This window comes from Parabacteroides sp. PH5-46, from assembly GCF_029892785.1.
Taxonomy (GTDB): Bacteria; Bacteroidota; Bacteroidia; order Bacteroidales; family Tannerellaceae; genus DFXE01.
Genome location: NZ_JARXXA010000020.1, coordinates 1 through 57,671, shown reverse-complemented (window position 1 = coordinate 57,671; position 57,671 = coordinate 1). Strand labels below are relative to the sequence as shown.

Below are 57,671 nucleotides of genomic sequence, written 5' to 3'. Positions count from 1 at the left end.
TGTTCATAGGGTGCCAGCAGTTTATTTAACTCCAATCGGTTTTGCTCCATTACGGCTGGCAGGTCTTCATGCGACAAACCTGTTCCGTCTACCGAATCATAGTCCGGATAAACCAAACCGACTAATTTGCCGTTTTTCTCAATCACGATACTTTCCATCACAAAAGGAAGGTTATTGAGTTTTGATTCTATTTCTTCCGGGTAGATGTTCTGGCCGCCAGAGTCCAGGATCATGGTTTTGCTTCTGCCTCTGATGAAGATACGCTTTGTTTCGTTAATCGTTCCCAGGTCGCCGGTACGTAGCCAGCCGTCTTCGGTGAATGTGTTCTCGGTTGCTTCCTGGTTTTTGTAGTAACCTTTCATTACATTTTCACCCTTTACCTGTATTTCTCCAACGGTGTTGTATGGGTCATCCGAGTCTATGCGTACTTCCATGATACCTTTTAGTACCTGTCCGCAAGAGCCGGGGATAAATTCTTTGTTGCTGTCGTAGCTGATCAGCGGGCCGCATTCGGTCATGCCGTATCCGATGGTAAACGGAAACTTGATCTTATACAGGAAGTCTGTTACCTCCTGGTTCATGGCTGCACCCCCTACAATTACTTCACGGAAACGTCCACCCATAGCATCCATCAGGTGCTTACGTATTTGTGCATAAATACGTGTATCCAATAATGGAATATTTAATGCCAGTTTCAACGAACGTTTGTTCAGCTGGGGAAGGATCATTTTTTTGTATATCTTTTCCAGGATAAGTGGAACTGTAATGATCAGGTTGGGTTTGATTTCCTCAAATGCCTTGAGCAGAATCTTCGGAGCCGGGGTTTTACCCAGGAAGTATACATGTGCCCCAAAGGCCATCGGCACCAGAAAGTTAAAGGCACAACTATACGCATGTGCCAAAGGAAGGAAGCATAGCATCTTTTCTCCCCGGAAGATCACATCCAGCGTTTTAGCATAAGTAACATTCCCCGCCAGGTTGTTACCCGTAAGCATCACCCCTTTACTGAAACCGGTAGTGCCAGAGGTATAATTAATCAATACCACTTTGTCGTTTTCCAGCTCTGCGTATTTAATGTCTTCTTTTGCAAAACTGTTGGGATATTTTTTAGCCATTTTTTCATCCAGCTGCTTCATCAGTTTCTGGATGTTCTCTCCGTCACGCTGATGCAGACAACGATAATCGCTGAGAGAGAATACGCCACGGATATTTTCTATTTTTTCTTCTTCTAGCGAATCCCATATCTTGTCGCCGACAAAAAGGAATGTCGAATCGGAATGATTGATGATATGATGAACATCGTTGGGATTAAAATCCTGTAAAATAGGAACAATGATGGCTCCGTACGTTACAACAGCCATATATACGATACACCAGTTAGAGCAATCTTTGCCGATTAAAGCGATCTTGTCTCCCCGGCGCACCTGGCACTCGTCAAAAACAATATGTATTCTGGCTATCTGAGTTGCTACATCCTTAAATGTATAAGTTGTTCCTTTGCTGTAGTCTGTTAAGGCAGGTAAATCCCAATTGTCATGGAAACTCTCCTCGTAAAGCTTAATAAAGTTCTCTTTGATCATAGCACAAATATGTGAATTCTGTGCAAAAGTAAGCACAATATAGCAGATATCCAACAGTACAAATAAGAAATTACTCCTCTACTTTTGCTCATTTTCAGCATATAAAATTGTTGACCGATAGCTATCGGCCAGTTGACTGATAGCTGTCTGCCAACTGGCCGACAATTATCAACCAATTGGCCGACGGCCGTCAGCCAACAAAAATATCGGCAGAAGTCTGTCTGTTCCAAGGAAGTTTATCCGCAATTGATACGCTTTTTCTTTTTGCAATGGAAATCACTACCTTTGCATCTTTAAACAGCGCAGTATAATGATAGATAATTCCGTTTTTGAGAATAAGACAGCCGCCTATTATACCTTAGGCTGTAAGCTGAATTTTGCCGAAACCTCTACGATTGGAAAGGTCCTTGCCGAGCAGGGTGTTCGTAAAGCAAGAGCTGGAGAAAAAGCTGATATTTGTGTAGTTAATACCTGTTCGGTGACTGAATTGGCAGACAAAAAATGTCGTCAGGCCATTCGCCGGATCAGCAAACAACATCCGGGAGCATTCGTAGTAGTTACCGGCTGCTATGCCCAACTGAAGCCCGAAGAGGTTGCCCACATCGAGGGAGTAGATCTGGTATTGGGTGCCGAACAAAAACTGGATATTCTTTCCTATCTGGAAAATCTGAATAAAAAACAGGAAGCGGGAGCCATTGTTGCTTCGGCTACGAAAGATATTCGCACCTTTGCTCCGTCTTGCTCGTCTGACGACCGGACGCGACATTTCCTGAAAGTACAGGACGGATGTGATTATTTCTGTACCTATTGCACCATACCTTTTGCCCGGGGGCGGAGTCGTAATGGTACTATTGCCAGCTTGGTAGAGCAGGCAAAAGAAGTAGCCGCCCAGGGTGGCAAAGAGATTGTACTGACGGGAGTAAATATCGGCGACTTTGGCAAGAGCACAGGAGAAACCTTCGTCGATCTGGTTCGTGCGTTGGATGAAGTAGAAGGTATTGTCCGATACCGCATTTCCTCTATCGAACCGAATCTGATTACGGATGAGGTTATTGATTTTGTGGCGAACAGTAAGCGCTTTGCTCCGCATTTTCATATACCTTTACAGAGTGGGAGCGATGAGGTGCTAAAGTTGATGAAACGAAAATATGACACAGCCTTATTCCGTTATAAGGTAGATAAAATAAAAAGCGTTATGCCGCATGCCTTCATTGGAGTAGACGTAATAGTAGGTACTCGCGGAGAAACGGATGAGTTGTTTGAAGAAGCGCAGACTTTTATCGAAGGGCTCGATATTTCGCAGTTGCATGTATTCAGCTATTCGGAACGTCCGGGTACGCAGGCGCTGAAGATCGCTCATTCGGTAGATCCTAAGGTGAAACATACACGTAGCAAACAACTGCTGGATATTTCCGATCGAAAGTTGCATGCATTTTATGAGTCGTTTATCGGTCAGTCGGCAGATGTACTTTTTGAACATACCAGGCACGGAGGTATGATGCATGGCTTTACTGCTAATTATGTAAAGGTTGAGACTGCGTATAACGCATCTCTGATAAACAAACCTCAAAAAGTATTGCTTGCCGGGTGGAATGATGAGCAAACAGCTCTGACCTGTAAAATAATAGACTATGTGGAATAAAATTGCTTATGCTTTATTGTACGGATGGGTAAAGTTGCACGCTATACTTCCCATGCGTTTGCTGTATGTGTTGTCCGATGTATTATACATATTGGTATATAAGGTGGTAGGCTATCGTTTACGGGTAGTAAGGCGAAGCATGAAAGCCTCTTTTCCCGAGAAAACGGATAGTGAATTACGCCGGATGGAGCGGGAATTTTACCACCATTTCTGCGATTACATAGTAGAGACAATCAAGCTGGCGCATATTTCAGAAGAAGAAGTATTAAAGCGAGCCCATTTGAAGAATCCGGAAGTGATAGATCGTCTGTCGGAAGGAGAGCATTCATGCGTTATCCTGTATATGGGGCATTATGGTAACTGGGAATGGTTCACTTCAGTAAATGTATTGTTCAAACATACCCAGCAATATCAAATATATCGCCCGTTAAAGAGTGAAGCCTTTGATCGTTTGTTTATCTATCTGCGAACACGTTTTGGCGCCAGAGGGATTAAAAAGAATAATACGGGAAGAGAGATTGTGCGTTTGGAAAAAAATAAAGAAAAATCAGCTGTCCTATTTATGTCTGACCAGACGCCCAGTAAAGTGAATATTCATTATTGGACTTCATTCCTTAATCAGGATACCCCTTTCTTTACCGGAGCCGAACGCATTGCCCGGAAATTGGATTTGCCGGTTGTTTTTGTTGATATCCGGAAGCTAAAACGAGGATACTATGAGGTGGAAATGATACCAATGGTAGAATCTGCCAAAGATACACCCGAGTTTTGGCTTACAGAGCAATATGCCCGAATGATGGAAGAGTGTATTATGCGGAATCCCGCTTACTGGTTATGGACGCATAAACGCTGGAAGTATAAACGTGAATCGGTATGAAAAAAGTCGCTGTTGTTATATTAAATTGGAACGGACGGGAGTTAATGGAGCGTTTTCTACCTTCTGTAGTGGCGAATTCTCCTGCGGAATATGCGGAGGTTATAGTGGCCGACAATGGTTCTACGGACGATTCTATCCAAATGCTTCAAGATAAATTTCCAAGCGTACGCGTTTTGCGTTTAGCTGAAAACTATGGCTTTGCTGAAGGCTATAACCGTGCTATAGAGCAGATAGATGCCGAATACACCGTGTTGCTGAATAGCGATGTGGAAGTAACTCCCGGCTGGCTTGAGGCTCCGCTGAAAGCCCTGGATGCCGATCCTGCAATAGCTTGTGTACAGCCTAAGATCTTAGCCTATCATAATAAGGGTTATTTTGAATATGCCGGAGCAGCAGGAGGGTATATCGATAGATATGGCTATCCCTTTTGTCGGGGACGAGTCTTGCACCATGTAGAAGAAGATAAAGGACAGTATGATACGCCGACAGACGTGCTTTGGGCAACCGGAGCCTGCTTGTTCATCCGTACCGCCGTATTCAAGGCGGAGGGAGGCCTTGATGGCCGCTTTTTTGCGCATCAGGAAGAGGTGGAGATGTGCTGGCGCCTGCGTTGCCGGGGATATCGTTTGATGTGTATCCCTCAATCGGTAGTCTATCATGTGGGCGGAGCTACCTTGACAACAGAAAATCCGCGAAAAACATTTCTGAATTTCCGAAATAGCCTGTTGATGGTTTACAAGAATCTGCCGGAGAAAGACTTGAAACATGTTATGCGCGCCCGCTTCTGGCTTGATTACATTGCAGCATTAAAATTCTTACTAACAGGCCATCCAAGAAATGCCCGAGCCGTATATAGAGCACGGAAAGAGTTTTATCGTCTTTTACCTGTTTACAAACCCGTCCGGCAGGAAAATCTTCGACGCACAATCATTAATCCGGTTCCGGAGCTTATGCAGCAAAGCTTGATCCTTTCTTTTTATCTGAAAGGCCTGAAACGCTTCTCACAATTGAGAGGTAAGTAGCTTCCTCTCCCTTCCTTACTGGGCGAGGGAGAAGCGAAGGCTTACGCCATAACTGGAGTTGGATGTGGGGTAAGACGTGCTGGACACCAGGGGTTCGTTGATTTGCAAATCGTAGAATGCTTTTACGGAGAGGGCGCGGCTCAGGCCGTAGTCTGCCGAGAACTGAATTGTCTTCGCTATGTTTCCACTGGTGGCTTGCGCACTGGCATCTTCTATTTTGCGGATCAAAGATTGCATCTTCCGAAATGAGAAATCCATATTGACAGTCAGATCATTGCTGAATCCTTGCGAGGCTTTCCGTTTTAATACCTTATTAAACTCCGTCAGCTTATATCCTAAGCCGATAATGAATTCGTTGTTGTGTGTTTCTACCAGCTGATAGGACGAAATATTCAGGTTAAGATTCCTTGTCTTACGATACTCCATGCGGGATGTAACATTGTTCAGTAATGTTCCGTCTATTCCAATCAGAGGATTAAACGCATCTGATATACTGACAGCAGATATATCGTACGGAGAAGAAGGGGTCGGGTTGTTCAAGGCATCCCGAATGTAACCAAGTCCGTCTTTACCGCTGTCTACCCAACTCAGGAAGGAGCTGAATGAGCCTACACTGTATGAAGCCCGGTATTGGTGGCTTAATACCAGTGATTTGAAGTAACGTCGTACCAAAGGTATCTGTATCAGCCCTTCGTAGGTGATCCGCCAGTTGGGAAGCATTCTCCATATAGAAGGGAAGGCTGTGATGGCGATACTGCTAGGATTCTTTCCTGTATAAGCCGACAGGAAAGCAGAGATCAGTACATCCGTAGAGTTGAGGCCTACCGCTCCGTTTTCCGGATCATATGGCTGTCCGCCCAAAGAGGTATTCTCTAGGAATCCTGCGTTGGGGTAGGACGTTTGCGCATATTGGCTCTCCAGGCGGCTGGCTATAACCGAGCGGTTGTTCAGGAACTTATCAAATGTCTTCGAGGCATAACCGTTCTCCAGGCTTCCCATTCCTTCAAACATAGAGCCAATGGCTACTGTTGTCATGGTGAAGCTACCGCCAAACAGTTCAGGTACGCCGTTGTACATATACTGTATTTCCGTATTTCGGGTATCAGTGCGAAGCGCGTTCAGGTCTATTTTCAAACCGGGCAAAGGCTCCAGGTTCATGTTTACAGTCAGGTTTTTAGAACTGTTTACGATTGCGGGATTCACATTGGTTTGCGACATGACCAGCCAGTCTCTATCTGCCAATTCGTCAATGTAGCTTCTTCTTACGCTTCCGAAAGCAAAGCCCAAACCGGGAGCGAAGGCACTGTTCATCCTTCCCTGTCCGAATATATCGCCTATTTCCGGACGGAAACCGGGAACCATCATACCGTCCGTCAGCCCATACTGTATATTCATACGCCTTACCATCATAAGAAAACGCGTAGAATATTCAAGAGCTTTATAGGCTACCCCTTCTGTTTTTGGGGGTTCGGGCACTAATGTAAGCTTTAGTTTAACCGTATCTTTGTTTTCTATTATGATATTGCTGAAGTCACGGGCTTTGAACTTGATCCGATATAACTTGCCGTCTTCACCACGAGCTGTTATGCGCATCCTTTTTGTGAGCATACCGTGATTCACCAGTATGGCAGAGTCGGGACTCAACTGCACTTCCATTTCCCTCTTTTTCGGTTCTTTCTTCTGCTGCTGAGCCTGATCCCGGTTATTCCGTGTATTGGTAGGTGCGCTTTTGATCGAACCGTATTTCTGATTTACCCCTCGAAGGAATTTATTCTTATTATAAAGGTTCAGGAAGTTAAAGCTACCCTGTGTGTTGATTTGCCGCTGGTTACGGATAGTATTTCCTATTTCTGTCGTTTCGTCAACCTCAGCTCCCCGCTCCCAGTTGTAAGTAGCATTGTAAGTAACCGTACTGCTTATCCAGTCGAGAACCGGAATAAACTGGAACGGAAGCGAATACGAAACATTGAAGGACTGGTCATATTTCATGGGGCGCCCCAGATCAGTAATGCTTTGTTTTACCGAATCTTTCCAGAGCTGGTACGAATCGTAATTAAGCTTTTTGTTTACCTGCACATGCGGTTCCTCTATACGGGCATTCGTTCCCGAAGAGAAGGTAGCCCGCAGGCTGTTTGTGAAATTCCAGGAAAGGCTGAATGCCCGGTCCCAGTAGAATTCAGAGCTGAACGAAACCGGGATATTGTTCTCGCCGGGATTATCTACGTTGCGTAGCTGGGTTTCGTAATAGTTACGCATCATAACTGTCTGGAAGTTGATACTGGCCGGTACATAATTAAGCGATAATTGCTTTATGTAACGGGTATAGCCATTGTTGGTCTTTAGCTTATCAAACGGGCGGTAGGGCTTTACGTAAGGAGAATAGCTATAACCAAAATTGGCTCTGTAGTCTTTGGTTGTTTCATACTCCGTATCCGGTGTATTCCGTTGCGTTTCGCTGAAAGAATATCCGATAGTGAAGTTGGCTGGGTCGTAAGGCATCGGGTTTTTACTTTTGATATCTACCCGTACGTTATTTACAGCTACACTTTTCACGATCGAGCGTTCGCGGGCAAAGCTGGTAATCGAGTCTTTCTCGGCCTTTGTTTCAACGGCATCTACTGCTTCTTTTAGCTTAATGTCTTGATCCAACGGATTATACTTTGGATCGATAATCTCTTTTGAATACGCATAATACAAGGGGATACTAACTTTTGCCTTTTCAGGGAAGAATTTACCCAGCTCCAGATCGGTCGCTACGCTGTACTGTTTATAATCGTCCATGCGGCGTTCGTTGACAGACTGATCCAAGCCTCCGAAACCGGCTGTTTCGATTCGTCCCGCCAGGTTAACGGTTCCCAGATCGGAGAGCGCTACGTTTAAGTTGGCATTGGCTGCCCAACCACCTTCTTCGTTGAAATCGGTTAGTCGTAACTCGTTAACCCAAACTTCCACACTTTTGGTCACTCCGGTTTTGTTTCGTACCCCAATCATAATCACTTTTACTTCCGACAGGCTGGGGTTACCTATTACACTGATGGTGTTTTTTGTGTTGTCGGGATCATATTCCGAATAAACCGTCTGGTAGGTCACGCCGTTTATCCCACCTCGTTTGTGTTTGTTTCTATTGAGCTTCAGATTGGTCAATACTTCAAAACGAAAGTTTAGCAAATTGCTTGTCGGCCAAACCGCTTCCCGGTGGGCTGGGTTATTGTTGAGATAATTATCCGGAGGTGTTAGCTTCAGCGGTACCTCGTATTCGTAGTAATTATTCTTATAGTCGGATCCTAAGCGGATGAATACTGAAAAATCATTGTCGGATACCGACGTTGCTCCCGGAGCAGACGTAGCAAAAGCCTCGGCATGTGTAAAGAGCTGTAGGCGTTTGTACTGGCGTAAGTCGAAGCTGGTATTTTTATATACCGCCCGGGCATCCTGCGAGGCCAGACCGGTAATCTTCATAGACAATGCCTGTTCATTAAGCTGCACCAGCTGAGGCTGTCCCGGATCTGTCATACGTGTTACGCCCGGAGGCAGAACATAATTCACCGGTACCTTCTTACCGTTTTCTTCTATGTTGACGGCTGCAACGTCCAAGCTACCTATTTCGGCAGGCGGAGTAGAGGGATTGTATAAGTCTTGTTGGTAGCTTCTCCATTCGCCACGCACCATCTCAAACTTGCCAAAGCGAAGGATGGTTGTGTCCTGGAATCCGGTCATATACATACGCATGAAACGGATGGTCTTGAAGTCGCGGATAGAACCTACCACATCGCTATATTCCTTTACCGGAATTTTAAACTGATACCAGGCTACGTCTTCGCTCGTTCCATTTTCCAGATCTACATTTGCTACCCTTTTATCTACAATGTAGTTGCTTCCAACTACCATGTGTTCCGGACGCAAAGAGATTTTATACTGGAAATATTTCTCGTTTTTGTTCATTGTATTGTCCTGATTGAGATCTTCTACATCAGGAATCGTTTTGGCCGAGGTGTCATAGCGTTCGCCCGAATCTTCCGAAGAACGCGAGTTGCCTTCCGTTCCGTTGTAATACTTGTAACGGTCTAAGATACCGGTCTCCGCTTCGTCAAAGTCCGAGCCTCTGTAGTGATGGAAGTTATCTCCGGCAGGGTCGTTGTAAATCTTCGTCATAGCCTCGTTAGACAGCTTTCCTTCCAGTTTTTGTCTGAATTCATTGTAAGCGGGGAAGTCCCTTTCCTCGTCGGATGAAAGACCGTTTAGTCCGACATCCTGCAGCTTACGGGCTCCGGCTGTATTATCAAAGGCGTAAACGGTACTCTGCTGCTTTGGCACTTTTCCCCAGACGGTTGTTTCTACTTTGGATGTATCTCCGTCTATAGGTAATCCGTTTTCGAAGAATTTCTTTCCGTCTTTTAATATGTCTTCTGATATTTCGCCCAGATTGAAATACAAATCGCCTCCCGATGAATTGGGTTTGTAAATATACGGATCCATCATCCAGAACTCGATATATTCTATGTTGGCTGTTTCAAAATCGCTCTGGTCTATTCGCCGCATCATACCTCCCCAGCGTTTTTCGGGATTCATCAACGTTCCGTCCGGGTTCATGCCGTCTGCATCCAAGTTATATGGTCCGCGCTCGTTGGGATAATATGCCACGTTTAGTGCCGGTATCATGGTAGCTTCGTTGTAAGACAACTGTTTGTCGGGGAACAGTTCTTTTACGTAAATAGCTCTTACGTAATGGTTGGATAACAGATCGCGATAGTTTCTTTTGATGTGTCCCGGCATCAGCGACGAAGTGGGTCGGGTAAACATCCCGTCTATGTAGTACCACGAGAAAAGTGCCCTATTCATACCGTAGCGAACATCGTTGCTGTAGTCAGCTTCCGGAAACTTAGCGTTCCCTCCTTCTTCGTAGGGCGTACTGGCCAGGTTCCAGGGGTAGGGGTTCAGCAAATCGAAACCGCTTTGCGTAGATTCAAAGTCGTCGAGGTAGGAGTAACCGCCTGTGTGTTCATTTTCATAATGCCCGGCTATCAAATGAGCAAACTCGGCATTGAAAGTAATCTGACTCGGCTTGGTAAGTGTCAGTAACGGAAGTTTGTCCAGCATATTGGTCAGCCATTGGCTTTCTCCCCTGTAAGACGTGTTCAATCCCCACAGGGTATTTTTTACCGACTCTTCACCAAAAGATGTCTTGGTAGTCATTGGCATTTCAGACAAATGCATGATGGTTCCCCCCAGAGAGAAATTCTTGCTGAAGTCGTAGTTCAGATCAAGTCCCATCATCGTTTTGCGCTGCATGCTGTATGTGGACTGGTTTTCCAGGCTCACACTTACATCCGTACCACTGGAAATAATATTATCATTCAATATAGTAACCGTACCGGAGGTGTAATCTACCACATAGTCTACATTCTCAGTCAATACCGCACCGGCAGCCGTAACGCGGACAGATCCCCGTGCCACATTGGTGGCTCCTAGCTGAATTTCGGAACCGGAAGACGCTTTGTATTCTCCTCGCAGGATGAATTTATTCTTTTCTGCAATCTGCCGGGCTACGGTAAGTGTAGAGTCGTACAGTTCCTGGTAAACATACTTTTCGGCAATTGCCGGATTACCTATCTTCGCTTTCAAATGCGAGCCGAAAGGTTCTACCACCGGGAATATCACGCGCCCATTGTCCGGTAACACCGTAATACCTTCTACGAAGTCGAAGATTCCGTCGGGGTAAGGCTCATTCTTTGAGTCCAGACGGTCGAGATTCATCACCCGTAGAAGCAAGGTATCCTTAATGTTCCCTTCCTGAATGTAGTTGAGATATGTACCGGTGGTGTCGCTCTGGTACATAACATTCAGGCGGAATTTTTCTTTCTCTACCGAATAAGCATCCAGTGAATAGACGTTCTTCATCATCAGGTCCCAAAACATCATGTCGGGAGACATAGACGTACTTTTCAGCAATTTGACGAATAAACAGTTGCTTGTGTTTGTAGAGTTATCGGTTGAGAATTCACCTACCTGGTAGGCTGTTCCGTTATATTGGTAATCGTAAGCAACAGCCAATACCTCGTCCGGTTGCAACTGTACCTTTAGCGAAATATATCCCAACTGCTTATTAACGGTATATTCGGATTCGGACAAACGGCGGGCGCTTTCTATTTCTTCAAATTCCCGTCCGCTCTCCATGAAGGTCTTTAGTGTTTGCGTCACTTTTCCGATGTCTCTTACATCTTCCATCCCCTGAAGTGTAGAGTATAGGGTGTTTGCCCCGTTATACGGAATAGCTCTTGAACCTGAAGGGGAAACGCTTGGATTCCCAATCCGGTTGTATTCTCCCAAATCGGTAAAGGCTACGATATTACGTGCCTGGTCGTACGTGCTTTGTTTATTAGTGATCCATACTTCCACACGATTAATGGTAATAGACGAGCGGATATATGGCAGTTTTTCCAGGGCATAATCATAATTATCCCTGAAGTAATGCCCCAGGAAGAAGTGTCTGTTCTCATCATATTTGTCAATTGCTACTTCATACGAGCGCGTCTGCACGCCGCCTTTGGAATTGACTGTTTTTGATTCGGAGTTCTGTTGAGCAAAGATTGTATTTACTCTCAGCTTCCCGAATTGCAGGTCTGCTTTAATCCCGAACAGGGCCGCTCCTCCGTTAATTAGGGAGTTGTTGGTCGTCATAGATACGTTACCTGCTTCCAGTGTCTTGATAATCTCATCTTCGTCACCAGCATAAGCCAGTTTTAACTTCTGCGAATCGAAGTCGAAGGTGGTCTCGGTATTGTAGTTCATGCCGAAATTCACTTTCGTACCTACGGTAGCCTGCACGTTTAGCTGTACATTTTCATCAAAGTTGAAATAGGTACTTTTTCTTGAACGTTCCGGTAGAGAAGGGTTGTCTGTTTTGTTTTGTTTCAAACCCAGTGTAACTTCTGCCGAACCTTGCGTACGTACGCGTACACCACCGGGGCCGAATATCCTGTCTGCCGGGCCGATGTCGAATTGCATATCCGTGATATTAAACTGATTGTCGGCAGCTTTCAGGTACTCTTCTTCATTTTTTTTACGGAAATAAGAACGGATAGACTCCTGTAAACTATAGTTTTGGTATTCTTCGGGAGTCAATGAAAGCGGAGTTCCTATCTCCATGTCGCCTATTTTGGTCCGGACGATATAGATCCCTGTTTTAATATCGTATTCTATATCGGTTTTTACGTTGTCGGGATCTCGTAAATCGGCAGGAGAGTTTTTTAGTAAGTCTTCATACTCTTCCGGCATGGTTTTGGCAACCGGAAAGCGAGCAGGAATGGTATCTTCCTCCTGGATAAGTTCTATTTCCGGCAAGGCGGTGGAATAAATCAGGTAATCGGCATTAAGGGAGAATAAACCGGCACCGGATAACACAAGGGCTAAGATGGCTATATATGTGAATCTTCTCTTCATTAAAGCATTCTGAGCGCACTTTTAATAACTTGCTCTACAGGTAAAGCAGGAGAATTTTTTAAAATAGCCGTTACTGCTTTCTGCGAAGCAGCCTTTTGGAAACCCAGCATCACTAAAGCGGCTATTGCTTCGTCTGCTACCCGTATATTTTCAGCAGATGTTCCGGCAGCCGGAATGGCTTCCAGCGGTTTTACTTTATTTTTCAAATCAACCAGGATACGTTGGGCTGTTTTTAGGCCTATACCTTTTACACCGGTCAATACTGTTTCATTACCCGAAGCTACTACCTGTACTAATTCGGCAGGGGGGAGAGACGAAAGGATCATACGCGCCGTGTTTGGACCTACTCCGGAAACAGAGGTAAGCATCAGGAACATTTCCCGTTCGGCCTTTTCTGCAAAACCATAGAGTAAGTGAGCATCTTCACGAATGACTTCATACACAAAAACCTTCCCTGTCGGTTTACCATTAAAAGCGCTATAAGTGTTAAGCGAAATGTTCAACTCGTAACCAATCCCACCACACTCTAAAATCATCCTTGCAGGCGCAAGCTCGATAATCTCGCCTTTTATATATTCAATCATTTTATCTTTTCTTTGTAACTCGTAACCATTATAACGTAGAAAGCAGATGAAATATTATTTCTTTCCCTGAAAAATAGCTCGTTTCCTATGTTTTTTTGCACACGAACGAAAAATAATAGCTCATGGGACATTTTATTTTGCACACGAGCCGTTTTCTACCCTCTGCTACCGCTTCCAGAAGCCCGGTAGAAGTATTGTTAATACCGTGAATATTTCCAGACGGCCAACCATCATCAAAAAGGCAAGAAACCACTTGGAAACCACAGGAACTTCTGCGTAATTATTAATAGGCCCCAACTTGCCCAAACCAGGCCCCACATTACTGATAGCCGATACCGTGGCACCAATAGACTCTTCAAAGCCTACACCATCCAGCATTAGTATCAGGCAACTTGCCAGTATAAGGGCAATGTACACGAAGGCAAAGGCCAGGATACGGTGTACGATATCTGCCGACACGACATGTCCGTTCATCCGTACCGGAAGAATGGCATTGGGATGGGTTTGCTTTAAAAATGCGTTGGAGAGGTTTTTGTTCAGGATAACAAAACGTCCCATTTTCAATCCGCCACTGGTAGATCCGGCACAACCGCCCACAAACATGATGGTAATAGCAATCAGCCAGAAGAACGGTCCCCAGGGAATATAATCGGCTGTAGCGAAACCGGTAGATGAGATAATACTAACTACCTGAAAGGCTGCTTTCCGGAAAGAATTTTCCATGTCGCCCGCCATATTATTATACAACAGCCAGGCCGTTGTGATGCCAACAACAATCAGTACAAAGAAGAAGAACCAGCGGAACTCTTCGTCCCGGAATAATTTTACAGGCTTGCCGTTGAAAACAAAATACAATAAGGTCATATTTACTGAGCCTATGAACATAAATATAATCACGATGTATTCTATGTAGGATGAGTCCCAGAAGGCAACGCTGGCATTCTTGGTGGAATATCCTCCTGTAGAAACGGTGGTCAGGGCGTGATTCACGGCATCGTATATGTTCATTGGTCCCAGCCAGAGGAGTCCGATCAATACAATAGTCAGCAGTATGTAAACGCCAGAAAGCCGCTTGGCTACTTGTGTTACACGCGGACGGAAACGCTCATGCGTGATACCTGTCGTTTCGGCGTCAAACATTTGCGAAGCGCCCCCGCCGAAAATAGGAAGTAAGGCTACCGTGAAGACCACCACACCTATGCCACCTTGCCATTGGGTGAGACTTCGCCAAAACAGGATACCATGAGGCAACGCTTCGATGTTTGTCAGCACACTGGCGCCTGTTGTGGTAAAACCCGACATGGTTTCAAAATAAGCATCGGTAATATTGTTGATATATCCGCCCAGGTAAAACGGTAGCATGCCAAAAAGCGACAGTAGCGTCCAGGTGAGGGTGACGACAAGCATCCCTTCCCGCCGTCCGGCTGCAAACTCATTGGCGCGCCTTCCGATCAGGTAAAATGAAATGCCTGCCGCAAACAAAATAGCACAGGAAATAAGCAAGGGGTAAAAGTCTCCTTCCTTATAAATAAAAGATACTGCCAATGCCATCAGCATAAAGAATGTTTCCAGGATAAACATGGAACCCAGCATCTTTATAACAAAACGAAAATTCAACATGATTAATTAAAATAATCTTCCAGTTTGCGTATAGCCGTATCCATACAGAAGACAACTACATTGTCGTATGCCTGTATCTGCGTATTCCCGTTTATCATCATCGGTTCGCCGTCTCTGATCAATCCTCCCAAGGTAAGGTCTTTAGGCAGCGACAAGTCTTTTACCGGTTTGCGGGTGATCTTGGAGTTGGGACGTGCAACCAGTTCGGCTACGTCGGCACTCGCAAACGCCAGACTCTTTACATTGGAAACGTCGGCATCCAGCAAAAATTGGTAAATATGGCTGGCGGCTATCAGTTTCTTGTTTATTACAGCTCCTATGTCCATACTCTCGGCCAGGGGAATATAGTCCAGGTTCTCTATCTTGGCAATTGTTTTTACTACGCCGTAGCGTTTGGCAGCCAGACAAGCCAATATATTTGTACTTTCGTTCTCGGTAAGAGCTACGAAAGCCTGCGCGTCTTTGATTCCTTCCTGAATAAGTAAATCCAGGTTGCGTCCGTCTCCATTTATGATCAATACATTGCTGGGTACCACCTCTGCAATGCGATGGCTCTTCTCCTTGTTTAGCTCGATAACCTTTATACGGATATTCCCCGGTAGGTACTGGCATGCCCGGAGAGCAATACGGCTACCGCCCATGATGAATATTTTCTTTACTTCCGGGTTTGCTTTTCCGGCCTGTATCTGAATGTCTTTTATATGCTCTTTTGTGGTGGTGAAGAATACAAGGTCGCCGGGTAATACTTGGTCTGAGCCTCGCGGTATGATTGTTTCATTCTTCCTTTTAATAGCTACAATATGAAATGACTTGTTTTCGCCCGGCAGTTCGGCAAGTTTCATATTTACCAGCTGGGAATTCTCTCGGATCTTTACGCCTATCAGGATAATAGCACCACCGGATAATTCAAAATATTGCCGTGTCCACGGGCGTTTAATAGCTGTGACAATTTCCCTGGCCGCCAGCATTTCCGGGTAGATCATGAAGCTGATACCCAGGCTTTCGAGCAGTTCTTTGTTCTTTGGTAACAGATATTCGAAATTATTGATGCGGGCAAATGTTTTATGGGCTCCTAGATTTGTAGCCAGTATGCAGGCTGCAATGTTAGTAGACTCTTCAGGCGTTACGCTTACAAATAAATCAGCATTCTTTATACCCGCTTCGTTGAGGTCGCGAGGGGAAGTAGGATTACCTACCATCGGTAAGATTTCGGCTCCCGAGGTAGGAAATTGCAAACGCTCTTCATCCGGATCCATCAGGATGATGTCGAGGTTTTCCTGTGCCAACATTTTTGCCAGATACGTACCAACTTCTCCAGCCCCGGCAATTACAATTTTCATATCATTACCTCTTTTATCGTTTCGGCTATGCTTTCCGCATCCATTCGGCAGAGCTTAAATAGTTCCGGTATCGAACCATGTTCTATAAACGTATCGGGCACTCCGATACGCTTCACGCGAGGCGTATATTCGTTGTCGGCCATAAATTCGAGGACAGCGCTGCCCAGGCCGCCTTTTATCACGCCGTTTTCAATCGTGATGATCCGTGAAAAGTTCTTTCCTACTTCGTGAAGCAAAGCTTCGTCGATTGGTTTCAGATAAATCATATCATAGTGAGCAACGGAATAACTATCACCCAGGCTGTCGATGGCTCTGATTGCTTCATTGCCGATTGAGCCGATCGAAAGTACGGCTATGTCGTTTCCGTCTCTCAATTTTCGTCCTTTGCCTACGGGGAGTATTTCCATCTCATTCCTCCAGTCTTTCTTCTCACCCTGTCCTCTTGGATACCGGATTACCAATGGGCAGCCAACGCCCTTGTATCCCGTAAACATGAGGTTGCGCAAATCCCACTCGTTCAAAGGAGAAGCTATTGCAATATCAGGGATCGGACGTAGGTAGGCCATGTCGAATACACCGTGATGGGTTGCTCCGTCTTCGCCAACCAGGCCGCCTCTGTCAAGACAAACCACCATGTGTAACTTTTGCAAAGCTACATCATGAATCATGTTGTCGTAAGCCCTTTGCATAAAGGATGAATATATGTTGCAGAAGGGAATCGCTCCCTCTTTTGCCAGCCCGGCGGAGTAAGTTACGGCATGCCCTTCGGCGATACCTACGTCAAATGTCCGCTTGGGGAATTCCTTCATCATATATGTCATGGAACAGCCGCTCGGCATGGCGGGGGTAACGCCCATTACACGTTCATCTTTTTTAGCCAGCTCCACTAATGTATGTCCGAAGACATCCTGATACAGTTGTGGCTGATCCAGATTTTTGGCTATCAGGCGCTCACCTGTGTTCTTATTGAATCTTCCTGGTGCATGCCATTCGGTAGCCGAGTCTTCGGCCGGCTTAAAACCTTTCCCTTTCTGTGTTTTGATATGTAGCAACTTGGGCCCCTGCAGATGTTTGATGTCATTCATTACCTTGATCAGGTAAGGAAGATCGTGCCCGTCTATCGGACCGAAGTAACGAATGCTGAATCCCTCGAACAGGTTGTGTTGTTGCGTCAGTAGGGCCTTCAGGCTATTGTTGAAGCGTAAGATATTGCCTCTGTTGCCTTCCGTAATCAGTTTCATCTTTTTCAATCCGCGATAGACATCGTAGCGCATTTTGTTGTACGTCTGGCTGGTGGTGATGTCTACGAGGTACTGGCTCATGGCGCCCACATTATCGTCGATAGCCATGTTGTTGTCATTCAGGATAATCAACAGATTGTTCGGATTAATGGCTGCGTTGTTCAGCCCCTCGAAGGCTAAACCGCCTGTCATGGCTCCGTCGCCTATCACGGCTACTACCTGGCGATCTTCTTTTCTGAGCGCCGAAACAACCGACATGCCTAAGGCTGCCGAGATAGAGTTTGACGCATGTCCTGCAACAAAGGAATCGTATTCGCTTTCTTCCGGTTTGGGGAAACCACTGATCCCTCCGAACTTACGTAAGGTATGGAAGGTGTCACGTCTGCCGGTTAATATCTTATGTCCGTATGCCTGGTGTCCTACGTCCCAAACAATCCGGTCGAAAGGCGTATTGAAAACCCAGTGTAAAGCCACTGTTAGCTCGACCGTACCTAAGCTTGCTCCCAAATGTCCGGGGTTTTCAGACAATACATCAATGATATATTGGCGTAATTCAGAACATATCTGAGGTAGCTGGTCAATCGGCAACAGACGTAAATCGTGCGGGGAATTGATTGATTGTAGAATCTTTATATTTTGCTCTTCAGCCATGAAATATTCAAAATTTCCACAAATGTAAGGAATAAACGGGAGATGTGCTTACTTATTCGATAGGTTTTCCAGGAATAAGTCCATCATCTGTTTGGCGGCAACAAACGAACTTATCTCATTATTTAAGACTTGTTGCTCCGTTTCTGTTATTTTGCTTCTAACAGCAGGATTGTGATAGAAGGTATCCCGCAGGGTTTCGTTGATGCTCTCGTACATCCAGTATTTAGATTGGTCGTTTCGCTTCAGGTCGAAATATCCGTTATCCTTGGTGAATTTGATATACTCATCCACCATATTCCAAATCTCCTTGATGCCCAATTTGTAATAACCCGAGTAGGTTAAAACCTGTGGTATCCATCCCGAATCCGATGGTGGAAAAAGGTGAAGGGCATTGCGGAATTGGTTGGCGGCAAGTTTGGCTTTATCTATGTTATCCCCGTCGGCTTTGTTTATAATAATCCCGTCGGCCATTTCCATAATGCCTCGCTTGATGCCTTGCAACTCATCTCCGGTTCCGGCCAGTTGGATTAATAAAAAGAAATCTACCATGGAGTGAACGGCTGTTTCACTTTGCCCCACGCCAACGGTCTCAACAAAAATAGAATTGAAGCCGGCTGCCTCGCAAAGCACTATGGTTTCCCTTGTCTTGCGTGCTACCCCTCCCAGCGAACCGGCAGATGGAGACGGACGAATGAATGCATTCTTTGCACGAGAGAGCTCTTCCATACGGGTTTTGTCTCCCAATATACTCCCTTTGGAACGTTCACTGCTTGGATCTATAGCCAAGACAGCCAGTTTACGTCCCTTCTCGATCAAATGCATGCCGAATGCATCTATAGATGTGCTTTTTCCAGCTCCGGGTACGCCGGTGATACCTATACGTACCGAATTACCTGCATACGGCAGGCACTTTTCTATAACTTCCTGAGCTATTTGCTGATGTTCGTATTTGGAACTTTCAACCAAGGTGACTGCCTGGCTGAGAATCGTGATGTTACCGGCCAGGATACCTTCCACAAATTCGGAAGGTGTGTATTCTTTCCTTTGTAATCTGCTTTTAAGATAAGGATTGATCGTGGGCACGTCTGCAACCCCCTTGTTTATTTTCAGACCTTTATACAAGTCGTCATTTTCAGGATGTTCCATCATACGTTCTTGCTCTACTTTTCTGCTGTAACTTTAATGAGCCGGACAGGACCGTTCGGGTCGTTACATACAACATTCACAAACGCTTCAAGTTTGGCTTTAATTTCTTTTGGGCGGACGCTTACTTTATAACTTGCCGATGCTCCGGGTTTTAATTCTTTCTTACCGCCGGATACATCTATAAACTCATTGTCGCAGGTTGCACTGTATATCAGAAGTGTAGACTTACCTGTGTTTGTAATGGTGAAGCCTTCGGATTCTTTTCCTCCGATGAACGGAAGTATTCCTCCGCTTTTCTCGGGTAATTTACCAAAGTCCAGCATGGTGGATGAAAACTCGGCAATTGGTGCTTTAGCTTTCTCAGCTGCCGATAGACTGCTGAAATTATCTATTATATTAGCTGCGATATCTATTTTTCCTTCGTCAGCTTTTTTCTTGTTTTCGCTTTCGATAGATAAAGGTAAGGCGGCGGATAGATGTCCCATTCTTTTGGCTTCATCCGTCTTGAATGCAAGTGTTATTTCGCTCGTTTCTCCCGGTTTTAAAACAGTCGTGCCGGCTTCGGCTATGATGTAAGCCGGAGTTTTTCCGAAGTGAATCGTCAACGGGCTCTCGCCTTCGTTCTTAATGGCTACTTTATCTTTCAATGTTTCTCCGGGACGAATACTGCTAAACAAAACGGTTTTTGTCTGCAAATACAAATCTCCGATATTATAAGGATAAACAATTGCCGGATGGATAGCGTTTCTCTTCGGATGAGGAGTTACTGTTCCTTGTAAATAAAGCGACATACGTCCACCCGAGGCATTGCTATAAACGGATGCACTTTTGAGGAATGGACCGGGACGTCCTCTGGGATTATATTCGATAGTTATTTCGCCTGTTTTGCCAGGTTCAATTGGCTCCTTGGTCCAGGTTGGTTGCATGCAGCCGCAGGAGGCCGTTACGCGGGTAATAACCAGAGGGGCATACCCTGTATTCTTAACTGTAAAAGTATGGCTCGCCAACCCATCTTCTTCTGCTATTGTGCCAAAGTCGTGGGTAGGCGAGTCTGTATCAATATCTGCTGATCCTTGGGCAAACGCTTGTCCGCAGAAAAGCAAAAGAGTGGTAAAAAATACTATAATCGTTATCCTGTTTAACATCTCGGTTGGCAGTACATGTAATATTTAGATGACTTCTCCCCGGATTGTTACAGCATAACTTCCAGTCTTTCCATTACTATAAATGGATACGGATTTAGAGAACGGGCCCGGACGTCCTTTTGGGTTGAATGTGACCTCTACTTCTCCGGTTTGTCCCGGGGCAATAGGTTCTTTTGTCCATTGTGGAGATGTACATCCGCAAGATGCAATTACACGGGTAATCACTAAGGGCGCGTCACCGTCGTTTTTTACGGTAAAGGTATGGGTTACTAAACCGTCAGCCTCTTTAATAGAACCGAAATCATATGAATTTTCAGTCAATGAGATAGAAGCTCCTCCGTCTTGTGCCAAAATTGTTCCTGTTCCTAACAGAATGGCCATAAAAATAAAAATAACCTGTTTCATCTTTCACTCTTTTTGTTAAGCATTCACATTGCAAAGTTAATAATAAAATACAAATGAAGAATGATGAATGAATAATAAAGAATATTCCACTCGCCATTCTTCATTCATCACTATTCATTTACTTGTATAACTGTTCCCTCCGTATGTGATACGAATTCAGGAGCATATAAGCATTGTATGGTAGCTAAGCCACCGCTGTATTGACCGCTGCGGGAAACGTAGGCTGGATATTCCAGCACGTAAGTACCGGCACGCAGATGGTCGAAGTAGAAGTTTTCCGACACATCTTTTGGTGCGTGATAATACAACAATCCGTCGCGGAACATGATTCCAGAAAGCTGGTCGGCGGGTTCAAAGCAGCCGGCCCGGAGGTCTTTCAGGTAGACATAGTCCAAGTCGCGGTCCGTCCGTATTGTCAGTCGTACGATTACCTTGTCTCCTTTGCGAAGTGGTTGAGCATCTGTAACGGGAGTAATCTGCCTTTGTGTTCCGCTGTTACTTTCAATAAACAGTTTCTTCTCAACATTAAGCACTCCCTTTTGTTTGTTTACCTTGTCGATTGCTTCAAAATATTGGTGATAAAGCGCTCCCCAAGCTGGTGCCTTCCCTTTTTTCTTTACAGTTACCGTACGCATGGAAGGCGTGATTTCTTTGCCATTTACTGTTTCTTTTACGTATCCTGTAGCCAGCTCACCGTCTGATGGGTTGAGTGTTTTGTCTCCCCAGCGGATTACGGAGGTGTTGCTGTCGGTAAGCCAATCGCTTCCGGTAGCCAGAATACTATAAATGGCATCCAGCGTTACGGGGGCAGAACCCCAGTTCTGTGTCCTTTTCTGGTTAAGCAGCCATTGTTTCATCTTGTCTGTTTCCTTTGTGTTGGAATTAATCTCGTGGAAGACAGACATCAACAGGCAATGCACATTTACCGGAGATACAAAGTAGTTATTTTCCCTCTTGTTGTTTGCCCAGTACATACCTTTGTCTTCTGTGGTAGTTGCTGTTTTGCGCAGCCAGGTAAGTATTTTGTTGGCTACCTCTTTCTTTCCGTTCCGGTGCATTAATAGAGCGGTCTTGCCTTTTCCTAACAGCGAGGCTTTCTCCCAATGTTTCTCTGCCTGGTTGGTGAAGTAGCGGATGGCTTCGCGTGCGCTTCCCAGTTCAGGAATATCCCGGTATTGGCTTCTCACATACAGGAAGTCCAGTTGCGTGGGTGAAGGCTGATGGTCTTTAGAGCTCATCTTTGCTTTCATCAGCATTTCATAATCCTTTTGTATACTGCTATCCAGATAGCGCAGGGCTTTCATTTGCATTTCTTTCTCTTCTTGTCCGTATTGTACAGCGCTTAAACGCACTAGTTGTGTCATACCATCCAGGATAAAGAGGGTAATTGTCCGGTCGGGATAGAAGCCTTTATACCAGCCCCAGCCTCCATCTTCCTGTTGCTGTTCCAGTAATACCCGGAGGGCAGCTTCGCGTATCTGAGTGGTACGGTTTGTGTCGAACAGTAACGACAGGCGTTGTTTTTGCTCGGTTTCGTTCTTCGCTTCCATTACCCAAGGAGTTTCTTCCAGTAATACGTTCTTTAACTCTTCGTTCTTTTCCAGATTAGACAAGAGTGTAGAAGCCGTGTTTCCTTGTGCTGCCCACTGCTCGATGATCTGCTTGATGCGCGGGTTAGACTGAGCAATAGACAAGGCCAACGTGCTGCTGTAATAGGAGGCAAACCACGATACCACATTATCATGCGTGGGTTGAGTAACTGTAGGCAGTGCCTGAACGGCATACCATACCGGATTGCTGCTGTATTCCAATGTCATGGCATAAGGCTTACCACTGTTTGTGTTACCTGATAGGCGTATTTGTTTTTCACCTTCTTCCAATAGGTAGAAAGGCGTACTTTCCGTTACTAATACTTCATTCGGTAACACAGGTAGCAGGTGCTGCTCGCCATCGCTGCCGGCTTCGGATTCAGCAATGATACGAACACCCAGTAAATCGATGCCTTCGGGGATGTTTACGATCCAGGATACAGCTGTTGTACCGTCTGTTTTTAAAGCGAAGGGCTGTTGAGCATTTGCCGAAAACGCCATCGCTTGCTCGTTGACCGGATTAAATAGTTCCAGGCGAGCTACTCCGGAGGTTTCTTTGTCCGACAGGTTCATTACCTGGGTAGAGATCGTAAGCTCGTCACCGCTTCGCACAAAGCGCGGGAGGTTCGGAAGCACCATCAATGGCTTTTGCGTAATTACTTCGTTGGTCAGTAGTCCATACTGCAAGTCTGCCGTATGAGCCAAAGTTTGCAGTTTCCAGGTGGTATTGCTCTCCGGAATATTGAAATTTACGGTTACATTGCCATCCTTGTCCGTCCGCAAGGTAGGGAAGAAGAAGGCTGTTTCGTTGAAGTTTGTCCGTATCTGCAAATCTGAAGAAGGGCTGTTTACTCCTTTTCCTTGTCCTTGTCCCGGAACTGGCATGCCTCCACTCTCTGCATCTTGTTCAACAACTGCTTCATTCAATACCATATCATCTGCCATATCTGCAGATTTAGCATATTGATTCATGGAGCGCATACTGGGTGCAGCACCGGAGAGTGTTTCAAGTCGCGCAAAGTCCAGAAGCCCTTGCCAGTCCAGATAGTCGTAAGCGAACTCTGGTACTGTAGCATATTTTACTTGTTGAGAACTATAGCCGGAACGATACCGGAAGCGATCACTTTCTGTAAAGCGACTGTAGTTCAATACCGGATAGTAAGACGGTGCGAATGTCCAGGCAAAAGGCATAATCTTATCTAAGGATGCATCATACATCTCTGCCAAAATTTCCGCAGGTACAGCCAGAGAATCTGCTCCCAGAATACGGAACTTCCAGCTTTCCGAACTTCCCGGTAACAGGCGGTCGCGGAATGTCTCCGGTTTAATTGTCAGTTGCTTGTTCGGGAGTTTTTTACGAATAAAAGATAGTTGATTATATAGCTTACCTTCTTTTATAAACGTAAAGGAAACAGTCACGGCATCTCCATAACTTTCTTTGAACGGGATGTTGAACGTTTTAACCTCATTGCTAAGTTCCAGGCGCTCCCGTGAGATTACCTGCTTATTCGTAATCAACTCGTATAATACATATACATTCTTATCCGAAGTTCCGAATATGATCTTAGCATCTTCACCCGGTAAGCAAGTTGTGTTTTCTTCCAGCATCCATATGTGCGAGAATACCGGAGGGCGTTTATCTTGTTTGCTGTATAAGATGAAGTCTTGTTGCTCGGTAATGGTGCGTCCTTTACTGTCTTTGGCTGTCAGGCATATCCTGTAGCGTCCGGAGGGTACGCGAGCAAATATGTTTTTGTCAAAGGCTTTTCTCGTAGAGAAAGTGCCGTGTGCTACTTCCTTTCCTTCTTTATATACGTTTTCTTTTTTCGTATCGTCCAGTGTACAAATCGTATATGTTCCTTCTGTTTGTACCTCTTCGCCGTTTAGTGTTATAGCTTTCACTTTTATTCCGGGAGATTCTTTCTCTAGCTGGCTTTTCATTTCGGCTTGAAGAATGATACTTCTGTCACCTACTGAAACCGTTGATCTAGCTTCTTGTGTTTCACCTTTACTGTCAGTCAGCGTTACAGTTATATTGTAGCTATTGAAGGTCAGTGGGAAGGATTGTTCGCTCTTTTCCGGCCGGAAGGAAAAAGAGAAGGTACCGTCACTGTTTAGCAAAGCTTTTCCTTCAGCTACCTGCTCCTCGTTGTAGTTGTCGTAGAATACCCGGAACCAGAAGGGGGCTCTTACGATCCGGTATGTTATTTCTCCACTTTGTAACATAACACCGGAGAAGGTTTGCGCTTTCCCCTGTATCGTAACCTCGTCGCCGAAAGCAATCTCTTCTTTTACTGGAAGCAGGTCTATCTTAAAGGTAGGGCGTTTGTACTCTTCTACCTGTACCGATACCGAGCCATTATCTGTCTGAAGGGTAAATGTTCCCGTTAGTGTTTGTTGCGGCAAGGTAAATTCTCCTGTAAAAGAGCCAAAGGTGTTTGAAGTAAATGTCTTGTTGCTTATTTCCTTATAGTTGGCATCCCTCAGGCTTACACTAAACGACTTATTAGGCACAACCTGTGGGTTATCTCTGTCATTCTTGTAGGCGATACCTTTAAAATAAAGGGTTTGACCGGGGCGGTAGAGGCCTCTGTCTGTTAGTAATACTACTTCGGTTCTGGTAGCATCTTCATCTCCTATTCTCCTTCCGGTGTAAACAGAGGTAATAAAAGAAGATTCATCACCGGAGGTGTTGACCTGATAAGCCGCAATATCTTTGCTGTTGGGTAAAACGCCTAAACCGTCTTTATCTGTTTTGATACTGCCTTTTTTAACGTATTTCCCGGAGGTACGTGTATAATAATTAACGGTTGATTGATGAATAGGTTTACCTGTTTGATAGTCTGTTACCAGTATCTCTGTTTTCCCGGGAACAGTTGTGCGGGATGCAGAAGCCAGACGGGTAACACTAAACGGATTACTGATTTTTAGTTCTTTTCCGGGAACAGTGATTACATACTCGTACAGTCCGGGTGCATCCATCCGGATCTGCAGGCTTGTATCATTGCTTGCGTATGAGTTTTTGGGTTGTAGCGGAAAGCTAACTTCCTTTACGAATTCTCCCAATGTGTTTTCTTTGTTTTCACTGTATGAGAGATTCTTATCTATAATAGGTTTCAGGCTTTTGTACACTTTTATTGTTATCTTGGGTATATTGGTGTAAGTCAGCTTTAGTTCCAGGTTTTGTCCGGGATAAACCGTACTGTTGCCTTGGCTCTGAATCCGGGCTTCTTCCATTTCTGCAAGCCTGTTCGTAATAATGCCTATCCGTTCATACTTCGGGTAGCGGGCGATTGTTTCTTTGCACAAGCGATAGGCCGCATCCTGGATAGAATCGGGCGATGCAGAACGATAGGTTTTATTTTGTAGCAAGTTTAATTTGGCAGCTACGATCTCTACCGAATAGTCTTCGTCAGCATGGATAGCCAGCAAACTGTCTATCGAAGCCTCGTATTTGTCTTGTTCCGCTTGTTGGTACGTCCGGGTGTATTGGCTTTGCAGGTAATTTAACTCGGCCAATACCGTTGATTTCTGGTAATGCTTCTTTGCCAGATAAGTCAATAACTCTTTATATATGGACTCGACAGGCTGAATATCAATTGCCCGATAGGCGAGAAGCTCGTATAGGGTAGGGCGCAAGGCAGGGGAATCTTTCCCGGTTTTCAGTATTTCTTTAAATGCTGTAGCCGGAATTCTCTGTAGCTCACTAACCGGTTGCAAAGAGGCTTCCAGTTCTTCTTTTATCTTTTGGGTAAACAGATTGGATGTCCATTCCCGTATATCTTCGGGGATATATCCCTGTATAGGTGTTCTTCTGTCTATCCGCCAGCGGTTTTGCTGGTAATATGTGTTATACATTTCGGCAGACATGGAATGTAATATGGCAACGGATATCGGGTCGTTGCTCATCTGCTTTATATGTGAATTAATTTCATCGATCAGGGAAGGGAAGATGTCTTCATCTACTTCCTTTCGTTCTTTCATCTGGCTGATCAGATTTTTAATGAACAGGGGAGGGGTACTGTTGTCGGTAATCTGTTCCATTGTTGTACTGTTGTTTGAGATTCGTGCCGCAGATGTGGCTGAAGATAAAATGCTACTGCATAGCATAACGGTTACTGCTATAATAATCCGGACATTCATATTTTCGTTCAATTTCGTTTAAAACAAAACAATTTGTATGTTATTATAGATACAAATAAAAGGTAAAAAAACGTAAACAGGCAGTTAATTAACAATAAAAGAACTCCACTTGATGCGGAGTTCTTTCTTCTTACTCTCTCGTATTGTTACTTTTTATTTCTTGCGAAGGTATGTATGGAAGGTATAAGCATGTGCATGTCTGTCGTCGGCAGGGTGATATTCACGCTCTTCTTCTATTTCTATCCATTCGTCAAAATTAATTTCGGGGAAGAATATGTCGGCATCTTCAAATACATGATGCACACGGGTAAGGTATAGCTTGTCGGCCAAAGGGAGCGATTCCTTGTAGATCATAGCTCCACCGATCATGAATATCTCATCTTCCTTTTCACATAACTCAATAGCGTCTTGCATAGAGTTACACACAAATACATCAATAAAGCTTTCCGGGGGTAAAGTGGTTAGTACAATGTTTTTACGATTGGGCAGTGCCCCTTTTGGTAAGGATTCGAATGTGCGACGTCCCATCACAACGGCGTGTCCCGTAGTTGCTCCTTTAAAACGTTGCATATCATAAGGCAAGCTCCATAATAGCTTGTTTTTTCCTCCGATCCCGTTCTTTTCGTCTACTGCTGTAATAATTGAAATTATACTCATATTCTTACAATTTAGAGATAGTTTGTATTCGCTTGAATTATACCGCTACCACGCCTTTAATGTGTGGATGCGGATCGTAGCCAACCAGATTGAAATCTTCGTAAACAAAATCGAAAATACTGGTTCTTTCCGGGTTAATTTCCATTGAGGGAAGTGCTTTCGGTTCGCGGGTTAGCTGTAGTTGTACCTGTTCCAGGTGATTACTGTATATGTGGGCATCACCCAGGGTGTGAACAAAGTCTCCGGCACGTAATCCGGTTACCTGGGCCATCATTTGCAACAACAAAGCATACGAGGCTATATTAAAGGGTACTCCCAGAAATATATCGGCGCTACGTTGGTACATTTGCAGGCTCAGACGCCCGTTGGCTACATAAAACTGAAAGAATGCATGGCAAGGGGGCAGATTCATATTCTCCAGATCCCCTACATTCCATGAGCTGACGATCATTCGCCGGGAATCGGGAGTATGTTTAATCATCTCTACCACCTGGCTTATCTGGTCGATAGAACCGCCTTTATAGTCCGGCCACGAACGCCATTGGTATCCGTAAATATGTCCGAGCTCTCCGTTTTCGTCGGCCCATTCATTCCATATCCTTACGCCATGCTCCTGCAGGTATTTTGCATTGGTGTTTCCTTGCAGGAACCAGATAAGCTCATATATAATTGATTTCAAATGTAGTTTTTTGGTAGTCAGCAAAGGGAAACCATCCTCCAGGTTAAAGCGCATCTGATGTCCGAAAATACTTAATGTGCCTGTACCTGTCCGATCTTCCTTTTTTACACCTTCCTTCAATACCTTATCGAGCAATTCCAAATATTGTTTCATCCTTGCTATTTTGGTGGATTGCAAATGTACGAAAGCAATTTTAATAAAGCAACTCCCCCGCCAGAAAGAATTTTGCACTATGGGTAACCGAAAAAAATTGCATGCATGTGTTTGTGAAAACGCATGCATGCAATTCCGAAAACGCATGCATGCGATTTTTCAAAAGGATGGCTGCAATTTTCGTCCTGTTGTAATCCTTTAATATACAGTGGTGTATGGATTGTTGAAATTTCCCCCCTTTTTCAGCCCGTCAGCTAGTCATAATACGCCATACAGTTTTGAAAGAATTCTTCATTCTTCATTCTTTATTCTTCATTTTAATTATTACCTTTGCAACTTGATTTTATTAATGACAAAACAAAGAAGTTCCTTCAAACGATGATTAACAGAATATTAATCCGTATTAAAGTTCTACAGATATTATACGCCTACTATCAAAACGGAACAAACGATCTAAAAGTTGCGGAAAATGAGCTACTGTTTAGCTTGCAAAAATCCTATGATTTATATCACTATTTTCTTCTATTGATTATTGAAGTTACTCGGCTTCAGGATCGCCTTTTGGACAATAAAAAGCATAAATATCGTCCGACTGAAGAGGATTTGAATCCGAACATGAAGTTTGTTAATAACCGCTTCATCCTTCAACTGGCAGATAATGAGGCATTGAAAAAGTATGTTTCGGAAAATAAGATATCATGGGCCAATGATCAGGACTTTATAAAGAGCCTGCTGGATATGATTCTTACTTCGGATGTATATGCCGAATATATGAAGAGTACGGAGGATTCGTATGAAGAGGATAAGGAATTCTGGCGTGCAGCTTTTAAGCGGGTTATTTGCGGAAGTGATGAGGTTGTTGATTATCTGGAGGATAAAAGTATTTACTGGAATGATGATATTGAAATAGTGGAAACATTTGCGCTGAAGACGATCAAGCGCTTTGAAGAAGCAGAAGGTATCCATCAACCATTATTGCCGATGTTTAAAGATCAGGAGGATCGGTCTTTTGCTGTGAAACTGTTTAGGGATGCCGTATTGCACGGAGAGGAATACCGTAGCCGTATCGACAAGCATACGAAAAACTGGGAAACAGAACGGGTAGCCAATATGGATTTGTTTATTATGCAATTGGCTATAGCGGAAATCATTACTTTTCCTTCAATTCCCATTAGTGTTAGTTTGAATGAATATATTGACACCGCAAAATACTACAGTACACCCAAAAGTGGTACATTTATTAATGGAGTGCTGGATTCTATCGTGGCGGAGTTAAAAAAAGAGAAGGTATTGTTTAAAGATTGATTATTATATTTATTTTTGCAGATATCTCGATCTCAGAATTATAAAAATGTATAAGATATGAACGTATTAAGTATTTTGTTACAAACTCCGGCTGCAGGTGGAGGATCTCCTTATTCCAGTATCCTGATGATGGTAGTTATTGTTGCCATTTTTTATTTTTTCATGATCCGTCCCCAGCAGAAAAAGCAAAAAGATATTCAAAAGGCCCGTGAAGCCATGAAACCCGGAGACAAGGTAGTTACTGCCGGTGGTATTTACGGGAGAATAAAGGAAATATCCGACACCTATATGGTGGTTGAAATAACAGACGGTGTACGTATCCGTATTGATAAGTCTTCTGTTTACGCATCGCCGGAAGACATGCAACAAAAATAATTTAAAACCAGATGGAACGACTTGAAAACATACAACAATCCTTCAAGTCTGTATACAGGAAGATTAAAATCTTTTTGCGCCGTTATCAGTGGAAAGAAATTTTAATCTTTTTGTTATTTGTGATTCTTTCATTTTGTTTCTGGGTGCTGCAAAGCATGCAGGAAGATTATGAAGTACATGTGTCTATTCCCGTACATTATAATAATGTACCCCAGGATGTCGCTTTTGTACAAACACCTCCTTCGGAAATCGTTATCCGGATAAGAGACAAAGGTAGTGTCTTGCTGAATTATAAATTAACCAAGAAGATATCTTCGATAGAAATAGATGCAAAAGAGTTGTCGGCCAAGAGCGGGATACTTCTATATCCTGCAAAGGATATTGAGGCTGCCATAACCAAACACTTAATAGCTACAACGAGCTTGCTGAGCTTCAACCCCCAGCAAATCCAAGCTCCTTACAGTAAATTGCAAAACAAAGAACTACCGGTTGTGTTTAATGGTTCGGTGCGTACCGAGCCCGGTTTCCAGGTATCGGATGATGTGATGCTGGAACCGGCACGAGTGAAGGTGTATGCCACAGAAGCGGTGTTAGATACTTTGACATCCATAAAGACCGTATATACGGAAATAAAGAAAGGACTTAAAACTATCAACAAAAAGGTGCAACTGGAAAAACCGAATGGTGTAGCCCTGAATCTGGAAAGTGTATCTGTAACCATATCCATTGAGGAATTTACGGAAAAAACACTTTCTATACCTGTAAATAGTGTTCATGTACCTTCTTTATATACAATCCGGATGTTCCCCGCTGTTGTGAAAGTGACCTGTAGTGTGCCGCTTTCGCGTTTTAAGGAGTTAACGGAAGAAGAATTTTCCGTAGAAATATCTTTGGCAGACCTGGAACAGAATATATCCGGTATGCTACCGGTTATACTGACTAGAAAGCCGGACTGGGTAGACCGGGTGTCTCTTGCCCCCGACTCAATAGAATTTATACTGGAACAAAATTCATCGAATGATTAAGATAGGTTTGACAGGCGGAATCGGGAGCGGAAAGTCTATCATAGCCGACCTGTTTCAGGTGCTGGGCGTTCCTGTTTATATCGCAGATACGGAAAGCAAGCAGCTGACGAATACCTCTCCTCAGATACGAAATGAACTAACAGTTCTGTATGGGGAAGACCTTTATCTGGACAGCGGAATAGATAAAAAACGCCTGGCTTCTATCATATTTAATGATCCGGAACAACTGAAACTGGTTAACCGCATTATCCATCCGGTAGTAAATCGGCATTTCCTGGAGTGGGCAGCCAGTCGCAAAACGTCTCTTTGTGTAATAGAAACAGCGATTCTTTTTGAATCAGGTTTTGATCGTTCCGTCGATTTCTCCCTGATGGTATATGCACCTTTGGAATTAAGAATTGAACGGACTTTGAAACGTGATAAAGCCTCACGCGAAGATATAATACGCCGAATAAATAATCAATTGCCGGATGAAGAGAAAAAGGAACGTGCCGATTATGTGATTTATAATGACGGAAAATCAGCCTTGATCCCACAACTGGCACATCTTATCCGTCTATTCTTTCCTGAATGAGTCGATGGCGTTCTGTACAGAATGATGCAGTAACAATAAGCGTTTAGCTTGATCATAGCCGATATGTAGCTCTTCCATGAGCATTTTAGTACCTCTTTCTATCAGTTTTTGATTGGTTAATTGCATATTAACCATTTTATTTCCCTTAACGCGCTCCAGTCTGATCATACTTGCAGTAGTGATCATATTTAAGACCATCTTTTGAGCAGTCCCGCTTTTCATGCGTGTACTTCCTGTTACAAACTCAGGTCCAACAAGTGGCTCTATGGCTATATCTGCTTCGGCAGCCATAGGAGAATCCGGATTGCACGATATGGAAGCTGTCAATATGTTATGCTCTTTGGCTTTTCGAAGAGCGCCAATAACATAAGGGGTAGTGCCTGATGCAGCTATGCCTATTACTGTATCTTTGGTGTTGATATGTAGATTTACCAACTCCTGCCATCCTTTATCCGTATCATCTTCTGCTGATTCAACAGGACTCCGGAGGGCTGTATCACCTCCAGCAATCAGTCCGATAACCCAGTTATCAGGTATCCCATATGTGGGTGGGATTTCGGAAGCATCCAATACCCCCAATCGTCCACTGGTTCCGGCACCCAGATAGAAAATGCGTCCTCCACATTTCATGCGTTTGACAATCTCGTTTACCAGTTGTTCTATTTTAGGTATTTCTTTTCTGACAGCCAGGGCTACCTTCTGGTCTTCGTCGTTCATGCATTCCAATAGTTCATGTACAGACTTTTGATCCAGGTTGTTGTATAAAGATTCTGATTCTGTTATTTTTTGGAATGTCATGTTTTTTTGTTTATGCGTGATAACGTAGTAGTCCCGGCATGGGAGTCCGTTCGATCCGACTGATTTGTATTGATAGAGATTCTGCTGCGTCTATCAATACCTGCCGGTAATGAAACGCGATCGATCCGGTAAACGCAACAGGATATTCGGCGTAGCCTTCATAAAGCATGACGTTTCGGATAAAAAAGCTCCTGAAGCTGTTGTAGACAAGCTTGTAGATATCTGGCTCGGATATGTTTTCCAGCAAAAAACGAGAAAGGGAAGCCAGATAACGGTTGGGGAACGGTTGCCTGTAAACATGCTCTAATATAGTTGCCGGAGAGAGTTGAAATTGTTGCAAAAACTTATCAATCAAATGAGTCGGTAATTGCTTTTTCAAGCAATCTCCCACCAGTAATTTACCCAAAACCGCACCACTTCCTTCATCTCCCAGGATAAAACCAAGAGGGGATACGTTCTTTACGATCTCTGTCCCGTTATACAAGCAAGAATTGGAGCCCGTACCCAGTATACAGGTAATGCCACTTTCTTTTCCGAATAAGGCGCGGGCAGCACCGAAGAGGTCACTTTCTGCCTCTGCCGGAACCTTTAGTAAAGAGGAAAGAGTATCAGTAATGATTTGTTTCTTTTCCGGCAATACGCCGGCTCCGTAAAAGAAAACAGCCTCGATAGGGATCCCTTTTATAAAAGGTAGAAGGTTTTGCCTGATTTCCCTGTCTATATCGTCTCTGTTTTGGAAATAGGGATTGATTCCCGCAGTGAATACCTGCCTGATAAGTACTCCCTTGTGGGCAATACACCATTCGGCTTTTGTGGAGCCACTGTCTGCAATTAGTATCATATAGGTTTATAAAGCCTACAAATGTATAAATAATTGTGATTAAGGAATAATATTTAGCTCGAGAAACATCTTTTTGTAATCTTCGGCTTTTTCGGATAATGGTTTTGGATAGGCGCGTGATGAGGAGGGCATTCGGTACACTTTCAGGTCTCTCTCATGATAATAACAAGATGAGTGGAATCCTACTTTCGGTTCTTTCAACGGGAGGATAGATACGAGCGTGTCCATTGCCTTTTGCCCGGTTACAACAATAGCTTCACATTCGGGAACTTTATCCAAGACTTCTTTCAGGTTGATAGGAGTAACAACTTCCAGGAATTTGTCAGAGGCATTATCCTTTAAGCGGATAACTTCCAGAGCTGTATCTCCAAGCCCGATGCCTTTCTCATGGCAAAAAGCTCTTGCCTTTGCTTCGTTATATGCTTTTCCGGAAACGTCGACAAAATGATTCTTGTCGGAATAAAATATAAGCCCCATGATACGCCACATATCATTCTGGAAGTTCGGATAGTAAAAGTTCATTGACCAACGTATCTTCTGAGGCGGAAAACTCCCCAGCATCAATAGCTTTGTGTTCTCGGGTAAGAAAAAGCCTAAAGGGTGTTGCTCTGTTTTTCTTATTTCCATAATTGTATCCATTTTCTGAGAGGAAGCCGCATGTGCAGGATGGGATAGGGCTTTCCTGCACTATCAAACTCATCCCGGCTGACTACTTTAAACCCAAGTTTTTTGTAGAATCCTACAGCCTGTTCGTTTTGCTCATTAACGTCAACTGTTTCTATATGATACTTATGTACAGCAAAAGATACCAACGATTTACCATATCCTTTTCCTCTTTCAGACGGATGGATGAATAACATATCGATGTTTTTATCTTCAATTCCCAGAAATGCGATAATGCAGTCCGCTTCATTTTTGATATAAAACAACTGTTTGGCAGTAGGTAGATAAACCCTCAATACAGCATCCTTGAAAAATAAGATATCTTCTTCAGACAGAAAGTGATGTGTGGCCCGGACAGATGCTTCCCATAACTCAGCGATCTGATTATAGTCAAAGACAGTAGCTCTATATAATTCAATGTCATTCATTCTGCAGACAAAACAGTTTTATACCAAGCTAGCTTTTTATATTCTGTATTCAGGTACGGAAAGCGTTCTTGTTCGATATAAGTAGTTAAACCGGAGTGTAGGTTAATATTGAATCCCGAATAATTAACCAGAAAAGAAGGTGTAGCTGCCTTGTAGGGGATACAATCTGCTATTAACGATTTTAGCGTTAATGGCGATGCGTCATCTTTCAGAATACGGGAAAAATAATCTTCAAAATCGAAGAACAGACGATACGAATACCTGTCGAAATGCTGAATGTCAGATATATTTACAGAGTTTATTTTCTCTCTATCTATGCTTTCACGCAGAAAAGTTCCCAACTCATACAGACCGGATGTTTTAATCAGACTAAAGGTTCCGGATTCATAATGGGCATTGCCTGTGCTAACCAAGTTATAGATGTCTTTAGTGAAAGCTTCCAGCTTGGCTTCTTTTTCAAAAAGATAGTTCAGAGACGTAGTATATATCTTTTGATATCCGGGAGAGAGTATCTCTGCAGATGAGGCGATTAGATAGTCTGTTTTGTTTCTCAGTTCATATGCGACTTCTATTCCGGCGGTGAAACAAGCCTCGAAAACGATAAAGTCAAAGAGTCCGTCAGGGATAGCAGCCGCAAAATCGATCAACTCCATTTCATCTTTACCGGACGTATTATCTATCACAAGCGATCGCGGGGAGCTAAGGGTGGACTGAGGTAGCCAGCCTGACGCATGAGAGAAAAATATAAGCCCGTAGGAGTCTGCCGGATATCTTGATATGGCTTCGTTGATTACCCGGTTGAGTACATCCGGGTCGGCAGAGTTCTCATTCTCATACTCTTTAACAACTTTGCTCTGATTGATACCGTTTTCACGATATACTTCCAGCAGACTGGAGTTTTCGCCTATTATATCTTGGAAGACGATAAGGTTTCCGTTTTTGCCGTTCCAGCCCTCCAGCATATATTTGAGCTTATCTTCGGATTCTCCGTTCAGATTATTGTCACGTCCGAGATAAACGATAACTGTTCGTTTATGCGTTTCCTGGGGAGGATATTCATCATTGCTACATGATGTAAAAACTATCCAGAATATGATTGGTAAAAGAAGATATTTATACATTGTATTGTTTAAAACATTGGATCAAAGTACAAATTTACATATAAAGTGCGGATTTTATTCCTTTTCACCCAATCTTTTCATTAATTCGGAAGGGGTACAGCCGAATTGCTGTTTGCAGAACCGGTTTAGATGAGTCGGAGAATTGAAATTATACTTTTGCATAATGTCACTGAGTGTGTTACCCGGTTCTGACATGCTAAAGCATACGAATTTTGCTTTTTGCTTTAACATCCATTGTAGTGGGGGCATTCCAAACTCTGTTTTAAATTTGATATCAAAGTTTGTTCTTCCCATTCCTACTAGCTTGGCAAGCTCATCCACATTATTTGCATTTTTATAATTCTGTAATATTTTGTCTTTAAAACCTGGAAGTTTACCTAAGATAGGGTGAAACAGGTTAGACATTTCTTCTTTGCTGTAATACTTTTTTAGTAGCAAAAATAGTTCCAGAAACTTAATTTCATCCATTAAATGGCTGTCCATTCCATTTTTGATGTATCGAACCATCTGATGTAGGAAATCTCTTAATGCATAGTGTATTGGAAGAGGTCTGAATATATATTCTTCTTTTGAATCGGAGTTCCAATAGTTTTGAGATACTTTGGTGAGTATGATTTTTAGCGAATTGAAGGAGCAGATAATGAGCTTACAAGGTGAAAGCGCTTTGATTGATATTTCCGAAGATTTTGGAATCAGGAAAAAATGCATTTCGTTTATATTATTATTCAAATATTCGTTATAACACACATTTAGTTTTCCCTCTAATATAAATATCAGATGGTTGAATTCTTTGTTTTTGCCATCAAAAAAACTATTATCCACTACTTCATAATGTTTGAATCCAGCTGTTATATCGAATATATCATCTTGAAATGGCAAGTGTTTGGAGTTTTGATGTAAATCTTTCATAGTTTGAAATATCTCTTACACAAAAATACAAATAACATTTATGTATGACAAGTATTTATTGTTTTTTAATACCAAACCTTGTTGTTGTATTGTATTTGAACAAAAAGGCTAGGTCTATGTTATATTAATAGTTTTAATTATGTAATATAAAATGATATGAAAACTCTTACATCTGAAAAGTTAACGATTGTCGGTGCCGCCGGCATGATCGGTTCTAATATGGCTCAGTCTGCTATCCTAATGGGATTGTCTTCTAATATCTGTTTATACGATCCTTATTCCAAAGGGTTGGAGGGTGTGGCAGAAGAGCTGTTGCAATGTGGATTCAAAGGAGTAAACATTACTTATACAAGTAATATCAAAGAAGCATTGGCAAACAGCAAGTACATTATTACCTCCGGAGGAGCGGCACGTAAAGAAGGTATGACGCGTGAAGACCTGTTGAAAGGAAATGCGGAAATCGCCATACAGTTCGGAAAAGACATTAAACAATACTGTCCGGATGTAAAGCATGTTGTCGTGATATTCAATCCGGCTGATATAACTGGACTGTTGGTTTTGCTCTATTCGGGCTTGAACCCGTCGCAAGTATCGACTCTTGCTGCTTTAGACAGTACAAGGCTGAGAAACGAATTGGCCAAACACTTTAATATCCATCCCGATAAAATAGTAAATTGCAGGACATATGGAGGACATGGGGAGCAAATGGCAGTATTTTCTTCTACGGCTAGTGTAGACGGAAAACCCTTGAATAGCTTGATAGGCACGTCGGCTCTCACTCATAAAGAATGGGAAGGTATTAAAGAACGAGTCATACAAGGAGGGAAACGAATTATAGAATTAAGAGGACGCTCTTCCTTCCAAAGCCCGGCATATCTGTCGTTGGAAATGATACAAGCGGTCATGGGTGGGCAGGCGTTTGATTGGCCGGTAGGAGTATATGTGTCGAATGGTGAATACTCGAACATCATGATGGCTATGGAAACCCGGCTTGATAAGAACGGAGTGTTTTATCAGGCTGTGAAAGGCCTGCCGGAAGAGGTGCAGGAATTACAGCAAAGCTATATACACTTGTGTGATTTGAGAGATGAGCTCATCAAATCAGGTGTTATTCCTCCAACAAAAGAGTGGAAATCGATTAATCCGAATTTGTAATTTTCATAATAGAAAAGGTGTTATTTCCCTATATGTAATGAACAAAAAAACATCGTTTTGCGTTTATTATATATAGGGAAATACTTATTTGTAGCAGATAATTGCCGGCGAAGTATAACCGTACGATAGAAAAACTCTATGATTCGATAGAAAATATCGAACATTAAAAGCTTTATTATTGCTTATATTTGTTTGTGGCACTTGTATATAGAGCATGAGAAACCAACAATATAAACTTAGATAACCATGACGCATGACATTGAAATGCTAAAAGACTTCTATTCGCAGTTTGCCGATAAAGTTGAAAGTGTACGGAAACGGATCAATCATCCGATGACCTTATCAGAAAAAATCTTATATGCGCATTTATATGATGTGAATGCTCCCGGAGTATATGAGAGAGGTAAAGATTATGTGAACTTTCGCCCGGACAGGGTGGCCATGCAGGATGCTACTGCACAGATGGCCTTATTGCAATTTATGAATGCCGGAAAAACCAAATCAGCCGTTCCGGCAACCGTCCACTGCGACCACCTGATACAGGCCTACATCGGTGCAAAAGAAGACATTGATACGGCAACAAACAACAATCGTGAAGTATATGATTTCCTGAAAGCTGTCTCCAATAAATATGGTATCGGATTCTGGAAGCCCGGAGCGGGTATCATCCATCAAGTAGTATTAGAGAATTATGCTTTCCCCGGCGGTATGATGGTAGGGACAGATTCGCATACGCCTAATGCCGGAGGTTTGGGGATGATAGCTATTGGCGTAGGTGGCGCCGATGCTGTGGATGTGATGAGCGGGATGGAGTGGGAGCTGAAGCTACCGAAATTAATCGGAGTGCATCTGACCGGTCGCCTGAGTGGCTGGGCTTCTCCAAAGGATGTTATCCTGAAATTAGCCGGGATACTTACGGTGAAAGGCGGGACTAATTCCATTATCGAATACTTTGGCGACGGAGCTGCATCGCTCTCGGCTACAGGAAAGGCCACTATCTGTAATATGGGGGCTGAGGTGGGAGCTACTACCTCTATCTTCCCGTTCGACGATTCCATGTCGGTCTATCTTCGACAGACCGGACGAGCGGAAGTAGCCGCTTGGGCAGAAGGAATAGCTTCTTATCTGCAACCAGATCAGGCAGTGATCGAATCCCCCGAACAATACTATGACCAGGTAATCCATATTGATCTCACGTCGCTTGAACCGTATATCAACGGGCCGTTTACGCCTGATGCAGCAACTCCTATTTCCGAATTTGCAGCTAAAGTTAGGATGAATGGCTATCCGCAGCAGATGGAGGTCGGATTGATCGGCTCTTGTACCAATTCTTCTTATCAGGATCTGAGCCGTGCGGCGTCCATTGTCCGTCAGGCATTGGAAGACCAGATAGAAGTTGCGGCTCCTTTGATAATCAATCCCGGTTCGGAACAGATTCGTTATACGGCCGAGCGGGATGGGATGATTGGTGACTTCGAAAAGATCGGCGCTACGATTATGGCTAATGCCTGCGGGCCTTGTATTGGTCAGTGGAAACGTCATACCGATGATAATAACCGGAAGAACTCGATTGTGACTTCTTTCAACCGGAATTTCGCGAAGCGAGCCGACGGCAATCCAAATACGCATGCGTTTGTTGCCTCACCCGAGCTCACGATGGCACTTACCATTGCAGGCGATCTTTGCTTTAATCCGCTGACGGATACATTGAAAACCTCAGACGGACGCGAAGTAAAACTAAAGGAACCGCAAGGAGCTGATTTCCCACCCAATGGATTTGATGTGAAAGATAATGGCTATCTGGCGCCCGGTGATGGAAAAGTAGAGATTCATGTTAAAGCGGATTCCGAACGTTTGCAGCTATTACAGCCTTTCCCTCCTGCCAATCCGGACGACCTTGTCGATATGCCTTTGCTGATAAAAGCCGAAGGAAAATGTACTACCGATCATATATCGATGGCCGGCCCGTGGCTCCGTTTCAGGGGACATCTGGAAAATATCTCCGATAATATGTTGATGGGGGCTGTGAATGCCTTTAACGGTAAAACGAACTCCGTATGGAATCAACTGAACAGTGAATATGAGGCTGTTTCTGCTGTTGCCAAACAATACAAGGCAAAAGGAAAGTCCTCCATTGTAGTCGCCGAAGAAAACTACGGCGAAGGTTCTTCTCGTGAACACGCAGCGATGGAACCCCGTTTCCTGAATGTAAAGGTTATTCTGGCGAAGAGCTTTGCCCGTATCCATGAAACAAACCTCAAGAAGCAGGGCATGTTGGCGCTTACGTTTGTCAATAAGAATGATTATGACAAGGTGCGCGAAGAAGATCATATCTCCATCATTGGCATACAAACGTTCAAACCGGGTGAACCATTGTCTGTTATCCTCTACCATGCCGACGGGACACAAGACTCATTTAACGTAAATCACACCTACAACGATTTGCAAATCGAATGGTATAAAGCGGGATCAGCATTAAATTACCTTAGTAAATAGTAGTATTATGAAGATAGTAAAAGAAAACGAAAAGCTATTGGTTCCCGACCAGGTAACGATACCCTATATAGAGGGAGATGGCGTAGGGGCGGAGATTACTCCGGTTTGTCAGCGTATTGTGAATGCGGCGGTGTCTAAGGCTTATGGTGGAAAGCGGGCGATTGAGTGGATGGAAGTGTTGGCGGGCGAGAAGTCTTTTAATCAGACGGGGAGCTGGCTGCCGGACGAAACGATGGCTGCTTTTACCGAATATGTTGTAGGGATCAAAGGGCCGTTGACAACGCCTATTGGCGGGGGGATCCGCTCGTTGAACGTAGCGCTTCGGCAAACCTTGGACTTGTACGTGTGTCTGCGTCCGGTTCGCTGGTTTAAAGGAGTCGTTTCTCCGATAAAAGAACCTCAGAAGGTAGATATGGTTATCTTCCGTGAGAATACCGAAGATATTTATGCCGGAATCGAATGGCAGCAAGGAACGCCCGAAGCTGCTAAGTTCTTACAGTTTCTGACAGACAAGATGGGAGTGAAGAAGATACGTTTCCCCGAAACTTCCTCTTTTGGTGTAAAACCGGTGTCTATAGAAGGAACGCAACGATTGGTTCGTTCGGCTATCGAGTATGCTCTGGCTAATAAACTACCGAGTGTTACGCTTGTTCACAAAGGGAATATCATGAAGTTTACGGAAGGAGGTTTCAAGCAGTGGGGATACGCTCTGGCGGCGCGTGAGTTTCCGGATCAAACCACTACCGACCCTTCTGATGCAGCAGGTAAAGTCCTTATAAAAGATGTTATAGCCGATGCTTTCTTGCAAAACACATTGCTTATCCCTGAGGAGTATTCGGTTATTGCTACCTTAAACCTGAACGGCGATTATATCTCCGACCAGTTGGCTGCCATGGTAGGCGGTATCGGTATTGCTCCGGGAGCCAATATTAACTATCAGAGTGGGCATGCCATCTTTGAGGCAACACATGGTACGGCTCCGGATATTGCGGGGAAAGATGTTGTTAATCCTTCTTCATTGCTGCTGTCGTCGGTCATGCTGCTGGAATATATTGGCTGGAATGAGGCTGCGGATATGATAATGTCGGCTATGGAGAAAACATTTGTAAACGGCGAAGCCACGCACGATCTGGCTCGCTTTATGCCACACGGTAAATCTCTTGGCACCAAACAATTTGGTGAAACTATCATTGGGTTACTTTAATTACCTAAAGACTAAATTATATGAAAAAAGAGTATTTGATTTATAAGTTGTCGGAGTCTGTAAAGACTACCTGCAAGATTGATAACGACCTGTTCACCCAATACAATGTGAAACGTGGTTTAAGAAACGAAGACGGAACAGGGGTATTGGTTGGGCTAACACAAATAGGGAATGTAGTGGGCTATGAGCGTTTGCCGGAGGGCGGACTGAATGCCATTCCCGGCAAATTGTATTATCGGGGCTATGATATTGAAGACCTAGTGCATGCCCTGATCGCTGAAAAGCGTTTTGGTTTCGAAGAGGTGGCTTATCTGATGTTATCGGGTGAATTGCCTCATAAGACAGACCTGGAAGGCTTTAAAGAGCTTATTAACGATAATATGCCTCTGGAGCAGAAAACAAAGATGAATATTATTGATCTGGAAGGCCAAAACATCATGAATATTTTGGCACGTAGCGTATTGGAAATGTATAACTTTGATTCTAACCCTGACGATACCTCTCCCGACAACTTAATGCGTCAGTCAATTGAATTGATTTCCAAGTTCCCTACTATCATTGCTTACGCCTATAATATTTATCGCCACAGCACCCACGGTCGGTCGTTGCACATCCGCCATCCGGACGAAACCTTGTCTATTGCAGAGAACTTCCTGTATATGCTGAAACGCGACTATACCGAACTGGATGCGCGTACGTTGGACTTGTTACTGGTGTTGCAGGCAGAACATGGTGGGGGGAATAACTCTACATTTACGGTTCGCGTAACAAGTTCGTCGGGTACGGATACTTATTCGTCTATTGCCGCCGGTATCGGCTCGCTGAAGGGCCCGTTGCACGGAGGGGCGAATATCCAGGTAGTAGATATGTTCAACCATCTGAAGGAGAATATTAAAGACTGGAAAAGCAAGAGCGAAATAGATGCTTACTTCATGCGTATGCTCAATAAAGAGGTGTACAACAAAACCGGTTTGATTTACGGGATAGGTCATGCCGTATACACCATCTCAGACCCGCGTGCCTTGTTGCTGAAGGAAATGGCTCGCGATCTGGCGAAAGAGAAAAAACGCGAGAAAGAGTTTGCTTTCCTCGAGCTGCTGGAAGAACGGGCGATTGACTGTTTCGCCAATTATAAAGGAACAAAGAAACGGGTATCGTCTAACGTAGATTTCTATTCCGGCTTTGTGTATGAGATGATTGGCTTGCCACAGGAAATCTATACGCCGCTATTTGCTATGTCGCGTATCGTAGGCTGGACAGCCCATCGCATAGAAGAATTGATATTCAAGAGCAAACGAATTATCCGTCCGGCATACAAGAATATTTTGGACGAGCAGGAATACGTACCCATTGGCAAACGTTGATGTAGTAGTGCTTTGATTTTGTTGTTTTGCACTTAACTTTTGTACATATCACAGCTGTGAAAAGAATACTTCACAGTTGTGATATTTCTTTTTCACAGGTGTAAAAAGTTTATTTCACAGGTGTGAAAAGCATAAAATATAATAACTAAATGAACAAAATAGTACGAAGTGTCATTTAGAAAGAAGGATGCTGTTTAAACAAAGAAAAACAATAAAAAAATTACCAACTGTCAATGAATGACATTATCTTTGTATGATCTTTTCACAAATATAATGATTACCCGGATGAAAAAGTTTTTGAATATTCTTGCTTTAACGCTGATAACGATTGCTGCCCAAGCGCAAATTATGACACCGGTGAAATGGAAAATCAATCTGCTGGACACCGGTACTCCCGAGAAAGAAATTGCTTTTACCGCTACTATGGATAAAGGCTGGCATTTATACGACATGGATCTGCCTGCCGGTGGACCGGTGTCTACCTCTTTTACTTTTGAAACGCTGACAGGAGCAGAACTGATAGGGAAACCTGTTGCTTCCGTTAAGCCAACTTCCGTTTACGATGAGTTGTTTGCTATGGACTTGCGCTGGTATGGTGGAAGTGTCACTTTCGTACAGAAGTTTAAAGTAACAGATGCGAAGAAATTCAAACTGGCAGGCGAAGTGGAATTTATGGCTTGTGACGATGAAAGTTGTCTGCCTCCCGATAGGGAAGAGTTCGCTTTTGACAGCAAACATATAACAATGACTGATGTGGCGTCCGGTACGGTAAATACAGAGCCTGCGACTGAAGAGCCGGATGCTACTTCCGTAGAAGAAAACCCCGTAGCTGCGGAAACGCCGGTCTATGCATCCAAGCCTGTACAGACTTCTGCCGTATCAGATAAACTGACAGAAGATGTAGACCTCTGGGCTCCTGTTATCGACGAAATGAAGAGTTATGGCGACGCTACACTGTCAGCTACGGATACTTCGTGGATCTTTATATTCCTGGCGGGATTTCTGGGTGGTTTGATCGCATTGCTTACTCCTTGTGTGTGGCCGATGATTCCGATGACGGTGAGCTTCTTCCTGAAGCGTACGAACAACCGAAGGAAAGCCATACAAGATGCTATCCTGTACGGATTGGCCATTATTATTATTTACTTGTCGATGGGCTTGATTATTACCGGAGTGTTCGGAGCTAGTGCGTTGAATGATTTGTCTACCAATGCGATATTCAATATACTGTTCTTCCTGTTATTGGTGGTATTTGCCGTTTCGTTCTTCGGAGCATTTGAAATGGTATTGCCTGCTTCCTGGACGAACAAACTGGATAGCAAAGCCGACTCTACTACCGGGCTGATCAGTATTTTCTTCATGGCCTTTACCCTGGTATTGGTTTCCTTCTCTTGTACGGGGCCTATTATCGGGACATTGCTGGTGCAGGCCGCTACGATGGGTAGTGTAGCCGGTCCGGCGATTGGTATGTTTGGCTTCGCTCTTGCGCTGGCTATACCGTTTAGCTTATTTGCTATCTTCCCCAATATGCTGCAAAGTATGCCTAAGTCCGGCGGCTGGCTCAACTCTGTTAAGGTGGTATTGGGCTTCCTTGAACTGGCTTTGGCGCTTAAGTTCCTTTCCGTTGCCGACCTGGCGTATGGCTGGCGTATCCTCGACCGTGAGGTATTCCTTGTGTTATGGATTGTGATCTTTGTATTGCTTGGTTTGTATCTGTTGGGCAAGATTAAGTTTGCACACGATAGCGACCTGAAATATGTATCTGTTCCCCGTTTGTTTATGGCTATCATATCCTTTGGCTTTGCTATGTATATGGTGCCGGGCTTGTGGGGTGCGCCGCTGAAGTCTATCAGTGCTTTTGCTCCTCCTTTGTATACGCAGGATTTTAATCTGTACGAAAGCGAAGTGCATGCACCATATGATGATTACGAAGCGGGTATGGCCTATGCCAAGCGGACGGGCAAACCGGTCATGATTGACTTCTCCGGTTTTGGTTGTGTGAACTGCCGAAAGATGGAAGCTTCCGTCTGGACAGATCCCAAAGTAAAACAACTGCTGGAGAAAGACTACGTACTGATAACCCTCTTCGTGGATGATAAAACAAAGCTTCCGCAAACAATAGAAATAGAAGAGCATGGCAAAACGCGCAAGCTGAAAACGATAGGCGACAAGTGGAGCTACCTGCAACGCAGCAAGTTCGGAGCCAATGCACAACCCTTCTACGTATTGCTGGATAACGAAGGTCAGCCCTTAGGTCCCTCGTATGCATATGACGAGAATGTTTCCAAATATGTAAAATTCCTGCAAGACGGACTAGCTAATTATAGATTGAAAGGAAAAGAATAAATGATGAATACCCGCGAAGAACAGTTGAAAGCCTTTGGTCGACTACTGGATGTTTTAGATGAATTGAGAGTGAAATGCCCGTGGGACAGAAAACAAACCAACGAAAGTCTCCGCTCCAACACCATAGAGGAAACCTATGAGCTTTGCGATGCCATTATTCGTGATGACAACGAAGAGATCAAGAAAGAATTGGGCGATTTGCTGTTGCACATTACTTTTTACGCAAAGATAGGAGAGGAGAAGGGAGCTTTTGATATAAAATCGGTTTGCGATGCCATATGCGAAAAGCTGATCTTCCGTCATCCGCATGTATTTGGCGATGCTACTGCGGATACTAGCAAACAGGTAGAGCAGTCCTGGGAACAAATCAAACTGAAAGAAAAAGGCGGGAATAAAACCGTATTGGAAGGAGTCCCAGCCGGACTGCCTTCCGTAGTAAAAGCGCACCGCATCCAGGACAAAGCCCGCAATGTGGGTTTCGACTGGGAGCAGCGCGAACAGGTATGGGATAAGGTACAGGAAGAGTTTAACGAGCTGAAAGCCGAGATAGACCAGGTGGATGCCGACCAAATGGAGAACGAATTTGGCGATTTATTCTTCAGTCTGATCAACGCTGCCCGCCTGTACAAGATAAATCCCGATAATGCGTTGGAGCGTACCAATCAGAAGTTTATCCGCCGCTTTAACTACCTAGAAGATCATACCATCAAAGAAGGACGTCCGCTAAAGGATATGTCGCTCGAAGAAATGGATAAGATCTGGGACGAAGCGAAAGCCAAAGGTTTGTAATGGAAATCAGCGACATTCTGATCGCCTGGTATCAAAAGCATAAAAGAGACCTCCCTTGGCGAAGCCTGAATGATCCGTATCTGATCTGGATCTCCGAAATTATATTGCAGCAAACGCGTGTAGCGCAGGGCTTAGACTACTTCCTGCGTTTCACCGAGCGTTTCCCTAACGTTCGCTCCCTGGCTGAGGCGGAAGAAGACGAAGTGCTCAAATACTGGCAAGGGTTAGGCTATTACAGCCGGGCACGCAATCTACATGCCGCCGCCCATCAGGTAATGGAACGCTTTGGCGGGGAATTCCCTACGGAATATAAAGATGTATTATCGCTAAAGGGAATTGGAGAGTACACAGCTGCTGCGATTGTCTCTTTCGTGTGGAACAAGCCTTATCCGGTAGTAGATGGAAATGTATTTCGGGTGCTGGCCCGCCTCTTTGCATTGGATACTCCCATCGACACAGGCAAAGGAAAGAAAGCCTTTACAGATTTGGCTAGTTCGGTTATGAATCCGGAAAAGGCCGGTTTGCATAATCAGGCGATCATGGAGTTTGGCGCCCTTCAATGCGTACCGCAAAGTCCGGATTGCGCTGTCTGCCCGTTACAGTCTAAATGCCTCGGATATGCCAACGGTTCGCCACAAGCATACCCCGTAAAGCAAAACAAAACCAAGACGAGAAACCGCTACTTCCACTACCTGCACATAATACACGAAGGCAAGATCTGGCTAAACCGCCGCTCTGGCAAGGATATATGGAAAGGTCTGTATGAATTCCCGATGATAGAAACAGAGCAGCCACTGGACTTCGCCCAATTACAAGAGACAGATGCTTTCAAACAACTACTGAAAGACGCTGGAAACCTCTCCGTATCCGTTGAACTATCAGGAATAAAACATGTGCTCTCTCATCAAATACTTTATGCCAGCTTCTACAAGATAGAAACCGAGAAGCAACCGGAAGGCTTACAGCCTTACCTCGAAATCCCGGCAGACACTATCAGCGACTATGCCGTTCCTCGCCTGTTACAGCTTTATCTGGAAAGGGATACTAATTCGTTATATTTTACTTAAGCCTAGTTTAATTCTTCGTTTTCTGTGAAGTTTTCGTTGTAGTAGATTACGCCGCAATTCTTTTTGTTTTCCAGGAATGAGCTTTCTAATGATAGTTGAGCCAGTTTTTCACAGGTATTCCACTCATTATATTCAATAGCGGCAATACATTTTTCTATTTCCTCTTTATTATCGGTTGCAAAGATGATTGGGTGGGCTTCCATATTGTTATGGTGATCGCTTAGCCCGGAGGCAAACATGGCGGCGCAAGGAATTTTGTCGCCTATATTCACTTTTTCCGGCCAGTCGTTATATGTGAAACGTTTTGCTCCGTAAATCATTTCTGCCTCATCTTTTGCTCTCATATCGGCTACCGCAACAATCTGGATAGGATTGACAGATGTTACTACAGAAGGTATTAACAGACCGTTCTTATAGATACTTTGTGGTGTGGCTGCCCGCATCATGAGATAAGAAAAGAGATAAAATAAGAAAACAATACCGGGGATAATACTCCACCAGGGATGCCCGGTACGAATAAGTCCGCCTGTGATGCTGAGAGCTATCAATGAATACAGGAGGAATTGCCTTTTTGCTTTTTTATTTTCCTCAACAAGCGCGTCGTATTTCTTTATTCGTTCCAAATCTCCGTCAATATGTGGTGATACGCTTGCTTTGCTGAAGTTGATAGATTCTCCCTCTTCTTTCGTATATTGGAATGCACCGATGAAAACGAAATTGTCGCTGCTTTTTATCTTTCCGTTATATTCGTAATCATAAACTAAAACAACACAGTTGTAATGATGCAGGGAAAGGTCGGGGAAATCAATCCCATCCAGGAAGTAGTCGGCATAAGAAGCTTGCCGGAGTGTATCTTTCGTTAGTTGGGAATTAAATATGATTTCCTGTTTGTCGTCGTCAGTGTATTCTATTTCCATAGTCTCTGTGAATGAAGAATATGCTTCCCCTTCATTGTTGTAGTTTACGGTCATAAAACGGTTGAATTCTTCTTCATTATTGAAATGACCTAGCCAGATGGATACTTTGTTCTTTACTTGCATGATATTATTGGTTAGTTTATAATCAGGAGGCAAATATATTCAATTACTTTTTTGCAAAGTAATTGAATTTGTTTTTCTTTGTAAGTCAAATAAAGAAATTGTTATTATGTCATTAAATAAGGTAATATTGATAGGGAATGTGGGAAGAGACCCGGAAGTACGCTATTTTGATAGTGGAATGGCAGTGGCTAACTTTCCTTTGGCAACATCCGAGAGGGGATATACGCTGGCGAATGGTACGGTGGTTCCCGAACGTACCGAATGGCATAATATCGTAGTGCGCCGTGAGCAGGTTTCCTTTGTGGAAAAATGGGTAAAGAAAGGCTCTGGTGTTTATGTAGAAGGTAAGATTCGCACCCGCAATTATGATGATCAGAACGGGGTGAAACGTTATGTTACCGAAATATATGCCGACCGGGTTGAGTTCTTTAACTGGGGAGCAAGACGTGATGACGGACAAGCTACTACAACTACTCAATCGGCTCAGCCGACTCAAACTGCTCAATCGACTGAATGGAACCAACCAAGTCAGCCTACCTCGCCTATCGATCCTGTTGAGACGAATGACGCAGACGACCTTCCGTTCTAAATATTGTTTAACTAATACGGTTCACCTTTGGACTCAGACTATTTTTTATCCGGTTTATTTGATCAAGTAACCATCCATGCGCTTACAATAGAGACTCTTGTAGCCTTTTGTATTGCAGCCCTTTTATTGGTAATCTCAGGTTTTGTTTCGGCTTCGGAAGTAGCTTTTTTCTCCCTTCATCCGGTAGATATAAACGATGTAAGAGAAAAGAAATATGCTTCCGATGGAATTATACTACGCTTGCATGATCGTTCTGAGTACTTGCTGGCAGCCATTCTTATCTCGAACAACTTTGTGAATGTGGCGATAGTAATGCTTTGTACGTATGCTATTAACGGGATAATTGATTTTACTTCCTCTCCTTTGCTGGGCTTTGTTCTGGAGACAATTGTATTGACCTTTCTGCTGTTGCTCTTTGGTGAGATTATGCCTAAGATATATGCTCAGAAAAACGCCTTGAGTTTTACACGTAAGGTGGCTCCTTTGTTGAATAGTGTAGAAAGGCTTTGCCGTCCGCTCTCTAAGGTGCTGGTTAATTCTACCTCTATAATAAATAAGGCATTGACAAAGAAAAAGTATGATCTGTCGGTTGATGAGTTATCGAAAGCCCTGGAACTTACTTCTACGGAGATGCCGGAGGAAAAAGAGATGCTGGAAGAGATCATCAAGTTCTATAATAAAACAGCCAGTGAAATTATGACGCCGCGCCTGGACGTGGAAGATGTTGAGATACGAAGTTCCTTTAAAGATGTACTTGACTTTATCATTGAGTCCGGCTATTCCCGTATTCCGGTATATGCCGAAACGGAAGACAATATAAAAGGGATATTATATATAAAAGACTTATTACCATACATAGGCAAAGCGGATTCGTTTCGCTGGCAAAGTTTGATTCGCCCTGCATACTTTGTGCCGGAAACAAAGAAGATTGACGATTTGCTAGAAGATTTCCGTACGAATAAAATACACATGGCGATTGTAGTAGATGAGTTTGGTGGAACATCGGGTATTGTTACGATGGAAGATATCCTGGAAGAAATAGTAGGAGAAATATCAGACGAATATGATGAGGACGAACAGCAGTTTATCCGCTTGGCCGACGGTAGCCTGATATTTGAAGCGAAGATATTGTTGAATGACTTCTTTAGAGTGATAGATGTAGACTCGTCTGAATTTGGTGACTTGACGGATGAAGTAGATACCCTTGCCGGCTTGTTATTGGAAATAAAAGGAGATTTTCCCAGGCGGAGGGAGATTATAGAATACAATGGTTTTCGTTTTCAGATACTTGAAATGGATAATCGCCGTATTCAGAAAGTAAAGTTTTCTTACATAAAGGAATCGGAAGGAAATGAATAAAAAGCTGTTCCTTACATTATGGATTCTACTGCTTTTGCTGATCGTATCTGCCTGTTCGGAGTATGCTCCTAAGCCGAGAGGCTATTTCCGTATTGAACCTCCGCAGGCTGTTTATGTGCAACTTCCGTTGGAGGATCTTCCTTATTCGTTTCATGTTTCATCATTGGCAGAGATTGAACTTCCACCTGTAGACGATACAGCCGGATGGATAAATGTATCGTATCCTGCGCTGGGAGCCAAGATCTATTGTACGTATTTGTCGATTACTCCTGCCGGACTCGGAAAGGTAATAGAGGAATCCCGGCTGCTGGTGTCCCGGCAATCTAAAGATGCCATGAGTATTATTGAGCAGGCGTATGAAGATCTGGATAAACAGGTGTATGCTTGTTTGTACCAACTGGACGGAGCATCGGTTTCTCCTATCCAGTTTACCTTGACAGATAGCACCAAAAACTTTTTTAGAGGTTCTCTTTTGTTTAACAGTGTTACAAATGCTGATTCTATTGCACCGGCCGTACAATACCTGAAAGAAGATATTGCAGTGTTAATCCAATCATTTAGCTGGAAGAAGTAATGCCTCTTTACCTAAAAGAAACAGCCCCTCTTATGGGAATCTGGAAAGTAGAAGAAAGCTCGGATCATTTGCTTTCCATGCTGGAAAATACCTCTGATTATCTTCCGTTTCTGGAACGTGTTCAGTTTGAACATCGGAAGAGAGAATGGCTGGCTGTCCGTGTCTTGCTTAAGGAATTATTAGGAGAGGAAAGTCTTATCGCCTATTATGATGATGGGGCTCCTTGTCTTTCTGCTAAAGATTTGAATATCAGTATTTCTCATACCAAAGACTATGTGGCGGTTCTTCTTTCCCCCCGTCTGCCTGTTGGAATAGATATTGAATATCGCGGGAAACGTATATTAAATGTACGGAGCCGTTTTTTGAGTGAAGAGGAGTCTGATTTTATTGATGCGAAGCAGGAAATAGAGCATTTGCTTATTTGCTGGTGTGCCAAGGAAACCTTGTTTAAAGTAATGCGACAACAGGAGGTGGATTTTATCAGGCATCTTCATTTGTTGCCCTTTCCGTATAATACGTCAGGCAGCCTGACAGGTACGGAAACCCGAACCCAACAGGCTGCTGCTTATCACTTGAATTACCGCGTATTTGATGATTTTGTACTGGCTTTTACGACAGAACTGAGTGAAGGACACCGGATGAATCAAAGCTGAGAATGTGCATCTTTTCTTCACTGTCTTCAACATAGAATATATAATTTATCTTTTGGCTGTCTTCCATCGCTTTTATTTCCTGTAGGTTGTATATGTAGTAATCTGAGTTAACGAATCCTTCCCATACAATTGAAGGTACTGCTTCTTTTGCCAGATGCCAGAAGGTTGATATCCATTCGTAATTACTGTCTAAAGCTGCTACTTTATATAGGGTGTTGTCAAGTACTCCAACCGATATTTCATCAATAACACTATTTACTTCTGTAATGTCTACCAGCTCGGGATTGTCAAATAGCTGATTAATGATTGTGCTGATAGCATCCGGTATAATGGTTGGAGTTTCAATATGACCTTGTGAGTTCTCTATTCGCTTTATGAAGTCTCCATGTTTGGTAAAATACAGCATAGACTGTTCGCTGCTGTTTGCCATTTCTATCATATAAACCGAACTAAAGCCCAGCTTCTCTAATGTATAGGTTTTATTGATCTCCCAATCCGAAAATGCGGAGTTTGCTAAGGAGTTGGAAACGCTTGTCCCTATTTGATTATGAGGGATGTTTGTTTGCTCCAAAAAACATTTTCCTTGTTCGCTGAACCATGCAACGATAGGCTGGTTTTCTATCTCAAAGTCTGCAACATAATAACCACCTGTTGTATCCCATGTGATATGTTGAGCATTTGTATACTGGTTTTTAAAAGATTTTAAAACTAACTCATTAGGAGTGATACTTGTATTTTCGGACGGATCTTCTTTGTCGATCCCGCCATTCTCACTGGAACAAGCCGTGAAAATATATGCAATTATGGCGATGAACGCCCAATGTGAAACTCTTTTATCCATCTTTCTACGAATTAATGTTAATAAAGCTACTTTAATATATAACAGCAGAGGGGATAAAAGGTTCCGGCGAAGGCTTAAACCATTGTGTTAGTGATGAGTATTATTTTACTCGTGTGTAAATAAAATTCGCTCGTGAGCTGATTTTACTGGCTAACTATCTATTTGAAAAAGAAATGTACTTCACCCTTCAGCCGCTTATAATAAACTGGTTTTCTAAAAAGAAATACTAAAAGGAGGCTGAAGGGTGAAGGATGTCTTTTACTTTATGTATGATTTCATGAAATTATCCATTTCTTCGGCATGTTCTTCGAGGCTCCGGAGGAGTTTGAACTGTGCCTTGGTACGTTGCAGGTTATGCATTGGATGGTGTATTTTGTAATAGGTGTCACCATTGATGTAATCCGTAAGGAAACGTACGGTTTGCATGTATGTCAACAAGCGCCCGCCATATGGAAGCATACTTATTTCTTGTGGAGTCAGGAACGATTGAGCCGTTTCCATATAGCCTCGCGTATACGCTTTGAATATCTCCATGTTTACGCCTACCTTGTCGAGGTTTTCATCGTCTTCGGCTCCGGTATTGGCTCCCGTACGGATAAAGTCGCCGATGTCGGACAGAACAAAGCCCGGCATTACCGTGTCCAGGTCGATTACACAAAGTACTTTTCCGTCTTCGTCAAACATCACGTTGTTTACTTTTGTATCGCAGTGATTGATCCGTTTCTTTAGTTTGCCATCACGGTATAGTTGTTCTTGTATGCAGAAGGCATCAGCTCTTTTCTCTATTTCGTCTACAAGTTCTTTTACTTCCTCTAAGCGTCCTGCTGCATTTGCTTCAACTGCCTCGTGGAACTGTTGCAGCCTGAACTCCATATTGTGAAAGTTAGGAATAGTTTCCCCCAGTTTTCCTTCCGGAATATCAGCTAGCATAGACTGGAAGTTTCCGAATGCTTTTCCGGCCTCATACGATAATTCAGTATTTACTTCTTCATAGCTTTTGCTGCGGGGAATGAAAAGGCATACCCGCCAATAGCTGTCTCCGTCGAAATAATAATTCTTACCCTCTTTTGTCGGTAGAAACGTTAACACCTTCCGGTCGATATCTTTTTCGCCTTGCTCTTCCAGCTTCTTACGGATATGTGAAGTAACAACATGGATGTTGTTCTGCAGCATATCAACATTTGTGAAAATATGATGATTGATCCGTTGCAGGATGTATTTGGCTTCCCCTTTGTCGGTTGTAACTTTTAATGTGTCGTTGATGTGTCCGTTTCCAAACGGTTCTACAGATACAACTTTGTCTTGTAATTGAAATTGATCCAGGATTTGTAATAATTTGTCTTTAGTTTTTGCCATGGCATTCTTTTTTATTTGAAAATTGAAAATGTCGTTTAGTCTTCATTATCAATTTGGTTACATATGCAAAGGTATAATATCTCCTTTAAATAAAAAAGCCCCGGATTTTATATCCGAGGCTTTTATGTCTCATTATCAATTGAAATAAATAAAATTTATTTCTTATTACGGTTTCCGTAACGGCTCATGAACTTATCAACACGTCCGGCTGTATCTACCAGTTTAGATTTACCTGTGTAGAACGGGTGAGATGTGTTTGAGATTTCCACCTTTACTAATGGATAAGTTACACCATCAAGTTCGATTGTTTCTTTTGAGTTGATAGTTGAACGTGTGATAAATACGTCTTCGTTGGACATGTCTTTGAACACAACCGGACGATAGTTATCAGAATGAATACCTTTTTTCATTGCTATTTATTTATTATTATTAATTTCAATCCCGCTATCAATAGCCTGCTGTCACTCTTGTCTATCAATATATGTCTGGTAACCGGTAAATTTAATTGGCTTGCAAAGGTATGGAATAGAGTTGAACAAACAAAGGAATTGAAATTATTTTTTTATTCACAACTACTTTTAGCTTAAATTTATATGCTTAAAAGCATATTTGTTTTTGGTTTGTTGCTATCTTTGTGCAGATTTTAATTATTAACGTAATAACATCAACTAAACAATGGTAAGTTACAAAGAATTAGGCCTGGTGAACACGAAAGATATGTTTGCAAAGGCAATGAAAGGTGGATATGCCATCCCTGCGTTCAATTTCAATAATCTTGAACAAATGCAGGCTATCGTTCAGGCTGCTGTAGAAACAAAATCTCCGGTAATCCTTCAGGTGTCAAGCGGTGCCCGTAAATATGCCAATCAAACACTTCTCCGTTATTTAGCAGAAGGCGCTGTAGCTTATGCCAAAGAATTAGGATGCCCCGAACCACAAATCGTTCTTCACTTGGATCATGGTGATTCTTTTGAATTGTGTAAGAGCTGTATCGATTCAGGCTTCTCTTCTGTAATGATTGATGGCTCTCATCTGTCTTATGATGAAAATGTTGCATTGACAAAGAAAGTAGTTGAATATGCTCATCAGTATGATGTAACTGTAGAAGGTGAACTAGGTGTGTTGGCCGGTGTAGAAGACGAAGTTAGCTCAGATCATCATACTTATACAGAACCAGACGATGTAGTGGATTTTGTAACAAAGACAGGTTGCGATTCATTGGCTATTTCTATTGGTACATCTCATGGAGCTAACAAATTTACTCCGGAACAGTGTACACGTGATGCAGAAGGTCATTTAGTGCCTCCTCCATTGCGCTTCGATATTCTGGAAGAAATAGAAAAAAGAATACCTGGATTCCCTATCGTATTGCACGGAGCTTCTTCTGTTCCGCAAGAAGAGGTGGAAACCATTAATAAATATGGTGGTGCATTGAAAGATGCTATCGGTATTCCTGAATCACAATTGCGTAGAGCTGCCGGATCTGCCGTATGTAAGATAAATATCGACTCTGATAGCCGTTTGGCAATGACTGCTGCTATCCGTGAAGTATTTGCTACTAAACCAGGAGAGTTCGACCCACGTAAATACTTAGGCCCGGCTCGTGATAATGCTAAGAAACTATACAAGCATAAAATTGAAGAAGTGCTTGGATCAGCTAATAAACTATAAACTTTTCTTATAATGGCATAAGTTTATTTGTTTATAGACAACCTTTAAAAAAATCTCGAATGGTTATAATCTGCTCTTTGCGGATTATAACCATTTTTTTTGCAATAAAATAATAGTGATTATTTGGAAAGATGAAAATCAATACTAACTTTGCAATTCAAAGTACTTTTATTATGTTGATATGAATAAGCAATTAGAAGATATAAAAGCCATACGGGAGATGATGGAGAAGTCATCCAAGTTTATTTCCCTGAGCGGGCTGTCGGGGATTTTGGCAGGAATAACAGCTATAGCAGGAGCGGCCTTTGCCTATTTTTATTTGCTGCGCGATCCTTCCATGACTGATTATAACCGTATGCAGGAGCTGATGATCTTATTGGCGGATGCGCTGGTTGTTTTATTCTTTTCGATAAGCTTTGGGCTTTACTTCTCCTGGCATAAGGCGAGAAAGAACAATCAAAGTTTGTTTAGCAAGATATCTTACCGCACGATATATAATTTAGGTATTCCTTTGATAGCCGGAGGGGTTTTCTGTCTGATTTTGTTGATGAAGGGTGATATCCGGATGGTGATTGCAGGTACGCTTATCTTTTATGGGATTGCTTTGATTAATGCTTCTAAATTTACATTTGAAGAAGTGCATTATTTAGGCTTAACCGAGATTGTATTAGGTATTGCAGCTGCTGTTTTTGAACGTAACGGACTGTTGTTTTGGACGATTGGGTTCGGGTTATGCCATATTATATATGGTTTTGTGATGTATAGGAAATATGATCTGAAGAAACATGACTAACATTATAGCCAAATTAAATAAAGCTTTTGACAGTCGTATCAGATTAGGAATTATGTCGATCCTCTCTGTCAACGATTCGGCTGACTTCAATACCATGAAGCAATTGATGGAATTGACAGATGGTAATTTGGCAAGCCACTTGAAAGCCTTGGAAAGTATTGGCTATATCCAATCACATAAACAATTTGTAGGACGTAAGCCTAATACCCAATATGCTGTTACTGAAGAAGGGAGGAACCGATTCCAAGAGCATCTGGATGCTTTGGAAGCTTTGCTGAAATGATTTTTTTTTCGCTTAATAACTTTGAAAAACAAAGTACTTTTATATATTGATTAATACTACTGATTTATGGAAACAAAAATGAAAAAAGTGGAGAAATTCTCCCAGTCAATTACACTGAAAGCTGTTATAATTGCAATCCTGAGTTTAGTGTTGCTGATTCCCAGCCTGATGGTTCAGAACCTGATTTGGGAACGTCAACATCGTAGCGTAGAAACCATTGAGCGGATCAATGCGAAATGGAGTCATGCTCAAACAATCTGTGCGCCGGTTTTATCCATCCCTTATACGACCTCTTATAAAACGTCGGATAATAAAACGGAATACCAGCATCATACACTTAATGTTACACCTGAAATACTGAATATAGAAACGAAGCTATACCCGGAGGAAAGGCATTATGGTATTTATAAAACAATTTTATATAAAAGTGATATAGAGCTGTCTGGCGAATTTGACACAAAGAATTTTCGCCAGATTGAAAACAGCATAATCCATTGGGATAAGGCCTATGTACGTTTGGGTGTTTCAGACTTACGCGGGATAACCAATAATATCAACTTCACTTTCGACAATAATCAGTACGAGGCTGAAGCTCGCGGAAATAATGAAGAATATCTGGGGAAAGAACTTCTGGTAGATTTGGCCGATTCCTTGTTTGAATCTGGCAAAGAAACAATCGCTTTTCATTGCAAGCTAAACCTGAATGGCAGCGGAAGCATAAACTTTATTCCTTTAGGAAAAACAACCAATGTACATGTGTCAGGAGCTTGGGATGCACCGGGATATATTGGTAATTTTAGTCCGGAAACTACAGATACGGAAGGATTTGATGCAACATGGAATGTGCTCCGGTACAATCGTAGTATTCCGGATTCATGGACAGATAATAATATTGCAGGCTTTTATGATTCTACCTTTGGTGTGAACTTGGTCAACACAGTAGACCATTACCAGCAAAATATGCGCTCGGCCAAGTATGCCTTGATGTTTATAGCACTTACATTTGTTGTATTTTTCTTTGTTGAAATCCTTACCAGAAAAAGAATACACCCTATACAATACTTTTTAGTGGGTGTAGCTTTGATATTATTCTACACGTTGTTGCTGTCTATTTCGGAACAGCTAAACTTCGGACTGGCTTATGTGATAGCAAGTGTTGCTACAATCGGGCTGATAACTACATATGCGCATAGTATCTTTAAAAATAAAGCTCAATCAGCTACACTTGCCTTTGTCCTTATCCTATTATATGTATTCTTGTATGTTGTTTTACAACTGGAAGATATCGCTCTGCTTATCGGAAGTGTCGGCCTGTTCATTATATTAGGAATCATCATGTATTTCTCCAGAAAAATAAACTGGTATAAACAAGAAGAACTCGGCGAAGCAGAAGAATAAAGCTGTAACTTTTCGGTGAAAGGTGGCTTATTATCTAATGAGTAAATAAGGAAGTCATTACCAGTTGGAAAGAACGTTCAACTGTGATGCATTCGTAAATGATTCGATTTTCTCTTTGAATAATATAGCCCCTTCGCTGAGGTTGCGGCCTATTTCTTCAGCTCCCATATCATAGATAATGATAGGTGTTTGCCATTTCATTCCAGCATAAATAGCACTTACCTGATACGGTCTGAGGATTTCATCCATTGTAAACCTGTATTTTCCACCGCTGCGGTATGTTTTTTCGGAACTACCAACAGTAGTAACTATCTGCAAGGGTTTGCCTATCACCATAGGGGTTTGGGATAGCTCGGCGAATACTTCTTCCTGCCATTTCTTTAGCATATAGGGAGCTCCCATCCAGTAGATAGGAAACTGAAATACTAAAGCGGATGACTCCAGCATGATTTGCTTCCAGATGATCGGGTCGAAGAATTGTTGAAAGTCCTCATACAGGTTGTATACCGATACGTTTCCCATTTCTTTGACAGAGGATATTAATTCTCTGTTTGCCCTTGATTCATTTATATTAGGGTGAGCTAATATGATACTCACCCTGTTTACTTCTTTACTCATCGCTTTGCTTTTACTGTTAATATTAAATAGTCACCCCTTAAAAAGCGGCTTTAAGTTTTTCACTTAATAAAATTGTCTGTATCCGTAAAATGATATAGGCAATTTTTTGTTTGTATTTATTC

General features: G+C 43.1%; 45 protein-coding genes (1 of these 45 running past the window's edge). 22 read left to right on the top strand and 23 right to left on the bottom strand.

The features are described 5' to 3' along the window. Window positions 1-1,580, bottom strand: partial view of an AMP-binding protein gene (locus M2470_RS16395; protein ID WP_280746086.1) — the 5' portion only. Its footprint begins 85 nt before the window's first position; the window shows 1,580 of its 1,665 coding nt (coding positions 1-1,580); it begins with the start codon at window positions 1,578-1,580; its stop codon lies beyond the left edge, outside the window. A 310-nt stretch (window positions 1,581-1,890) separates the two neighbouring features. Between M2470_RS16395 and mtaB the strand changes: the two genes are divergently transcribed. The 3 genes from mtaB to M2470_RS16380 are packed head-to-tail and all read left to right on the top strand — an operon-like array spanning window position 1,891 to window position 5,121. Continuing rightward, the gene (mtaB, locus tag M2470_RS16390; protein ID WP_280746085.1) at window positions 1,891-3,222 is read left to right on the top strand and encodes a tRNA (N(6)-L-threonylcarbamoyladenosine(37)-C(2))-methylthiotransferase MtaB; all 1,332 of its coding nucleotides are present in this window, start codon (window positions 1,891-1,893) and stop codon (window positions 3,220-3,222) included. Then, on the top strand, window positions 3,212-4,099 hold the full coding sequence (locus M2470_RS16385) for a lysophospholipid acyltransferase family protein (RefSeq protein WP_280746084.1): 888 nt from the start codon (window positions 3,212-3,214) through the stop codon (window positions 4,097-4,099). Before mtaB ends, M2470_RS16385 begins: the two co-directional genes overlap by 11 nt. Further along, window positions 4,096-5,121, top strand: coding sequence for a glycosyltransferase family 2 protein (locus tag M2470_RS16380; RefSeq protein ID WP_280746083.1), 1,026 nt, complete (start codon window positions 4,096-4,098; stop codon window positions 5,119-5,121). The genes M2470_RS16385 and M2470_RS16380 overlap by 4 nt, the downstream gene beginning before the upstream one ends. Before the next feature lie 15 nt (window positions 5,122-5,136). On the opposite strand, the gene sprA is transcribed toward M2470_RS16380, so the two are convergent. From sprA to M2470_RS16325, 11 genes are all read right to left on the bottom strand, one after another. Further along, window positions 5,137-12,561 carry a cell surface protein SprA gene (sprA, locus tag M2470_RS16375; RefSeq protein ID WP_280746082.1) on the bottom strand — a complete coding sequence of 2,475 codons (7,425 nt, stop codon included), beginning with the start codon at window positions 12,559-12,561 and terminating at the stop codon, window positions 5,137-5,139. Next, window positions 12,561-13,145: a Holliday junction branch migration protein RuvA gene (gene ruvA / locus M2470_RS16370; RefSeq protein ID WP_280746081.1), complete on the bottom strand. Its 585-nt coding sequence runs from the start codon at window positions 13,143-13,145 to the stop codon at window positions 12,561-12,563. The genes sprA and ruvA overlap by 1 nt, the downstream gene beginning before the upstream one ends. A 165-nt stretch (window positions 13,146-13,310) precedes the next feature. Next, on the bottom strand, window positions 13,311-14,765 hold the full coding sequence (locus M2470_RS16365) for a TrkH family potassium uptake protein (RefSeq protein WP_280746080.1): 1,455 nt from the start codon (window positions 14,763-14,765) through the stop codon (window positions 13,311-13,313). A gap of 2 nt (window positions 14,766-14,767) precedes the next feature. Continuing rightward, window positions 14,768-16,105: a Trk system potassium transporter TrkA gene (gene trkA, locus M2470_RS16360; protein WP_280746079.1), complete on the bottom strand. Its 1,338-nt coding sequence runs from the start codon at window positions 16,103-16,105 to the stop codon at window positions 14,768-14,770. Continuing rightward, the gene (gene dxs / locus M2470_RS16355; protein WP_280746078.1) at window positions 16,102-17,997 is read right to left on the bottom strand and encodes a 1-deoxy-D-xylulose-5-phosphate synthase; all 1,896 of its coding nucleotides are present in this window, start codon (window positions 17,995-17,997) and stop codon (window positions 16,102-16,104) included. The genes trkA and dxs overlap by 4 nt, the downstream gene beginning before the upstream one ends. 48 nt (window positions 17,998-18,045) lie before the next feature. Beyond that, complete coding sequence (meaB, locus tag M2470_RS16350) at window positions 18,046-19,143, bottom strand: methylmalonyl Co-A mutase-associated GTPase MeaB (RefSeq protein WP_280746117.1); 1,098 nt, start codon at window positions 19,141-19,143, stop codon at window positions 18,046-18,048. Between the two features lie 14 nt (window positions 19,144-19,157). Then, window positions 19,158-20,288, bottom strand: a complete 1,131-nt coding sequence (locus M2470_RS16345; RefSeq protein ID WP_280746077.1) for a DUF1573 domain-containing protein — start codon at window positions 20,286-20,288, stop codon at window positions 19,158-19,160. A gap of 24 nt (window positions 20,289-20,312) precedes the next feature. Next, window positions 20,313-20,693: a DUF1573 domain-containing protein gene (locus tag M2470_RS16340; RefSeq protein WP_280746076.1), complete on the bottom strand. Its 381-nt coding sequence runs from the start codon at window positions 20,691-20,693 to the stop codon at window positions 20,313-20,315. A 110-nt stretch (window positions 20,694-20,803) separates the two neighbouring features. Next, complete coding sequence (locus tag M2470_RS16335; protein WP_280746075.1) at window positions 20,804-26,425, bottom strand: alpha-2-macroglobulin family protein; 5,622 nt, start codon at window positions 26,423-26,425, stop codon at window positions 20,804-20,806. Window positions 26,426-26,578: 153 nt separating this feature from the next. Beyond that, window positions 26,579-27,082, bottom strand: a complete 504-nt coding sequence (locus tag M2470_RS16330) for a dihydrofolate reductase (RefSeq protein ID WP_280746074.1) — start codon at window positions 27,080-27,082, stop codon at window positions 26,579-26,581. Between the two features lie 37 nt (window positions 27,083-27,119). Then, window positions 27,120-27,914: a thymidylate synthase gene (locus tag M2470_RS16325; RefSeq protein ID WP_280746073.1), complete on the bottom strand. Its 795-nt coding sequence runs from the start codon at window positions 27,912-27,914 to the stop codon at window positions 27,120-27,122. Window positions 27,915-28,292: 378 nt separating this feature from the next. On the opposite strand from M2470_RS16325, the gene nusB reads away from it, so the two are divergent. From nusB to coaE, 4 genes are read left to right on the top strand one after another with little or no spacing between them, the layout of a single operon-like run. Next, window positions 28,293-29,219, top strand: coding sequence for a transcription antitermination factor NusB (gene nusB, locus M2470_RS16320; protein ID WP_280746072.1), 927 nt, complete (start codon window positions 28,293-28,295; stop codon window positions 29,217-29,219). A gap of 57 nt (window positions 29,220-29,276) precedes the next feature. Further along, complete coding sequence (gene yajC / locus M2470_RS16315; protein ID WP_280746071.1) at window positions 29,277-29,594, top strand: preprotein translocase subunit YajC; 318 nt, start codon at window positions 29,277-29,279, stop codon at window positions 29,592-29,594. A gap of 11 nt (window positions 29,595-29,605) precedes the next feature. Further along, on the top strand, window positions 29,606-30,619 hold the full coding sequence (locus tag M2470_RS16310; RefSeq protein WP_280746070.1) for a YbbR-like domain-containing protein: 1,014 nt from the start codon (window positions 29,606-29,608) through the stop codon (window positions 30,617-30,619). Next, window positions 30,612-31,193 carry a dephospho-CoA kinase gene (gene coaE / locus M2470_RS16305; RefSeq protein ID WP_280746069.1) on the top strand — a complete coding sequence of 194 codons (582 nt, stop codon included), beginning with the start codon at window positions 30,612-30,614 and terminating at the stop codon, window positions 31,191-31,193. Before M2470_RS16310 ends, coaE begins: the two co-directional genes overlap by 8 nt. Here coaE and murQ read toward each other — a convergent pair. The 6 genes from murQ to M2470_RS16275 are packed head-to-tail and all read right to left on the bottom strand — an operon-like array spanning window position 31,176 to window position 35,953. Beyond that, window positions 31,176-31,991, bottom strand: coding sequence for an N-acetylmuramic acid 6-phosphate etherase (murQ, locus tag M2470_RS16300; RefSeq protein WP_280746068.1), 816 nt, complete (start codon window positions 31,989-31,991; stop codon window positions 31,176-31,178). The genes coaE and murQ overlap by 18 nt on opposite strands. Window positions 31,992-32,001: 10 nt before the next feature. After that, window positions 32,002-32,832 (bottom strand): ATPase, encoded by an 831-nt coding sequence (locus M2470_RS16295; protein ID WP_280746067.1) that lies wholly within the window; start codon window positions 32,830-32,832, stop codon window positions 32,002-32,004. Window positions 32,833-32,871: 39 nt separating this feature from the next. Beyond that, window positions 32,872-33,459: a uracil-DNA glycosylase family protein gene (locus tag M2470_RS16290; RefSeq protein ID WP_280746066.1), complete on the bottom strand. Its 588-nt coding sequence runs from the start codon at window positions 33,457-33,459 to the stop codon at window positions 32,872-32,874. Continuing rightward, window positions 33,450-33,923 carry a GNAT family N-acetyltransferase gene (locus tag M2470_RS16285; protein ID WP_280746065.1) on the bottom strand — a complete coding sequence of 158 codons (474 nt, stop codon included), beginning with the start codon at window positions 33,921-33,923 and terminating at the stop codon, window positions 33,450-33,452. Before M2470_RS16285 ends, M2470_RS16290 begins: the two co-directional genes overlap by 10 nt. Beyond that, window positions 33,920-35,044 carry a clostripain-related cysteine peptidase gene (locus tag M2470_RS16280; RefSeq protein ID WP_280746064.1) on the bottom strand — a complete coding sequence of 375 codons (1,125 nt, stop codon included), beginning with the start codon at window positions 35,042-35,044 and terminating at the stop codon, window positions 33,920-33,922. Before M2470_RS16280 ends, M2470_RS16285 begins: the two co-directional genes overlap by 4 nt. A gap of 54 nt (window positions 35,045-35,098) precedes the next feature. Next, window positions 35,099-35,953, bottom strand: coding sequence for an AraC family transcriptional regulator (locus tag M2470_RS16275; RefSeq protein WP_280746063.1), 855 nt, complete (start codon window positions 35,951-35,953; stop codon window positions 35,099-35,101). A 156-nt stretch (window positions 35,954-36,109) separates the two neighbouring features. Here M2470_RS16275 and M2470_RS16270 point away from each other — a divergent pair, with 156 nt between their 5' ends. From M2470_RS16270 to mutY, 7 genes are all read left to right on the top strand, one after another. Further along, complete coding sequence (locus M2470_RS16270; protein WP_280746062.1) at window positions 36,110-37,108, top strand: malate dehydrogenase; 999 nt, start codon at window positions 36,110-36,112, stop codon at window positions 37,106-37,108. Window positions 37,109-37,354: 246 nt separating this feature from the next. Continuing rightward, the gene (locus tag M2470_RS16265; protein ID WP_280746061.1) at window positions 37,355-39,604 is read left to right on the top strand and encodes an aconitate hydratase; all 2,250 of its coding nucleotides are present in this window, start codon (window positions 37,355-37,357) and stop codon (window positions 39,602-39,604) included. A gap of 4 nt (window positions 39,605-39,608) precedes the next feature. Next, a complete protein-coding gene (gene icd, locus M2470_RS16260; RefSeq protein WP_280746116.1) occupies window positions 39,609-40,808 on the top strand; it encodes an NADP-dependent isocitrate dehydrogenase in 1,200 nt (399 codons plus the stop codon). A 20-nt stretch (window positions 40,809-40,828) separates the two neighbouring features. Next, on the top strand, window positions 40,829-42,172 hold the full coding sequence (locus M2470_RS16255; protein ID WP_280746060.1) for a citrate/2-methylcitrate synthase: 1,344 nt from the start codon (window positions 40,829-40,831) through the stop codon (window positions 42,170-42,172). A gap of 285 nt (window positions 42,173-42,457) precedes the next feature. Then, window positions 42,458-44,518, top strand: coding sequence for a cytochrome c biogenesis protein CcdA (locus tag M2470_RS16250; RefSeq protein ID WP_280746059.1), 2,061 nt, complete (start codon window positions 42,458-42,460; stop codon window positions 44,516-44,518). A 3-nt stretch (window positions 44,519-44,521) separates the two neighbouring features. Then, a complete protein-coding gene (gene mazG, locus M2470_RS16245; RefSeq protein ID WP_280746115.1) occupies window positions 44,522-45,307 on the top strand; it encodes a nucleoside triphosphate pyrophosphohydrolase in 786 nt (261 codons plus the stop codon). Further along, window positions 45,307-46,374 carry an A/G-specific adenine glycosylase gene (gene mutY, locus M2470_RS16240; RefSeq protein WP_280746058.1) on the top strand — a complete coding sequence of 356 codons (1,068 nt, stop codon included), beginning with the start codon at window positions 45,307-45,309 and terminating at the stop codon, window positions 46,372-46,374. Before mazG ends, mutY begins: the two co-directional genes overlap by 1 nt. A 2-nt stretch (window positions 46,375-46,376) precedes the next feature. On the opposite strand, the gene M2470_RS16235 is transcribed toward mutY, so the two are convergent. Next, window positions 46,377-47,414, bottom strand: a complete 1,038-nt coding sequence (locus M2470_RS16235) for an immunity 22 family protein (protein ID WP_280746057.1) — start codon at window positions 47,412-47,414, stop codon at window positions 46,377-46,379. 106 nt (window positions 47,415-47,520) lie between these two features. Between M2470_RS16235 and ssb the strand changes: the two genes are divergently transcribed. The 4 genes from ssb to M2470_RS16215 are packed head-to-tail and all read left to right on the top strand — an operon-like array spanning window position 47,521 to window position 50,589. Then, window positions 47,521-48,003, top strand: a complete 483-nt coding sequence (ssb, locus tag M2470_RS16230; protein WP_280746056.1) for a single-stranded DNA-binding protein — start codon at window positions 47,521-47,523, stop codon at window positions 48,001-48,003. A gap of 27 nt (window positions 48,004-48,030) precedes the next feature. After that, entirely contained in the window at window positions 48,031-49,362 is a 1,332-nt protein-coding gene (gene gldE, locus M2470_RS16225) for a gliding motility-associated protein GldE (protein ID WP_280746055.1), read from the top strand. Further along, on the top strand, window positions 49,355-49,936 hold the full coding sequence (locus M2470_RS16220) for a gliding motility protein GldD (RefSeq protein WP_280746054.1): 582 nt from the start codon (window positions 49,355-49,357) through the stop codon (window positions 49,934-49,936). The genes gldE and M2470_RS16220 overlap by 8 nt, the downstream gene beginning before the upstream one ends. Before the next feature lie 32 nt (window positions 49,937-49,968). Then, window positions 49,969-50,589, top strand: coding sequence for a 4'-phosphopantetheinyl transferase family protein (locus M2470_RS16215; RefSeq protein WP_280746053.1), 621 nt, complete (start codon window positions 49,969-49,971; stop codon window positions 50,587-50,589). Here the strand turns inward: M2470_RS16215 and M2470_RS16210 are convergent. The 3 genes from M2470_RS16210 to M2470_RS16200 form a co-directional block, all read right to left on the bottom strand. Next, the gene (locus M2470_RS16210; protein ID WP_280746052.1) at window positions 50,546-51,430 is read right to left on the bottom strand and encodes a PepSY-like domain-containing protein; all 885 of its coding nucleotides are present in this window, start codon (window positions 51,428-51,430) and stop codon (window positions 50,546-50,548) included. The genes M2470_RS16215 and M2470_RS16210 overlap by 44 nt on opposite strands. A gap of 258 nt (window positions 51,431-51,688) precedes the next feature. Then, window positions 51,689-52,786 carry an aminoglycoside phosphotransferase family protein gene (locus M2470_RS16205; protein WP_280746051.1) on the bottom strand — a complete coding sequence of 366 codons (1,098 nt, stop codon included), beginning with the start codon at window positions 52,784-52,786 and terminating at the stop codon, window positions 51,689-51,691. A gap of 155 nt (window positions 52,787-52,941) precedes the next feature. After that, window positions 52,942-53,196 carry a type B 50S ribosomal protein L31 gene (locus tag M2470_RS16200; protein ID WP_280746050.1) on the bottom strand — a complete coding sequence of 85 codons (255 nt, stop codon included), beginning with the start codon at window positions 53,194-53,196 and terminating at the stop codon, window positions 52,942-52,944. Between the two features lie 265 nt (window positions 53,197-53,461). Here M2470_RS16200 and M2470_RS16195 point away from each other — a divergent pair, with 265 nt between their 5' ends. The 4 genes from M2470_RS16195 (at window position 53,462) to creD (ending at window position 56,931) form a co-directional block, all read left to right on the top strand. Then, window positions 53,462-54,457: a class II fructose-bisphosphate aldolase gene (locus M2470_RS16195; RefSeq protein WP_280746049.1), complete on the top strand. Its 996-nt coding sequence runs from the start codon at window positions 53,462-53,464 to the stop codon at window positions 54,455-54,457. 181 nt (window positions 54,458-54,638) lie between these two features. After that, window positions 54,639-55,250 carry a hypothetical protein gene (locus M2470_RS16190; RefSeq protein WP_280746048.1) on the top strand — a complete coding sequence of 204 codons (612 nt, stop codon included), beginning with the start codon at window positions 54,639-54,641 and terminating at the stop codon, window positions 55,248-55,250. After that, complete coding sequence (locus M2470_RS16185; protein ID WP_280746047.1) at window positions 55,243-55,533, top strand: transcriptional regulator; 291 nt, start codon at window positions 55,243-55,245, stop codon at window positions 55,531-55,533. The genes M2470_RS16190 and M2470_RS16185 overlap by 8 nt, the downstream gene beginning before the upstream one ends. Window positions 55,534-55,599: 66 nt before the next feature. After that, window positions 55,600-56,931, top strand: a complete 1,332-nt coding sequence (gene creD / locus M2470_RS16180) for a cell envelope integrity protein CreD (protein ID WP_280746046.1) — start codon at window positions 55,600-55,602, stop codon at window positions 56,929-56,931. 57 nt (window positions 56,932-56,988) lie between these two features. Here the strand turns inward: creD and M2470_RS16175 are convergent, their stop codons facing one another. Continuing rightward, a complete protein-coding gene (locus M2470_RS16175) occupies window positions 56,989-57,549 on the bottom strand; it encodes an NAD(P)H-dependent oxidoreductase (protein WP_280746045.1) in 561 nt (186 codons plus the stop codon). Window positions 57,550-57,671 lie beyond the last annotated feature (122 nt).

Excerpts from the sequence above, each read along its gene's own strand:
- mtaB (WP_280746085.1), top strand. The coding sequence starts at position 1,891 with ATGATAGATAATTCCGTTTTTGAGAATAAGACAGCCGCCTATTATACC.
- M2470_RS16385 (WP_280746084.1), top strand. The coding sequence starts at position 3,212 with ATGTGGAATAAAATTGCTTATGCTTTATTGTACGGATGGGTAAAGTTG.
- M2470_RS16380 (WP_280746083.1), top strand. The coding sequence starts at position 4,096 with ATGAAAAAAGTCGCTGTTGTTATATTAAATTGGAACGGACGGGAGTTA.
- sprA (WP_280746082.1), bottom strand. The coding sequence starts at position 12,561 with ATGAAGAGAAGATTCACATATATAGCCATCTTAGCCCTTGTGTTATCC.
- ruvA (WP_280746081.1), bottom strand. The coding sequence starts at position 13,145 with ATGATTGAATATATAAAAGGCGAGATTATCGAGCTTGCGCCTGCAAGG.
- M2470_RS16365 (WP_280746080.1), bottom strand. The coding sequence starts at position 14,765 with ATGTTGAATTTTCGTTTTGTTATAAAGATGCTGGGTTCCATGTTTATC.
- trkA (WP_280746079.1), bottom strand. The coding sequence starts at position 16,105 with ATGAAAATTGTAATTGCCGGGGCTGGAGAAGTTGGTACGTATCTGGCA.
- dxs (WP_280746078.1), bottom strand. The coding sequence starts at position 17,997 with ATGGCTGAAGAGCAAAATATAAAGATTCTACAATCAATCAATTCCCCG.
- meaB (WP_280746117.1), bottom strand. The coding sequence starts at position 19,143 with ATGGAACATCCTGAAAATGACGACTTGTATAAAGGTCTGAAAATAAAC.
- M2470_RS16345 (WP_280746077.1), bottom strand. The coding sequence starts at position 20,288 with ATGTTAAACAGGATAACGATTATAGTATTTTTTACCACTCTTTTGCTT.
- M2470_RS16340 (WP_280746076.1), bottom strand. The coding sequence starts at position 20,693 with ATGAAACAGGTTATTTTTATTTTTATGGCCATTCTGTTAGGAACAGGA.
- M2470_RS16335 (WP_280746075.1), bottom strand. The coding sequence starts at position 26,425 with ATGAATGTCCGGATTATTATAGCAGTAACCGTTATGCTATGCAGTAGC.
- M2470_RS16330 (WP_280746074.1), bottom strand. The coding sequence starts at position 27,082 with ATGAGTATAATTTCAATTATTACAGCAGTAGACGAAAAGAACGGGATC.
- M2470_RS16325 (WP_280746073.1), bottom strand. The coding sequence starts at position 27,914 with ATGAAACAATATTTGGAATTGCTCGATAAGGTATTGAAGGAAGGTGTA.
- nusB (WP_280746072.1), top strand. The coding sequence starts at position 28,293 with ATGATTAACAGAATATTAATCCGTATTAAAGTTCTACAGATATTATAC.
- yajC (WP_280746071.1), top strand. The coding sequence starts at position 29,277 with ATGAACGTATTAAGTATTTTGTTACAAACTCCGGCTGCAGGTGGAGGA.
- M2470_RS16310 (WP_280746070.1), top strand. The coding sequence starts at position 29,606 with ATGGAACGACTTGAAAACATACAACAATCCTTCAAGTCTGTATACAGG.
- coaE (WP_280746069.1), top strand. The coding sequence starts at position 30,612 with ATGATTAAGATAGGTTTGACAGGCGGAATCGGGAGCGGAAAGTCTATC.
- murQ (WP_280746068.1), bottom strand. The coding sequence starts at position 31,991 with ATGACATTCCAAAAAATAACAGAATCAGAATCTTTATACAACAACCTG.
- M2470_RS16295 (WP_280746067.1), bottom strand. The coding sequence starts at position 32,832 with ATGATACTAATTGCAGACAGTGGCTCCACAAAAGCCGAATGGTGTATT.
- M2470_RS16290 (WP_280746066.1), bottom strand. The coding sequence starts at position 33,459 with ATGGAAATAAGAAAAACAGAGCAACACCCTTTAGGCTTTTTCTTACCC.
- M2470_RS16285 (WP_280746065.1), bottom strand. The coding sequence starts at position 33,923 with ATGAATGACATTGAATTATATAGAGCTACTGTCTTTGACTATAATCAG.
- M2470_RS16280 (WP_280746064.1), bottom strand. The coding sequence starts at position 35,044 with ATGTATAAATATCTTCTTTTACCAATCATATTCTGGATAGTTTTTACA.
- M2470_RS16275 (WP_280746063.1), bottom strand. The coding sequence starts at position 35,953 with ATGAAAGATTTACATCAAAACTCCAAACACTTGCCATTTCAAGATGAT.
- M2470_RS16270 (WP_280746062.1), top strand. The coding sequence starts at position 36,110 with ATGAAAACTCTTACATCTGAAAAGTTAACGATTGTCGGTGCCGCCGGC.
- M2470_RS16265 (WP_280746061.1), top strand. The coding sequence starts at position 37,355 with ATGACGCATGACATTGAAATGCTAAAAGACTTCTATTCGCAGTTTGCC.
- M2470_RS16255 (WP_280746060.1), top strand. The coding sequence starts at position 40,829 with ATGAAAAAAGAGTATTTGATTTATAAGTTGTCGGAGTCTGTAAAGACT.
- M2470_RS16250 (WP_280746059.1), top strand. The coding sequence starts at position 42,458 with ATGAAAAAGTTTTTGAATATTCTTGCTTTAACGCTGATAACGATTGCT.
- mazG (WP_280746115.1), top strand. The coding sequence starts at position 44,522 with ATGAATACCCGCGAAGAACAGTTGAAAGCCTTTGGTCGACTACTGGAT.
- mutY (WP_280746058.1), top strand. The coding sequence starts at position 45,307 with ATGGAAATCAGCGACATTCTGATCGCCTGGTATCAAAAGCATAAAAGA.
- M2470_RS16235 (WP_280746057.1), bottom strand. The coding sequence starts at position 47,414 with ATGCAAGTAAAGAACAAAGTATCCATCTGGCTAGGTCATTTCAATAAT.
- ssb (WP_280746056.1), top strand. The coding sequence starts at position 47,521 with ATGTCATTAAATAAGGTAATATTGATAGGGAATGTGGGAAGAGACCCG.
- M2470_RS16220 (WP_280746054.1), top strand. The coding sequence starts at position 49,355 with ATGAATAAAAAGCTGTTCCTTACATTATGGATTCTACTGCTTTTGCTG.
- M2470_RS16215 (WP_280746053.1), top strand. The coding sequence starts at position 49,969 with ATGGGAATCTGGAAAGTAGAAGAAAGCTCGGATCATTTGCTTTCCATG.
- M2470_RS16210 (WP_280746052.1), bottom strand. The coding sequence starts at position 51,430 with ATGGATAAAAGAGTTTCACATTGGGCGTTCATCGCCATAATTGCATAT.
- M2470_RS16205 (WP_280746051.1), bottom strand. The coding sequence starts at position 52,786 with ATGGCAAAAACTAAAGACAAATTATTACAAATCCTGGATCAATTTCAA.
- M2470_RS16200 (WP_280746050.1), bottom strand. The coding sequence starts at position 53,196 with ATGAAAAAAGGTATTCATTCTGATAACTATCGTCCGGTTGTGTTCAAA.
- M2470_RS16195 (WP_280746049.1), top strand. The coding sequence starts at position 53,462 with ATGGTAAGTTACAAAGAATTAGGCCTGGTGAACACGAAAGATATGTTT.
- M2470_RS16190 (WP_280746048.1), top strand. The coding sequence starts at position 54,639 with ATGAATAAGCAATTAGAAGATATAAAAGCCATACGGGAGATGATGGAG.
- M2470_RS16185 (WP_280746047.1), top strand. The coding sequence starts at position 55,243 with ATGACTAACATTATAGCCAAATTAAATAAAGCTTTTGACAGTCGTATC.
- creD (WP_280746046.1), top strand. The coding sequence starts at position 55,600 with ATGGAAACAAAAATGAAAAAAGTGGAGAAATTCTCCCAGTCAATTACA.
- M2470_RS16175 (WP_280746045.1), bottom strand. The coding sequence starts at position 57,549 with ATGAGTAAAGAAGTAAACAGGGTGAGTATCATATTAGCTCACCCTAAT.